This is a genomic window from Siminovitchia acidinfaciens, assembly GCF_003605385.1.
Lineage (GTDB): Bacteria > Bacillota > Bacilli > Bacillales > Bacillaceae_C > Siminovitchia > Siminovitchia acidinfaciens.
On the sequence record NZ_QYTV02000007.1, the window covers coordinates 1 to 57671 of the forward strand.

Here is a 57671-nt window from a genome sequence, read left to right on the forward strand (position 1 = left end):
AGTGACGTCCCCTTGAGCAGTTCGATTGCATTGTTTCCAAATCCCGGAAGCATCAGGCGAAACGCCTGTGGCAGGATGACAAGTCTCATGCGCTGCCAGCGGGTCATGTTCAGTGCAATGCCCGCTTCCGTCTGTCCACCGGGCACCGACAGGATCGCTCCTCGGACAATCTCCGAGGCGTAGGCCCCATAGTTCAGGCTTAAAGCCAGGACACCTGCGGCAAACGGGGACAGTTCCACTCCGAAAGCCGGAAGTGCAAAGAAGAAGAAAAACATCTGCACTAGCAGGGACGTTCCCCTGAACAGCTCCACCAAGGCGCCCATCAAGAAACGCACAATCCAAAAGCGCGACACCCGGCCAAGCCCGGCGATAAATGCAAATAGAAAAGCGAAAACTGAGGACAGCAGGAGAACCTTAATCGTTATACCTGCTCCTCGCAATAACTCTGGCAAAAACATTATATAAGTATCAATTGCTAACAACCCCCTTGCATCCAGCTGTATTAATCAGGAAGGCAGAGTCCTATTACAGCACCCCGCCTAAATTGATTGTTTTATTTTGCACAACGATCTTCAGTCGTCACATCATCCGGAAGGTTGTCCTCTCCAAATCCGAACTCTTCAAAGATTTCAAGGATCTTCCCTGAATCGATCAGCTTTTTCAGTTCAGCGTTATATGCTTCCCTCAGTTCGTTATCCTCTTTTCTAAAGACAGCAGCCCCGTAGCTCATGACACTTTCCCCGCCAATTTCAGGTTGCGTGAACGGCTTGGCCTCTTCCACTTTGGAGTGGTCCGCTGATGCAACTGCCTCGCGAATCGACGCTTCTGTCATGACCGTTGCGTCCACACGGCCTGAGCTGACCGCAGCGATATTGGAGGAGATACTGTCGGCTGTTTCAATCTGGTTGTCCTTGACGCCAAGTTCTTTCAGGAATTCATTCTGGTTTGCCCCCGCCATGATGGATACCTTCACATCCGGATTTTTCGCAATGTCTTCGTAGCTGTGCAAATTCTTCGGATTTCCTTTTTGCACGGCCATGCCTTCTCCATAGCGAATTTCCACATCGCCAAACGCCGCTTCCGCACAGCGCTCCGGACGGATATCCATGCCAGCGGTGACCACATCAAAGCGTTCCGCTTGCAATGCCGGGATTAAGGACCCGAATTCTGTCACTTCCCCTTCGACCACGTCAATGCTCATTTCCTTGAAAACCGCTTTGGTGATTTCCGGCGCAACCCCAGTCACTTCGCCGTCTGATGTTTTATAGCCGTAGGGTTTTTCATTCGCCACGCCGAGCTTCACTTTGCCCACTTCCTTCAGACGCTCAAGTGTGGAACCTTCCGATTTCGAATCTTTACCGCTATCTCCTGCGCCTGCGTTTTCACTGCTGTTCCCACAGGCGCCTAGCAAAATCAATAAACTAGCAATTAAAATTAATGACCACTTCTTCATTTCGTAAAAACCTCCATAAATTTTTTCGTAGACTTTGATACAGGCCGTCCCTAAAAAACCTCTCCTTTCAGGCGGTTAAGGTATGTAAGTGCTTACATTTGAATTTATTATAATTATTCAGTAAGTAAAAAACATTATTGAAACTGTATGAACTTTTTTAAACTATTTTTATACAATTTGATTAACCCGTTATCTTTTTCCGCTTGTTTGGAAACATAGCCTGTATTTGATTGCCATTACACAAGTTCCGTTGGTTGTAAGGGAAATAGATTAGTGACTAAAAATAAAAAATGAACCAGATATCTGGCTCATTTTTCGTAGTTTTATATGATTTGTTGATCAGCGCGATTCCGGTTTCCGCTGCTCATCCAAATTTTTATACTGAAATCCAGTAAAAATACATCATCCGGGTTCGTTAATGATAGATTGGTCAATGATTCAATCTTCCTTAGCCTATATAACAAAGATTGTCGATGCAGGTTAAGTACACGGGCAGCCTGGCTCACATTACCGGCATTTTCATTATAAGCAATAAAGGTGTTAATCAAATCCATTTCCCTTTTCTCATCATATTCGATCAAAGGGGAAATAGTCGACATCGTGATTTCCTGAACTTCTTCATTTTGGGACAAATTTAATATGAGCCGGCTGATTTTTGTATTGTCGAAGTGGTAGCGCTTTCCAATTCCTTTTTGCTTTCTGCCCACTTTCAAAGCGGAAACGGCTTTATTGTAGCTTTTATAAAAGGACATGATCCCTTCCTGGTGTTTACCTATACCCCACGAAACGACGACACCCGGAAGAAGCTTGTTCAATCTTCGGTCGACTAAATCAAGAAACTGATTGATCGTCCCGTTGGCATTGGACTGCGCAGGAGTCTCACTCGTTTGTAAAAAAACGATCATCTTGTCATCTTCCTGGGCATACATCACTTGACGGTGGATGGACTGGGCAGCATCGTATAATTCCATTTCTATATATGCCATCATATTTTCAAGCCAGGATTTCTTTGTCTGATTATTATTATTATTTGCTTCCTGGTAAAAAAGCGATTCCAAGTTTTCAGGATAGCCGATCAGGCACTCATAGGGCAAATCTATTTCCAGACCCAAATCTTGGGCCTCCTCTTTTATCCTCTGTTCGGGAATTTCTTCTTCATTCGTCAAACTCAGGACAAATTCTTTTTGCAGCATATTTTTATTTTCAGCTAGGGCATTCTCACTTGTCAGCCACAATGCGCAAACCATGACAGCCTGTTCAATAAGATTGGCCTCCCGTAATTTCATCTTATAGGAGAGCGGCGTCACAATGAAAAAATCACCTTGGTTTTGTTCACTAGACTGTATTTTCATATGAAAAAGCTGTGAATCTTTCGATTCCCCACGCTTCATTTTGGAAAAAATCGGATGATGGGATTCTTCCTCATCCTCGCTTTTTTTCATGTCGTTCCACATTCGCCAGACATCCCTTATATGAGCGGACCCCCCCGCCACATTTCCTCTGTTATTCATGATGAGGACCGGCAGACCGAGCTCTTTTTCAATGACGGAAACGATAGATGAAAAAGGCTTTTTTGTTAAAAACATCTCTATTAATTCTTGCTGCAACTCTTTCAGCCTGATCAGTTCATCCTGCTGCAGCTTATTGATAGCACTCGTCACCTCATGAATAATATCGGCAAACCGAATTTCCCACGGCAAATCCAAGATGACAAATTGATTCTCTTCTGCAAAATCAACAATCTCTTCCGGAATCCGGTATATGTAATGGCCCGTGGCGATTGCAAGCACGGAAGCACCGGATTCATAGACATCTTTTACAAATTCAAAAAATAAATGCGGATCCGTGTAGCAGCCGATTCCTGTACTTAGGACCAATTCATTTTCCCGGACGAAGTTTTCAACAGGACTCTCAATGACCGATACCCACTCAACCGATTTTTTTCTGAGTTCATTTTTTCCTGTGACAATTTTAGCAGTTTCAAAAATAGGGAACTTAAGAACATCCATCAAAGACAAGTTCAATCCATCCACCCCTGTCTATTGTTATTTCTGCGGTTTAAATTCGTACTCTTGTATTACCTTTGAAATGACAGAGAGATCAACATTGTTCCCCGTGATGATTGTGCCTATTTTGGGAAACTCGGATTTCAGCTTCTTCTGTAAAATAGCTGCAATTCCTGTAGCCGCTGCCCCTTCGACAATCATCCGGTGTTCACTCGCAACGAACCCCATAGCTTTGGCAATCTCTTCCTCCGAGACAAGGATCAGCTCATCGGCATATTGTTTAACGCTTTCAAATGTGTATCGATTGTCCAATCCGATGCCGCCGAGCAGACTGTCAGCAAGCGTGGGCTGCTCCTCTAGGACAACTGGCTTGCCTGCTTGGATGCTTTCATACATAACAGGTGAACGCTCCATCGAAACGCCAACCACTTGAATGTCCGGGTTGTATGCCTTCAATGCTAATGCAACGCCTGCAAACAATCCCCCGCCGGATAACGGGATGATAACAGCTTCAAGATCCGGTACTTCTTCGACCATTTCCAAGCCGATCGTCCCCTGGCCAGCAATAATATCTGGGTCGTCGAAAGGCTTAACCACCGTCAAGCCATACTTTTCTTCCAGCTCATAGCAAAATTTCCCCGCATCATCCTGACTGTCTCCGACAATTTCAATATGGGCGCCTGCCCTGCGGATGGCATCCACTTTTGCTTTTGGCACCCTGCGCGAAATACATACAGTCGCATCAATACCGAGTTTTTTAGCCACATAAGCAACAGCAAGTCCATGATTCCCCGTGGAAAACGTGGCCACTCCCCGCTTTTTTTCTTCATCCGATAACTTTAAAATTTTATTTGCAGCCCCTCTGACTTTAAAGGCACCGATTTCATGGTAATTTTCTAGTTTTAGATAAACTTGTGAAGATGAACGTTCTGACAAAGGAATAGAATGGAATAATGGGGTGGGTTTTACGATTTGATATACCCTTTTTCTTGCTTCAAAAACTTTTTGGAAAGATAGACCATCGACTTTTGAAAAATGCTGCACTTTATCCATAGCAATTCCCCCTTGAACGCCCAAATTGAAAGCGCTATTTTAATAGTATCATATTTCCCCTTTAATTTTTTCAATGATAAGGAAGATGTCTATCTTTTTAATTACAAAAAGACAGAAAAATAACTGTCTCGCCAAACCACTTTCCTAACTCAATATAGGATTTAAATAGTTCTGTTTTGCCGGCTTGGAAAAGTTCGAGTAAAAAAATATTCCCAATCATTATATTTATCGAAAGACCATCAAACAATTATCATATTGTACGAACTTTAATAAACTAGGCTATACAAATTGTATGAGAAATAGCAGATCGGTTGAATGAAAAAGGTTTAAAACTGCAGCATGCAAAACAGGCATAGGAAACATCCTACGCCTGTTTCATTTAATACTTTTTTCAATAAACAAGACTTTCTTTAACGAAAAGCTTTCGTTCCACATTGGCTAATATCTCAATTCCCGTTTCCGTCACAACAAAGGATTCACTAATTTCAATTCCATAATCATCTAACCAGATTCCGGGTATCATATGGAACGTCATATTGGGCTGAATGATGGTTTTATCTCCTGGTCTAAGGCTGGCCGTATGCTCGCCCCAATCGGGCGGATAATTCAGCCCTATGGAATAACCAATTCGAGATTCTTTTTCAAATCCTCGTTTTTTAATGGATTCACGCCAAACCATCTCTACTTCTTCGCAAGTCACCCCAGGTTTAACTGCAGCCAACGCTTCATTTATCCCTTCAATTACAACTTCAGCTAAAGTTTCCATCTCTTTGGTTGGTTTTCCAATAACTAAGGTCCTCGCTAAAGGGGAATGGTACCGGTTATGACAACCTGCCAATTCAAGAATTACCGGATCCCCTTCATTGAATTTTTCATCGGTCCAGGTCAAGTGGCAAGCGGATGTTTTATTCCCGGATGGGAGTAACGGAGGAAAAGCCGGGTAGTCCCCGCCATACTGCTCTGTACCGCTAATTTGCGACTGATAAATATCCGCTACCACATCACACTTTCTGACACCCGCATTGATTTTTTCGATGGCCGCATTCATCGTATGGCTAATAATGTTTGCTGCACGCCTTATATACTCAATTTCCTGTTCGGATTTAATGATCCGAATCCAGTTAATTAAATTTGTTGCATTTTTGAACGTTGCATTCGGCAAATTGTTAGTTAAGATTATGTAGTTCTGGCCAGTGAAGAAATAAGCATCATATTCCATGGCAATCGTCCGATTAGATTGATTTTTTTCCATTAAAAGATCAGTTACAAAGTCCATCGGATGTTTAATCGTTGATTGTACATAGTCATCAGAATAAGAAATGATATTATGATTTTTTAACCAGGTGGTATAACGGGCGGCACTTTCATCAATTCCGCGGCCTACCCAAATGGGCTCACTTTCATCGATAATGACAATAAGCAGCTGATGCGTATAATACGACCAGGCATTATAGCCGCTCAAATAATTGATATTTGCAGGATCAGTCACTAAAAGAACATCGATTCCTTCATCTCCCATTTTTTCTTTAGTTTTTTGCAGCCTGCTTTTGTATTCTGATAAAGTGAAAATAGACAATAACATTCCTTCCTTTCGTTATATGATGTTGTAAGCATTGTTCAATTGTGTAATATAATTATCCTGACTATTCTATATTTTTTCAATAGAAAAATAAATACACTGTTAATTTTTAATTCGGGAGTAAAAGGATATTTTGTCAAATACTTTATTCATAATAAAAATCAAAAGGCGTTTATCCTTTCAATTGAAAGTAAATAAACGCCTAAAAAACATGATTTTATTAAAAGGAGGCTTTATTGGGGGGATATATTTAAATATCAATAGACAATTAAGATGCTTTAACTACCCTAACGAGAACGGACTGCAGGATCGATTAGAAAGTCAAAATCAACTCCAGTGTCTGCTTGGGTAACATGCTGATGATAAAGCCAATCATAACCCCTTGAAGGACTTTTTGCTTTTTGCAAGTTTTTCCTTCTTTTATCCAATTCCTTAGCATCCACCAAAAGCTCAAGTCTCCCCTTAATTGCATCAAGTTCTATTATATCTCCATCTTGAACAAGTGCCAGCGGACCGCCTTCAGCGGATTCAGGTGTAACATGCAGGACAACTGCCCCATCTGCAGTACCACTCATCCGGCCGTCGGAAATCCGGACCATATTCCGAACACCGCTTTCCCACAGTTTTTTAGGAATCGGAACTTTGGCGCTTTCCGGCATTCCAGGTCCTCCTTTAGGTCCCATCCCTCTTAATATAATCACACTTTCTGGGCCAACAGGAAGATTTGGATCGTTAATCCTCTTCTCCATATCTTCTATCCCCTCAAATACAGTAGCCGGTCCGCGGTGAGTCCAAAATTCTTTGGGTACAGCCGAACGTTTAAATACAGCTCCGCCTGGGGCCAGTGAACCTTTTAGAATGGCAAGCCCGCCATCTGGATTGATCGGATTGTCCAGAGTTCGGAGGACTGGGGAATCGGTGCTTTCCGTACGACCGATAATCTTTGACCATGTTTCCCCTGTTACAACACGACTTTCCAAATGGAGTAAAGTTGCAAGCCGCTTAAACAAGGCAGGGACTCCGCCTGCCTGGCTAAAATCATGGAGTGAATAAGGGCCTGATGGGCTGACTGCTACCAAGTGAGGCGTTGTTTCACTCCAGAGCCTGAACCGGTCAATTCCAATCCGTAATCCTGCCCGCCCTGCGATTGCTTCTAAATGAATTACGGCGTTTGTTGAGCCTCCTAATGCACAAACAGTACGGAAAGCATTTTCCAGCGATTCCAAGGTTACAATTTGATCTGGTGTGCGTTTTTCTTTAATCATCTCTACTGCCATCCGACCCGTTTTTTTTGCAGCAAGTTCCCTCTCTTTACTTTGAGATGGGAAGAAGGATGTTCCCGGTAATGCCAGCCCTAATGCTTCCATTAGAGCAGACATCGTAGAAGCAGTACCCATGACATTACATGTACCAGGCCCTGGAATGAGCTTGCTCAAATATTCCTCCCAACCTTTATCGTTTATTTCTCCCTTTTGCCGTTCTTCTTTTTTACCCCAGAGACTATGAATGGTCATCTCTTCCCCCTTATAGATAGAAAGCGCTCGGGGGCCGGCTGAAAGAGATATAGCTGGCTTGCCTGCACTAATTGCTCCCATTATCTGTGCAGGTACCGTTTTATCGCACCCATTGAGTAATACGACTCCATCAACAGGACTTCTTTTAATCATTTCTTCAACGTCCATAGCCATTAAATTACGCAATAAAAGGGATGAAGGATAATTGATTTGTTCATGGATAGAAATGGTGGGAATCTCTACTGGGAGTCCCCCAGCTTCCATGATCCCTTCTCTTACACTTTTTGCAATTTGATCTAAATTAAGATTACAAGGATTCATCTCGCTCCAGCTATTGAATATTCCAACTACTGGACGTTCTTTCAGATCTTTTTCAGAAAAACCGGCTCCCTGCATAAATGCCCGGGCTATAGAGCTTTCAATATGGTTGGATCTTAAGTAGTCTCCATCTATTCTGGAAGGCATACATCATTCTCCTTTATCTGGTATAAACTGTTAAATTAATCCTATGCCATTGAATATTGCCAAAGCGGTGATGGCAACGACCGAAGCAACGAAGGTAGGAATTGTAATATACTTTAACCCTTGCTTAGTTGTTACGTTAAACAAGTGGACTTGAATCCAAAACCCGCTATTATTCATGTGAATGAAAGCTAAAGACCCTGCACCAATCGCCAACGTAGCTGCTTCAGGGGACAACCCTAGAACGGTTAGTACAGGTGCCAGAATACCTGCTGTTGTAAGTGCTGCGGTAGTAATAGAGCCTACTGTAGCAACCAGGATAGCCGCTAAAATATAAGGGACAAGTATGTATGGGATATTACTGGAAGCAATATTATTAGCAATTACTTCCACATTCTCATTTTGGCTGATGATTCCTGCAATAGCTCCACTCATTGCTGTAACTAATAAAGGCAATATGGCAACGGCTACACCGCGGGCCACCCAGGATCCCATGATCACTTGCAGAAAAGGTGTATCCTTACTAATTGAGTTATCTTCACCCATGGCAGATGCAAAGACTGTTTGCTTATACATAAAAGCAATTAAACAAGTAATAATAACCCCGCTTCCTAAAGCTACCACCCGGTCTCCAAGAACATTCATGACATTATGCAAAATAGTTCCTTCTGCAAGAAAGACATTAACGATAGAAGATGATGCGATGAATATGATCGGAATTAAAATAGGCAGAAATGCCAGTGAATATGGTATACCTCTTCCTATCTTTTTTCCACCATCATCGTTCACAACCCCTGCAAACTTAGGCAATGGAGGCACAAACTCTTTTTCTGTCCACTTTCTAAAAAGAATCCATGTGATAAAGAAAGCAATTAAACTTACAATAATTCCATAGATTATGACAAATCCAAGGTCAGCTTCAAGCGCGAGAGCCGTGGCCAGGATACCCGGTGTAGGCGGTACGAGAGCATGTGTCAAAATTAAACCTAAGCCAGTAAACGCTACCATTGTTGTCATGGATATTTTCTTTGCTTGTGCAATCCGCGACGCTATTGGAGCCACTAATAAATTAGTTATATCGCCAAAAACAGGAATAGAAATAATAAACGCTGAAAGGGAAGGCGCCAATTCCATTCTTTTTCCTTTAAACAGCTTATCGAAAAACTTAGCTATCGTATCGGCCGCCTTTAAATCGATAATCCCAATAGCCAAAATAGCCCCCAAAATAAGAGGAATCCCTATATTTCCCAAAGTTGAACCAAAGCCGTTATTAATAAGTCCGATGGTATCCAAGATCGTTGCTCCAGAGCCAATCCCCAAAATAAGTGCTGCAACAAATAAAGATAAAATAGGGTGCACTTTTAACTTTAAAATTAAAAAAACTAAAACAATAAGACTAATAATTAGTGAAAGTATGAACTGTGTCATCATTTTTCCCCTGCTCTCCACTTTATAAATTTTATAATATATAAAATACTTAATATTTAAATATTAATATATTGAAATTTACAACGCAAATAAATACTATCCTTGGTTGTAACCCAAATCCAACACCAGCTACGCCAAAGGGATATCAACAAGTCCTAAGCGCATTTTGTATTTTTTTCCATTTTTATTAAGCAGAAGGGATTATTGGGTACATAAATTTGTAACGAACCAAAAATTATTTTTACATAAGTTTTTAGTCCATATAAAAAACGCCTATTTCCTCACTGTTACTAAGGAATAGGCGATTAATATAAATCACAATATCTTTTTTAGTACCACGTTTTTTGCAAGTCCTTGTTTAGCAAACCCTTCATGAGAATAATCTTTTCTAGCAATGGAGATATCCATATATCCGTAGACGATATTAATGGCAGGGACAAGGAAAGCGAAGAAGATGAATGGAATAAAAGCCATCGGACTAACGCCTAAAACCTGAGAGGCAAAAAGTGACGTAACACTCCAAGGAATTAAGTTTATGCCGACCGTTCCGGCCGCTTCCACACATCTGGACAGATTTTTTGTGTCCAGACCCCGTTCTTTATATTTATCCCGGAAAGTTCTAGCCGGAAGGATGATTGACAGGTATTGCTCCCCGCTTGCCAAGCCGACTAAAAAAGTGGATGCAATGGTCGATAGAATAAGCGAACCAGTACTCTTAATTTTATTTGCCACTGTCTCGATAATTCGTTTGAATGCTCCGGTGCCGTCCAGTATTCCACCTAAGCCTGTCGCTAAAACGACAAGACCGATGGTAGGCAGCATGGAGGTGATTCCTCCTCGGTTGAGCAATGAATCGATTGTTTCAATTCCCGATTCAACTTTGTAGCCGTCCGTCATCACATTTACAATTTGTGTGATATTGCTTCCTTGCACAAGCAATGCTGCCAAAGCTCCCAAAGCAATGATGAAAATGAGCGAAGGAACAGCGGGTAGCCGTTTATAAACAATAAACAAAGTGAGCAACGGCAAAACCAAAAGCAGCGGGTTGATGAAAAACAGCTTGTCCAGTCCCTGCATAATCTCCTGGACTTTCCCATCGGATGTGGCTACAGCGGAATAATTCAGGCCGACCACCCAATAGAGTATGAGGGAAATCCCAAATGCCGGAATCGTATCCCACATCATATGACGGATATGACTGAACAGATCTGTATCTGCCATGACCGGTGCAATATTGGTCGTATCTGACAGCGGCGAGAGCTTATCTCCCAAAAAGGCACCGGAAATGACCGCCCCGGCAACAATAGGTGCTGGAAATCCTAAGCCCGACCCTATGGCCATCAGAGCAAGGCCAACTGTTGCAAGGGAAGTGAACGAGCTTCCAAGCGTCATAGAAACAATTCCTGTTATAAAAGCAACCGCCGGCAGAAAAATTTTCGGGCTAAGTATTCCGAGTCCATAGTAAATGATGGTTGGGATCACACCGCTTAAAATCCATGTACCTATGATGGCACCAATAAGGAAAAGAATGAAAATGGCAGGCAAGGCCCTGGCGACCCCCTGGGCTATGAATTTTTCCAGTTCTGCCCATTTAAATCCTGCCATAAGCCCGACAATTGCGCTTGCCACGATCCCGCCCAATAAAGGAATGAACATGCCCGCATCCCACTTGAAAATGGACAGTGCCGCCAAAAGGGTCAGAATCACGATTGGGGCTAATGCGTAGTATATGTTTAATTGCTTTTGAGAGTTCATGAAGTGGAAACCTCCGTGTTTTTTTGCAACGAATAAACTGATTTATATATTATACACTTCAAACGCCTCTTAAAGTTCCATTGGCCTCTTTCCAAAATCTTCTTTATTTTTCAATGATCATGATAGATGAGACTGCACTTCCCACTTTTTTATCATTCTGCACCAGCTCCGCTGTCAGGTAGCCCACCTTTCTGCCCAGCCGTTCAACGGAAGCATGCACTTCTACTGTTCCTGGAAAAACTGGCCGGTGAAAAGTCGTATGCAGATCAATGGACGCAAATGTCTGATTTTCCTGCAACTGTGATGAAATGGCATAGGCCATCATGATATCTGCCGCTGAAGCGAGGTATCCGCCCATGGTGACGCCAAGTCCGTTTAAGAACTTTTCATCCACTTCCCAAATTCCCTTAGCTTTTCCATCCTTTGCGGAAACAGGTTTAATTTGCAAGGTTATATCACAATTCGGAGGGGCAGCCCCGTTATTGGCCACCTCCATTAGATCAATCGTTTCATATTTGTTCATCTGATCAGCCTCCCTCTTCCGATTAAAAAAACATCAAATTAGACTAAGTTTTTCCGTTAGAAAAAACATGCTATGTCTAGCTCGAGACGCCATCGGCTCGAGGTCACAAGCTGCCAGGAGGCTTATTCAGGAAGATTGTGCTCCTGTGCGCCATAGCTTATTCGAGGAAGCCTTGTTCAGCTCGTCGCAAAGCTGCATGAAGTATATTCGGAGATGTTTCTCACGATGTAATTAAGTAAGCAGCTTTGCTGTGGTGGCTGAAAAACTCCCTCATCAAAATTTGTCTTTTGCTTGTCGCCGATAGGCAGGCGCCTCACGCTTTCCCTTTATGTTTATGCTTTCAAAACTACTCTTTAATATTCCACTTTGGCCTGCGCCCTCTTGCAAAAAAACTGTTACGGTTTCGCTGGCCTTCAATTGTATTCTGGCATTTCCTATTTGCCGCTTCCACTGTCGTTATGCAATCAAGCTCCGCCTGTTTGAAGATTTCCAGGAGAGAACGGTATATCCCTTTCGTCTTGAGCAATACCCGCTCCTTATTCGGTCCATACAATTCGTCTGCCACCTGGATCAACCCTCCGGCATTGACGATGTAATCCGGTGCATACAGAATTCCTTTTTCGTTCAGCACGTTAGCATGGCGGAGAAATTTGAGCTGGTTATTTGCGGAGCCGACGACAGCCTTCACTTTCAACTTCGGAATCGTTTCATCATTGATAATTCCGCCCATCGCACACGGAACGAATACATCCGCATTAACACTGTAAATCTCATCGCTTTTTACAATCGTGACTGAACCGGACAGCTCTTTTGATTTCTCCTTAATGGAGTTCAATGCATTTTCGTGAATATCTGTCACAAATAGGTTGGCGCCTGCTTCAAGGAGCTGTTCAGCAACCTTGTATCCAACTTTCCCCAGACCCTGGATGGCATAAGTTTTTCCTGAAAGGCTGTCGTTGCCGAATAAATACTGATTCGTAGCCTTTAGGGCATAGATGACACCCTGGGACGTCGGAATGGACGAATCACCGCTGCCTCCGTATTGTTCCGGGATGCCGTTGATAAAATTGGTCTCCTTTAATGCATGGACAAAATCTTCCATTGTAGTCCCCATGTCTGTTCCAGTATAGAACCTTCCATTCAACGAGTCCACATATTGGCCGAACGCCCGGAACAAAGCGGGGGATTTATCCTTTTCCGGATCACCGATAATAACTGCTTTCCCGCCGCCGAAATCGATATCAGCAGCTGCACATTTGTACGTCATCCCTTCGGATAGACGGAGTACATCTTCAAGTGCTTCATCCATGCTTTTATAAGGATACATGCGGGTCCCGCCCAACGCAGGGCCAAGTGTCGTATCGTGAATGGCGATGATCGCCTGCAGGCCTGAAGCCGGATCATTGCAGAATACGACCTGCTCGTGATTGGCTATTTTTTGAAAAATGTCCTCGTTGCCGATTGATGACTTTTCAAGCTGTTTTGCCATTTCTTTTTCCTCCATTCAATCTTGTTTAGACAAGTTCCAGCATCAATTTTTTAGGATTTTCAATCAAAGATTTAAAGCGGTTTGTAAAAGCGATAGCCGTTCCGCCGTCGGCGACACGGTGGTCGAACGTCATCGTCACATTCATCATGGAACGGATGACAATCTCATCGTGTTCATTGACAACAGGCATCTTTTTCGTCTTGTGGAACGCCATTAGCCCAGTCTCCGGATAGTTGATGATCGGTGTAGCGCCGATGCTTCCCATCGGGCCGACGTTGCTGATTGTAAAAGTGCTGCCAGTGATTTCGCGCACTGTCAATTTGTTTTCTTTCGCTTTTTGGGTCAATTCCTTCATTTCCTGATGGATGGTTCGCAGTGACTTTTTGTCGGCATCGCGGATGACCGGAACGATCAGGCCTTCTTCTGCATCCGCGGCGATTCCCATGTGTACCGATTTCTCGAGGCGGATCACTTCATTCTCCTCGTCCAGCTTCGCGTTGAAAACACGGTATTCTTTTAACGAAATAGCAAGCGCCTTGATGAAAAATGCCGCAACTGAGATATTTTCATCCATGTATTTGAGCTCTTTGCGGAAATTGAGAAGCTCCGTCATGTCGACTTCTTCATAATGGCATACATGCGGGATAGTAAAGAGCGACTGGCTCATCTTCATTGCGATTTGCTTGCGGCGGCCTTTGAACGGTATTGTGTCGAACTGCTCTGCCTGTGGTATAGCCTCTTTTTCAGCACTTGGCATATCTACGAGAGCTGCGGCTGTTTTCGCCTGCCCATTATCTCTTTCATCAACATAGCGCAGGATATCTTCAACTGTGATCCGTCCTGCACGGCCTGTTCCTTCAACTAGTGTGATATCAACGTCATTTTCCCTGGCCACTTTCCTCGTGTACGGTGCAGCTTTCACCCTGTTGGAAAGCGGGTCGCCTTTCGGCCTTTCCATAACCATCGATTTTTGCGGCGGTGCAGCTGGTGCGATTGTTGCTGCTTCCTCTTTCGCAGGAGCCGGATCGGCACTTTGTCCGGAGGCGATAGTCAATATCGTTGTGCCGACAGAAATTGTTTTTCCCGTCTCAATGAGGATCTCCTTGACGGTTCCGTTCGCTGGGGACGTCAATTCCGCCACCATCTTTTCCGTCTGAACCTCGACAAGCGGCTGGTCAACGCTGACATTTTCGCCTTCTTTTACAAGGTACGATATGATATCCCCTTCCGTCATCCCTTCACCAATATCATGCAATTTTACTTCGATCATTCAAATCCCTCCTTAAAAATTGATGACTTTGTCAATGGCTTCCTTGACACGTGCAGGAGTCGGTAAATAATGCTCTTCCAAAGCCCAGAACGGAACATGGACGTCTGCTCCGGTCACTCTTTCGATTGGAGCTTTCATAAATAAAAAAGATGTATCATTGATGATCGAAACAATGTCATTTCCGAGACCGCCGGTTCCGTGCGCTTCATGGACGATGACGCAGCGCCCCGTCTTTTGAACCGATTCGGCGATGATGTCTTTGTCGATTGGATATAATGTCCGCAAATCGATCACGTCGCAAGAGATACCTTGTTCCTTTGCCTCTTCAGCCGCTTTCATAGCGATAGGGATCATTGCTCCCCAAGCGATGAGGGTGACATCTTCCCCTTCCTTTAACCGGGCGCCTTTTCCGATTTCAACCGTATATTTTTCTTCTGGCACCTCACCTCTCACCGAGCGATACAGGCGAAGCGATTCCAAAAACAGGACCGGGTCCGGATCTTCAATGGCCGATATGAGAAGTCCTTTTGCATCATACGGATTGGACGGGCAGACCACTTTGATTCCCGGCATATGAGTAAACAGTGCTTCCACACTGTCCGAATGGATTTCAGGGGCGCGCACTCCAGCTCCATATGGTGCACGGATGACCATCGGCACCGTAAATTCCCCCATTGAACGATAGCGCATGCGGGTGGCGTGGGTCATGATCTGTTCATAAGCAGGATAAACGAATCCCAAAAATTGAATTTCGGCCACTGGTTTCATCCCATACATTGCCATCCCGATGGATGTCCCGATAATTCCCGCTTCACTCAATGGCGTGTCTATTACACGCTCCTCACCGAATTCTTCCTGAAGGCCATCCGTTGCCCTGAACACGCCGCCGTTTTTTCCGACATCTTCTCCTAGAATCAGAACTTCATCATTTTCTTTCAGCATTGTGCGCAAGCCATCAGTAACCGCCTGGATCAGCGTCATTTGTTTTGTCGCATTAGCAAGCATGTTATTGTTCACCCCGCATATGTTTCAAATATTGTTCTTTATGTTCTTTGATTGGCCATGGTGCCTCTTCAAACATGTGATTATACAGATCGTTTACATCCGGTGCAGGCATCATTTCCATTTCTTTGACCGCCGACTCAATTTCATCCGCAGCCTCTTCTTCGATCTTCTGTGCCCAGGCATCATCCCAATAGCCATTTTTCTTCATAAACAGCTCAAGGCGTGTGACCGGATCATATTTTCTGCGTTCTTCACTTTCCTGTTGGTCACGGTATTTTTTCGGATCATCCGCTGTCGTATGAGCACCATATCTCCATGTAACCGCTTCAATTAATGTTGGGCCTTCGCCGCCGCGCGCACGCTCAAGCGCCTTTTTCGTCTCAAAATAAACGACAAAAATATCATTTCCATCAATACGGACGCCCGGCATATCATAGGCGACCGACTTTTGAGCGATCGTTTTGGAATTCATCTGCTTTTCAATCGGAACAGAAATCGCATAGCCATTGTTCTGATTGAAAAATACGACAGGCGCTTTGAATACGCTTGCAAAATTCATCCCTTCATGGAAATCGCCCTCTGATGTCGCACCATCACCAAAATAGGCAATCGATGCTGTCGTATGTCCTTTAAACTTTGATGCCATGGCTGCGCCGGCTGCTAATGGCAGCTGTGTGGCAATTGGAACAGATGGTGGCAGGATTTTCTTGCCTTTAGGAGGCAGATTTCCTTCAATGCGTCCATTCCAGTTGGACAAAATATTGTAGGATTGGCCAAAAGTGATGATCGCCGCATGGTCTCTATACGTCGGGAACATCCAATCTTTGTCATCAAGTGCTAAAGCGCTTCCAACTTGTGCCGCTTCTTGCCCTTCAAATGGCGGATAGGTTCCCAAGCGTCCCTGGCGCTGAAGGTTTATCGCTTTTCTGTCAAACAGCCGCATTGTTTTTAGCTGGCGGTAAAAAAGTTGCGCCATTTCTTTGGTAATTTCGGTTTTATACGTGTCATCTACGAGGTTGCCATCATGATCGACGATTTGCACCGTTGGAAACTGTGTTTCCGCATCAAACCTTGTTAGCTCTGTCATTCTCATATTCTACCGCTCCTTTATTTTTTTGAGAGCATTTTTAAAATATGCTTATTAATTGTCAGCTTAATATAAATGAAAATTCCGCGCAAACACACGCTTCAACGTGTTTTTTCTTTAAAGCATCAATCTTTTAATCTGTTAAAGCGCACTTTGAGAAAATTGCTGCCATCTCTCAAATGCTTATAACAGAGCCTAATACCAAAAAAAAGAACCGACATTGGCCAGTCCTTTTTACTAATGCATTATTTTTTATATAAATTGAATAAAATTTTACCATGGTGACCCTGCGGCATGGTAAGAATCACCTTAGGCGGTTTCGGTACTATACCCCCGCGCGAGTGGAAAAGTGGCAAACACGGTACTTTGATTGAAGAACATGCCCGTTAATCACTGTCTTCGTTCAAAACGGGCTACTTTGCCCGAAGATCATGCCCGATAATCGATGCCTTCGTTCAAAATGGGCTACTTTGATCGAAGATCACGGGGGTATAAATTATTAAATTCAACCCATTTATCAGGTTTTCAACTTCTAATCAAATATTATATTTATCCTCTGCTGCTTTTGCCCAGTCACCTTTATTTTCAATTTTTTCAAGTAACCCCTTATTTAAATCTTCCCAAAGAAAAATCGGAAATATCCAATTCAGTTTTTCCATTCACAGCCAACTGGCTCAAAATTTCTCCGACGGCACTGGCGAATTTGAATCCGTGTCCGGAGAAACCGCACGCGAAGAAGACGTTTTTTAATTCCGGATGTTTGTCGATAATGAAATCACTGTCAGGTGTCAGTGTATAGACGCAAGTTTTTCCGAATTTCACTGGAAGCTTCTGGGACATGAACCGATCGGCGAAGCTCTTAACGTCCCCCTCATCTTCAGGGAAGGCTCCATAGTCAGCCAGCTTTTCCCATGGCTGTATAGGCTGACCTTCATCGTGGCGTCCGATTTTCACGCCTGCACCACCGATGCTCGGAAATCCATAGTACAATTCATCTGAATTTGGATAATTGACAGCAAAAGCAGGGAATTGACCTTCACGGTAAACATCTTCATCAGAGTCGAACCAGGAAAAAGTTTTTCTCACCGGCTGAAGCGGCAATTCCAGTCCCAAAGCAGAGAGTACAGGGCCTGTCCCTTTTCCTGCGGAGACAATCAATTTTTCACCCGTAAAAGTTTCGTTTTCCGTTTTTACTGTAACCGATGACTCCGTGGCTTCGATTGACTTTACCATCGTGTTTGTCTTTAGAACAGCGCCGCTTTTTTCGGTTAGTTCCCGATATGCCCGTATGCATTCTTCAACCATGAGAACTCCGGAACTTTTTTCAAAACAGCCTACGTAATCTTCTGAAAAATGGAATCCGGGCCACTTATCGTTCATTTCTTCAGCTGTCAAAACTTCAACAGGCAGAGAATAAGTTTTCGCGCTCTTGATGACATTTTTAATAAATAGAGATTCTGGATCTCCGGCATTTAAAACACCGGTTTGTAGAAAAAGCTTCTTATTGGATTCCTTCTCAAGAGCAAGCCAAAGCTCCTGTGCCCTGAGTGCCATCGGGACGTAGTTTTCTCCCTCACCATAGGCATGGCGGATAATCCTGGTCTCCCCGTGATGGGCACCTTCCGTATGCGGCGGATTAGAGGCATCAATCAGCAATACCTTTTTGCCTTGGCTCGCCAGAAAATAACCCGCGGCCATCCCCATGGAACCTGCTCCAACAATAATGGTTTCAAATTTCATTTTTATGTTCAGCCCCTCTCACAAACTATTATAGAGCAAATTGATATATCCATTTATGAAAGTTTGGAGACGCAGGTTCTTCGAAAATAAAAAGCTTGGGGAACAATTGCTGTCCCTCCAAAGCTTTTTTATTCCTCATGAAACTCTGCTATTTTTTCCCACTCCGACTTGATTTCAATCCCCATGTCTTCAGCTGAGTTTTTATTAATTAATAGTTTCAAGTTTTGAGGATACTGAACTGGGATATCTGCAGGTTCACTTTCACCTTTCAAAATTTTAGCCGCCATTTCGCCGGCTTCATATCCGATATCATGATACTCAAACCCGTATGCAGCGAATCCACCGCGTTTAACGGAATCCAGCTCACCCACAAACATCGGAAGTTTATGATCTTTTGCCACGTTAATGACAGATTCCAATGCTGATACTACTGTGTTATCACCTATAATATAGATGGCATCTGCTCTGCCATTCAATGATTCTGCAGCCTGCTGCACTTCTGATGATGTGGATACACTTGCTTTTACTGATTCTATTCCTGTCCCTTCCAGTGCCTTTTCGACCATTTCTATTTGAGCAACAGAGTTCTGTTCTCCCGAGTTGTAGATCATACCGACTTTCTTTACATTTTCAAACTCTTCTTTTATGAATTTCACATTATTTGGAATTGCATCTGGATGTGTGTCTGTAGTCCCTGTAACATTGCCTCCCGGTTCTTCCATGGATTGGACAAGCTCAGCTCCCACTGGGTCTGTAACGGATGTAAAGATGATTGGAATATCTTTTGTTGCGTTCAGCACTCCTTGAGCACTTGGAGTAGAATTGGCAAAAATTAAATCAACACCAGAACTGACTAAATTGTTAGCAATTGATTGATTGTTGTTCATGTCTCCCTGCGCAATTTGAACATCATATGTAATGTTATCACCCTCGACAAAACCGTTGTCTTCCAAAGCCTCTTTGAAGCCATTGAATGCTTCATCAAGTGATGGATGTTCAACTATTTGGCTGACTCCAATAGTATATTTCTTTTCCTCATTTTGCTCTTTATTACTGCTCTGTTCATCATTCGCCTTATTATCGCCTGAACTCTTTTGATTTCCGCAAGCTGCCACGATTCCCATAAGTAAAATAAGGGTCAGCATTATCCCCCAACGTTTCTTCATTCTTCCATCTCCTTTTTATATTTCAATATTATAATACTAATTAAATGAATCTCTATTCCGAACTTTCAAACTTCTATACGAACAAATCCACTCTTAATTTTTAGAATATATTACTATTTTACTACAGAGGGGAAAAAATAACTAGATTTGACTAGTTAAAGTTTAAGTGAAAGACAAAGAAAATCAAAGACAAAAAAGCCCGCGGTAAACCGCAGGCTTCATTTCCCATATTTATCTTGAAAAGCCATATAAAATTTCATCAGTCCAACGCCCTTTGAATGTTGGCTGTGAAAAGGGATCGGGCGCAGGTTCTCTTTTTTCAGCGGATTATTCACCCGGTCAGGATGACTGATCGTTTCAGCAAGAACCTTTCCTGCCATGACAGCCATCGCAGCTCCCTTACCGCAATATCCGAAGGCATAATGGGTTCCGTCTTCCAACTGTCCTATATAGGGAAGAAAATCCTGGGTAAAGGCAACTTTTCCTCCCCAGCGGTACTCTATGCCCGCATCCTTCAACTGAGGAAAAACAGTGACCATGCCTTCCCTCAGATTATCAAACAGCATTCTTTGTGCCCGCTTCCCGAAAGCCCTTCCGGAACCTCCGAAGGCCATGCGGTTATCGGCAGTTCTCCTGAAATAGTATAATAGGTTCTTTGAATCAGAGACAGCACGGTTTTTGGGTATTAACTCCTGCATGAGTTCTTCTGTTAATGGTTCGGTGGCGATCATGATGCTTTCGACAGGAATGACCGATTTTTCTAACGTTTTATTAAGGTTTCCTGCATAGGCATTCGTCACAATGACCACTTCATTAGCTATAACCCGTCCCTTGGGTGTTGTGATGATGACCTTGCTAGTGGAATCTCTTTGAATGTTAACGGCTTCCGAATTCTCATATATCATTCCACCCAGGCCTTCTACCGCATCAGCAAGACCAAGCGCGAATTTCAGTGGATGAAAATGGGCTCCCCTTTCATTGATCCGTGCCCCATGGTAAAAATCCGTGTTCAATTCCGTTTTCATTTCGGATCGCTCAATGATCGATACTCCGTGAAAATTCAACTTTTCCGCAAGGTATTCCTGATCCCTTTTGAATCTATCCAAATGGGAAACTTTATAGGCTGGCCGGATATCTCCCTGCCTTACAAGATCACAGGATATTCCGTTTTCCTTAGATATGTTTTCTACCAAATCGATGGAATCAAGGGATAGTTCCCACATCAGCTTTGCCGTTTCAAAGCCTTTTTTCTGCGCAAATGTTTCCATCGTTCCGTGATATCCGGTAAGCAGTTCACCGCCGTTTCTTCCGCTGGCGCCATATCCGACTGTATCCTTTTCCAATACGATCGTTTTATGTCCCATTTTTTGTAAATGATAGGAAGTGGACAGACCTGAAAAACCACCGCCGATGATCACTACATCGCAATGCTTGTCATCCACTAATGTTGGCCGTTTTTTTCGTTTACCGGCCGTTGCCTCCCACATGGATAAAGAATCCACTTCTCATTCCCCCATTTTCAGGTTCGTACCATTCTATCAAACTATGAACCATACCTGTCTTGCCATGTTTTATAAAACTTCATGATTCCTACTGCTTTTGCATGTTGGCTATGGAAAGGGATCGGTCTAAGTTTTTCTTTTTTCAATGGATTTATCACATTGTCATCATGTGCGATTGTCTGAGCGAGGACTTTTCCTGCTATCACCGCCATGGCTGCGCCGCGACCGCAATACCCAAAAGCAAAATGAGTGCCATCTTGAAGTTGGCCGATATACGGCTGCATCTCCTGGGTGAATCCTACTTTCCCTCCCCAGCGATATTCGACTTTTGCTCCCTTTAATTGTGGGAAGACCTCCACCATTCCTGACTGGAGCGTATCGAACAACCGAAGCTGGTCACGTTTACTGAATGCTCTGCCGGAACCTCCGAAAGCCATCCGGTTATCTGCTGTTCTGCGGAAATAATAAAGGAGATTCTTAGAGTCCGAAGCTGCCCGGTTATTTGGAATCAATTCCTCCATTAGTTCTTCCGTAAGTGGTTCTGTTGCAATCATGATGCTTTCTACTGGAACCACAGACCCTTTGATTGTTTTATGAAGATTTCCTGCGTAGGCATTCGTGACGACGACAACTTCATCGGCTATGACTCTTCCCTGCTTGGTCGTTACAATCACTTTGCTGTTCCTTTCAATCTTCAATGCCTCGGAATGCTCGTAAATGACTGCGCCTTTTTCTTCGGCCAGATCTGCAAGTCCCCTAGCAAATTTCATTGGATGGTAATGGGCCCCTCTTTCATTCGTACGGGCTCCGTGATAAAAGTCTGTATTCAGCTCGGACTTAATTTCATATTTATCAAGAACACCTAACTCGTGGAATTCAAATGTCTTTGCCATATATTCCTGTTCCCTTTTAAAATTGTCCAAATGGGAAAGCTTATAGGCAGGACGGATATCTCCATTTCTTACAAAATCGCACTGAATGTTATTTTCCCTAATAATTTTTTCAGTAATATCAATGGAGTCAAGGGACATCTGCCACATCTGCTTGGCAGTTTCAATCCCTTTCTTTGCGGCCCAGGTCTCCATTGTTCCTTGGAATCCTGTCAGCAATTCACCGCCATTTCTTCCGCTGGCGCCATATCCTACATGATATTTTTCGAGCACAACTGTCTTATGTCCTTTTTCCTGTAAATGATAAGCTGTAGAAAGCCCGGTATAGCCTCCACCGATGACTACCACATCACATTGTTGTTCTCCTTGAAGTGTTGGCCGTTGTTTACGTTCACCTGCAGTCGCTTCCCACATGGATAAAGAATCCACTTTTCATTCCCCCGTTTTTAGTCAAAAGTCCTCCAAGTTGCATGCTTAATCTTCTTTAGCAGGAGGTGTGTAATCCGGATTTTTCCATTCCATCAGCGTTGCGTAGCCAAAAGATTCTTCATCCTTTGGAATATAATCTTTCATGACGCCTTTGTATTCAAAACCATTTCTAATCTGAAAAACGATGACCGGATCAAAAATCTCTCCATCCAATACTTTGTTAACATACTCTTCAGCAGTCATTTTATCCGCATAATCCTTGAAGTTTGGCATTCTTCCGCCGAAAATGATGCTTTCCAGATTTAGATCCTTAGCCAGTTTTCTTCGCGCTTCATATAGGCCCTTGCCGACCTTTAATCCCCGATAATCTGGATCAACCACGACATCAATTCCATACAGATTTTTTCCATTCGGATTATGATTATCAATATACCCTCCGCCTGCTACATCGTTAAAAGTATGATTCTCTCCATAATCTTCAATATTGATGAGGACACTGGAGCAAGAGGCCACCAGTTTTCCTTCATACTCTACGCAAAACTGGCCTTCTGGAAAATGCTTTATGTGACTTGCATATTTTTCTTTTGTGGGGGCCATATCTTCATAGCCATACCCTTTTATGGCCATAGGAACAAGCTCCTCTATATCTGCCAGCGTCGTATTTCTTACAATCACTTTTGCTTCTGTTGTTGTCATACTATCTCCTCCAGTTAAGCGTTCATTTTATGGAAGCGTTTCGGTGAAAGGTGATCTACTTCAAATGATGTTTTTCCTTCCATTATCAGGTCGGAAGCAATCTTTCCAATTCCGGTTGCCATCTTGAACCCATGCCCGGAAAAACCGCCGAGCAGGATGATGTGCTTCTCGTCATCAATAGCACCCACCAAAGCATGTTCGTCAGGTGTAAAACCATCCATATAAACACTTGCTCTGACTGGGTCGGGATAAAGGTCCGGCAAATACTTTTGGACCGCATTTCGTAAAAGTTGAATGTCATCAGGCATAATGGTCCTGTTCAGTCCATCAGGATTGTCAATGATGCCGTAATTGATATAAAAGGCTGCTTTCACCATGCTTCCTTCAAAGGTCGGGGTGCCATAAAATTTATCTTCACCGGATTCTCTTATATACACAGGGAAGCGATCCGATTGAAATTTCCTAATATCCTTTGCAGCAAACCAACCCATTGCCAATCGTTTTACAGCGATCTGAGGTTTGTATTCCGGCAGAAAAGCCCCAGTCCATGGTCCTGTTGATATAACGACTTTGCCAAATTGATATGTTTTTCCATTGGCAATGACCTTCACTCCAGTTCCGCTGGGTTCAATGCGCTCTACCCTGGAATGGCTGTGCACTGCGGCCCCTAGTTTTTCTGCCTGCTTGACCGCCGATACAACTGCCAACTCCGGACGAAGCCCGCCCGCCAATGTATCCAACACCATTATTTCTCCTTGTAGTAGGTGATGCTGCGGGAATCGCTTTTTGGCTTGTTCCTGATCAAGAACTTCATGGTCCAGCCCGAATCTCTCAATGCTTTTTAACACATTATCCATAAATGGAGTTCCGGTGTTCCCTATCATCAAGCCCCCGGTCAGATGTAGAAGCTTATTTCCGGATTCTTCTTCGAGCTCTCTCCACAATCGGTATGATTCTAGCATCAGAGGAACATACTCCAATCCTTCGCCATAGGCTGTACGGAAGATTCTGGATTCTCCTCCTGCAGCGGAGTAATCATGACCGATGCCGAATTGTTCGAAGCCAACAGCTGATACACCTTGACGTGAAAGCTGCCACAAGGTCATGCTTCCGACGGTTCCTAAACCGATAACACCTACTTCAGCATCCATTCACAATCCTCCCATTGTGTAAAGGCAAGCGCCTGACCATCGAGCTTAAAGATCAGGCAGCTTGCTGGCACACTAAAAGTCACCAATTAAGCCTGTCTAGAATCTAATGCTGTTTTATTTTTTAAGATGCCATTCCTGCAGCCTTTGGCTGATTTCTTCATAATTTTCAGCCCAATACTTGGGATCCATGACAACTTGGCTTTCTGCCAATTCTGGAGACTGACCGAGTCTTTCCTGAACTTCTGCAGGCAATAATTCAATCGCCTTCGTATTTACAGGTGAATAATCGATTGTTTCAGAGAAAGCAGCTTGAACTTCTGCACTAGTTGCAAAGTTGATGAATTCCATAGCTAAATCTTTATTTTTGCTGCCCTTTGGAACTGCCCATGCTTCACTTGATAAAGTCGCTTGATTATAATGAAGATCAACAGGGGCATTGTCCTTTTTAGCTTCTGTAATCCGTCCATTCCAAGCAGTGGATATAGTGACAGTGCCAGTGGAAAGAAGTTCAACTGGCTGTGCACCAGCATCCCACCATACTATTTCAGTTTTGGCTTTCAGTTTATCAAGGCTTTCAAATGCTCGATCCACATCCAGCGGGTATAGGTCTTCAGGTTTTACACCATCTGCCATTAGAGCGATTTCCAATGTTTCAAGCGGGTCGTTATACAAACCGCGTGCTCCGGGGAATTTTTCGGTATCCCAAAAATCCTTCCAAGTTTGAGGATGGGTATCTCCGGAAAACTTGTCCGTGCTGAAAGCGATGACGGATGAATACATTTCCGCACCAACGGAATAATCATTGATCATTTCAGGAATGATATCTTCCTTGCTGACAATATCATAGTCAATTGCCTCTAATAGCCCTTGTTCTCCTGCCTGTTCTCCCCAAAACGTATCAATATTTACCACATCCCAGGTCACATTGCCGCCTTCCACCATGGCTTTTAACTTTCCATAGTCGGTTGGTGACTCAACTTCGATTTTTACATTGAATTCCTCTTCAAACGGTTTAAAGATGGTATCTTTACGCGCATCTGTAACAGCTCCGCCCCAGTCAACTACAACCAATGTTTCGGGTTTTCCTCCTCCGGACCCAGAGCTTTCGGAGCCTCCGCCGCACGCAGCAGTAAACAGCATAGCGGATGAAACCACCCCTGCTAATAATGCTTTCTTTAACATTCTTTTTCCCCCTAAAAATTTCAAGTTTTATTTCTATTGACTGCTTTTTGCTTTAACCGCCCGTTCGGAAAGCCATCCTTGGAGCAGATAAACAAATACAATACCAATAATCAGAACGGACGAGATGGCTGCAATGGTCGGATCGACCTGCGTTCTAAGGTCTTCCCACATTTTTACAGGCAGCGTTTTTGTCGTTGGTCCTGCTAAAAAGATCGTAACGACAAGCTCATCAAATGATGTAAGAAAGGCGAACAATGCTCCTGAAAAAATAGCGGGGCGTATAAATGGGACGGTCACTTTAAAAAATGCTTCGACCGGCGTAGAACCAAGTCCCATGGCCGCAAGCTCCAGGTTGCGGTCCATCCCCTTTAAACTCGCCATCACGGTGACAAATACCATTGGTATGGACAGAATCGAATGAGAGAGAACCATTCCTGTCATCGTTCCCGTTAACTGTAACGGTGAGAAAAATCGAAACAACGCAATACCGACAATAATTACTGGGATGATCATCGGAGCCACCATGAGCCCCATGAATAATTGTTTGCCCGGAAAATTCAGCCGAATTACAGCGTTTGCGGCAAGTGTTCCAATAATGACCGCTAATATTGTTGTGAAGAACGAGATTTGCAAACTCCGAAATAAGCTTTCCATCCATGATACATCTTCAAAAAATGCCTGATACCACTTAATGGAATATCCCGGTGGCGGGAATTGAAAATACGATACCGAAGTAAATGACATGACAAAAATGATGATAATTGGCGCCAACAAAGCCGTTAGTATGAGAGCAACGGTTCCTTTTAACCACATTTTTTATGTCACATCCTTTAACACAGCATGATTGCGTAAAACTAGAAAAGCCAATCCCAATATCACAATTGTTACGATAAAAAGCACTAATGATAAAGCTGAAGCCATGTGCCAGTTGAGCGTCTTGTTAATGTAATTTTCAATGACCATGGAAATCATCATTTCACTTGATCCCCCAAGTAAAGCGGGGGTGACAAAAAATCCGAGGCTCATTACGAAAACCAAAAGAGATCCTGCTAAAATGCCCGGCAACGAAAGAGGAAAATTGATTTGAAAAAAAGCCGCAATAGGACGTGCTCCCAGCCCTTCCGCTGCCTGATAAAGCCGCTGGTCAATCCCTTTCATGACGGAATAAAGGCTGAAAAACATGAATGGATACAGAACATGCACCATCCCGATCACAACACCGGTTGTGGTATATAAAAGCTTGATCGGTTCATCGATAATGCCGAGAGCCATGAGAGCCTGATTAATGACCCCTTGGTCTTGTAGCATGACTATCCAAGAAAAAGTCCGGACCAGGAGGCTAATCCAGAAAGGAATCATCGCCAAGGCCAGAATCATATTTTTCCATAAATTTGATTCAATCCTGATCAAAAGATAAGCGATCGGATAGGAGATCAGTAAAGAAATAACCGTTACAAGAAATGAAATTTTTAATGTAATCCAAATGACATCCAAATAAACTTTATTAGTGAAAATATGCTGCATATGTTCTAGAGTAAAAGCCCCGCTGCTGTCAGCGATGCCAAGCTTAAACAGCTCGATCATTGGATAAAGCAGCAGTACAACGACATAAGCCAATGGTATGATTGCCAATAGCCATTTCAAACCCGGAATCTTTGTAAAAAGCCCCGGTGTTGGAACGCTGTAACTTCTGATAGGCTGTTTCTCTTGCTTTGCATCTATCACTGTACATCACTTCCTTTTTCATAGACTTATCCGGAATTATGAGGACGCCGCCTTTAATGGACCGCTTACATTTTCAGACGATTCATCTTCCAATATCGTGGCGTCTTGGGGATTCCAGCCAAAAGTCAATTCCTCCCCTACAGTGATTGCATGGGACAATAATGAAGGGACTTTGATCTTCATCTCTTCTCCTTCTTTAGTTTTTACAAGGATGATAAGCGCCTCCCCCACATATATGACGGACATCACTTTAGCTTTGAGTGTGTTTTTCAAGGCCTTCCCTGCTTCAGCCAATTGAATGTTTTCGGGACGAAGAGCAATCAATACTGATGTTGTATCGAATGACTGATCTCTGCTTTGGATTGTAACCATCTGGCCATTTTGTAATTGAATGTTGGCATTTTCGGAATCCTCGTTAAGAACTGTTCCTTTTAACAAGTTAATATCACCTATGAATTCAGCAACAAATCGATTTTTAGGATACTTATATAAGTTTTCAGGTGTATCGATTTGTTCGATTCCTCCATTGTTCATCACACAGATCCTGTCGGACATCGTTAACGCTTCCTCCTGGTCATGAGTAACAGAGATGGTGGTTATTCCCAAACTTTCCTGAATGCTTTTAATCTCGATCTGCATACGCTGGCGCAAATTTTTATCCAGTGCACTTAAAGGCTCGTCCAATAAGAGGAGAGGCGGGCTGAAAACAATCGCTCTGGCTAATGCAACGCGTTGTTGCTGACCTCCACTCATTTGAGCAGGATAATGCCCTGCATACTGTTCCAAGTGGACAATCTTTAAAACTTCCTCAACTTTATGTTTTATTTCCTGCTTTCTCAGTTTGCGCTTCTTCAATGGATAAGCAATGTTCTCGGCCACAGTCATATGAGGAAAAAGGGCATAGTTCTGAAAAACCATGCCAATATTTCTTTCATAAGGCTTTTTAGAAGAGATATTCTCATTTTTTAACATGATAGATCCGGAACTGACTTCTTCAAATCCTGCAATCAGTTTCAACAGTGTTGTCTTGCCTGAACCGCTTGGTCCAAGAATCGTAAAGAACTCTCCTTGCTCAACCGTTAAATTCGCATTATTTACCGCTCTGAACTTTTTGTAGTACTTCGTGACATTTTGAATCTCTAAGTTGCTTGTCATCAAGTTGCCCCTCCCCTATTTAAAAATCAATTCTGAATATTAAACTTAAAATTTATCACTTCCAAAAATTCGACAAAAAGAAAGGATGCCGGAATGACTCTATTCAAAACGCTTACATTTACTCGTATTCTATTTGCTAATAAAGCTTCTACAAAATTTGTCATTTTTTTTAGTATAGTTTAAATAGTATCTTGAATTTCCATAAATGTAAAATATATAATAAAATTAGAATATATATATTTTATATATAAGGGTGATTAAATGGATATGCAGAAGCTAAAATACTTTATCGCTGTTGTGGAGAATGGCACCGTTTCAAAGGCTGCCAAGGTCTTGAATATGACTCAGCCGCCCTTAAGCATGCTCTTAAAGAAATTCGAAGAGGAGATAGGGATACAATTATTCAGGAGGGAAGGAAAGCGTCTATTTCTGACAGACTCCGGTCAAATGGTTTATCAACGGGGGATAGAATTATTGGCGAGCTCGGAGGCCATTCTTCAGGAGGCACGGGAATATCAGAAGGATCATCGTGGCACCGTATCCATCGGATGTGCGACAGTATCCAACTTTTCATTGATTCCGGAAGTAATCAAACGGATGAATGATCGAAGCATCAATATATCCACTCACGTAAAAGAAGGCTCAACACCATTCATTCTCGAACATCTACGCTTCCATAAAGTGGATATAGGAATCATAAGAAATGTTTATAATAGGGATGATTTAATTACTACCAAACTATTATCCGAGCCGATAATGGTTGCTGTGCCTCCAAATCATCCGCTTGCCGAAAAAAGTTCCGTAACGTTGGAAGCGTTAAAAAATGAAAACTTCCTTCTTCATCACTCTTCATATGAATATAATATTTCGGATAATATCATCATGGAATGCAAGAAAAGTGGGTTTTCACCTAATATCATTTATTGGGGAACTGAAACATTGCCTATGCTTGGTATGGTTAATGCTGGCATGGGGATTGCATTTCCACCTAAATCAGTCATTAAAAGCGTGGGCGTCTCCCTTCCGCCAATGCTTGAGCTCATCAATCCTGAAATCATCACCACCTTGAATTTAGTCACTGTAAAAAACAATGTAAAAAAAGAAGCCGTTGACATCTTTTTGAAAATAACAAAAGAAGTTATTGCGGAGATTGAGGAGGATTTTATACTATACTGAACCCACACATTTCTCCTCAATCAGCGCGGGAATATTAACAACTTAAGTATTTTTTCACTTTCTAACAAAGAAATGAACTGGCCCCTGTCAAATAGACAGGGGCCAGTTCATAACAACAAAGCTGTTCGCTTTTTACTTCACATACTCCTCCAGCTTCTGGTCTCTTTCTTCTTTCTCTTCCTCCGAAGCCAAATCGTATTTCTTCAAAAGATGGAATACTTCATTCAAGGTTTCCTGCGGCTGCTCACTTTGCAAAAATTGCCCCAGCCCTTCTGCCAGACTTGCAGGCAAAAATTTCACCTGGCTTTCCAGCTTTCCAACTACGTCCTCACGAGAGTGGTCGATGTTGCATTTGCTCATTCCTATCACCCCTTTCTATAAGGAGAAGCGCAAGGCGCCCGCCTATCGGCGACAAGCACAAGACGAATTTTGATGAGGGAGCTTTTCAGCCACCACAGCAAAGCTGCTTACTTAATTACATCGTGAGAAACATCTCCGAATAGGCTTCATGCAGCTTTGCGACGAGCTGAACAAAGCTTCCTCGAATATGCTATGGCGCAGGAGCACAATCTTCCTGAATAAGCCTCCTGGCAGCTTGTGACCTCGAGCCGATGGCGCCTGGCCGACTATAATGCGCCACGTCCTGTGGCGCCGTCAGCAATAGAACCTCCTGTCCTTCGGAGCTAGACATAACATACCCTTGTTTGAATAGAAAATTTAGCTTAAACGATAAAAACAGCTGGCTATCTTTTCAACATTTCCTCCAGCCGCGCAAGCTTTTCGTTGCGCTCTTTTCTAGCCTCGATGGCCTGGTCCAATGTGATGGCGACAAACCGGCATGTTGACAGCGGACGGGATTGGGCGATGAGGTCCAAATCCTGGCTGATGACTGTTCCGATGGTGACAAAACCGCCCCCTGTCGTAGCGTCATTTTGCAAGACGATCAGTTCCTCTTCATTCGTAAACATGAGTCCACCGATTGGATAAGCAAAGTCTACGACATTCGTATAACTTCTCCCCGCTCCAAAGGGCGGGTCTTCCTCGATAAAAGATACTTTTGCCCCGGTATACCGATAGGCGACCCGGTTCGATTCCGGTGACACGGTCCATTCCGAATTTAAGAACGTCTTCAATCCTTGATCGCTGATCATATGCCCCTTGATCCCCATCGTTACCCGGATTTCCTGCATTCTGCTAAAAGCGGGGATAAAATCAGCTGGAACCGACATGCCCGCTTGTTTGAAGACCCCTGGAAGCGGTTCGTTTATTTGAACCTGGTCCCCCTTTTCCAGCTTTCTTCCTTTGAAACCGCCTATTTTACTTAATTCATAGGTGGACCTGCTGCCCAGCACTTCAGGAACATCAATTCCCCCTGACACACATAAGAAGGCCTTTACACCTTCCCGGCACGCGTTCAAGGAAAGCACATCCCCTTCTTGTACCGAAGTCGCTTCCCAAAAATCGACAGGACGGCCGTTTATAGAAGCTTGCATCGGAGCCCCTGTCAAGGCAATGACCGTACTTTTATGAAAACACATCTTTCCGCCAAACAGCGTCATTTCCAGGCCGGCAAAGTCCACCGGATTTCCGACAAGCAGATTCCCTGCCATGAATGAATATTTATCGGCTGCTCCGGAAGGCGGCACTCCCAAATGATAGTTTCCCAGCCTCCCCAAGTCCTGCACGGTCGACCATAGTCCTGGTTCTATGATTTCTATCATGTTAAAAGTCTCCTGTCAATTCATGGATGTATCCATGGCCTTTTTCTGCGTATTCCAACGGAGAAAGCTCAAGGTTTTTCATTCGGTATTTATATGTGCCTTCTTCCACTGCCGCACGGATCCGGCCATACTCGGACTCGTCGATGGACCGGTACTTCCAAATATCACCCGCCCTGGCTAAAAAATAGGAGTCCAGCTCAGGTAAGTATTTTTCATGGTCAACTACAGGGACGGCAGACATGCCTACAAGCTGGTAGCTTCCCGGGCCGTTTACTGGATAGATGACGTTAAATGCCCCGCCAATGCCAATGCTGCGAGCTGGAGTATTTGTCCTCGGGCTGGCGTATTTCGGCGCCTGGATCATTTCCTCCGGGTGGATGCCCAGCGGGAAATGCCAAGCTGTTCCGGGGAGAAACCCCACCATCGTAATCAAATAAGGAGTGCTGGAATGCTTTTCAATGAATGCTTCCTTATCCTTAAATCCATTCATACGCATGACATATTCAAAGTTGGTCATGTCAGGGGAATCGTGCCGGTCCTTGAACCGTTCGGAGTATTCTCTCGTAACCGGGTCATCATACCAAATCGGGATTTCTACCATCCTTACAGACAGATTCAATTCTTTCGGATTGCTTTTCGTCAAATCGATCTCCCTCAAATAATCCAACAGGTCCCTCGCCGAAATGATATCCGGGTTATAGCGGACCAGATAAGAAGCGTTGGAGGAAGCAATGTCAGTAATGCCCGGTATGTTCCTTTTTCTCAGTTCAGCGGTAATAGCCAATGCCTTAAAATTGCTTTCCACTCTCATATCGCGGGAGATTTCGGCATAAATGTACTCGTCACCGCCAAAATTAAAATTCGTTTCAGGCAATGTAAACATAGTTTCCCCCTTATCCCCTGATCTTTTTCATCCGTCTGCTGATTGTAGCAGGGCTAACCTCCAAAACTTCCGATACTTTAGCCGCTGTACCGTATTTCTTCATGCCGAGTTCTATCAACTGCGTCTCAAGCTCGGTCACAGCTTCTTTCAACGGCATCATCTCCAATACGAGCGGCTGTTTTCTCTTTGATTCATCATCACCGTACAGCACCTTCAAAACAACCTCGCGGTCAATCCACTCTTCCTCGCTAAAAACAATCAATCTCTCAATTATATTTTCCAATTCTCTAATATTTCCGGGCCATCCGTACGTTTCAAGCACTGAAATCGCATCAGGTGTATAGCTCTTCTCTATACTGTACATATGCTTGAACTGTTCTAGAAAATAAACTGCCAATGGAAAAATATCTTCTTTTCTCTCCCGAAGCGGAGGAATTCGGAGTGGAATGACATTCAAGCGGTAAAAGAGATCTTCTCGGAACTCCCCGTTTGCTACCATTGCTTTCAAGTCTTTGTTCGTGGCAGCAATTATCCGGACATCAATTGGAATTGTATCCGTCCCTCCGATGCGTGCGACTTCCCGTTCCTGAATCACCCGGAGCAGCTTCACCTGCATGTTCAACGGAAGATCCCCGATTTCATCAAGAAAAATTGTTCCCGTATTGGCCAGCTCAAATAATCCAGCTTTTCCTCTTCGGTCAGCTCCCGTAAATGCTCCTTTTTCATAACCAAACAGCTCGCTTTCAATCAGCTGCTCAGGAATGGCGCCGCAGTTGACTCGGATAAGAGGACAGTCTTTCCTAGGGCTGGCAGCATGGATTTCATGCGCAAAAATTTCTTTTCCCACCCCGGACTCCCCTTCTAGGAGAATGGTGGAATTCATCTTGGCCGCTCTCCTAAGATTGTTTAAAAGAGAAGCAATTTTTCCAGAACGGTAGACAAGCTGCTTTTCTTCCGTCCGGATAGATGGAGCATCCTCCTCTTTTTGTTCATGGGGTGGTGCAGTCGAAGTGATCTCACGCGAAAGGATGACCACTTTTTCCAGTTTTCCCTCATGATAGACTGGCGTGGCGACAGACCAGATCCGGGTATTGCTAGAGGATTCCTGGATGGAGGTCACTTTCTTTTTCTGGCCGACACACATCTCAAAAATATCTGGCTGAAAAATCTTCGTCCTCGCAAAATCCCTTATTTGCTTCCCAATAATCTGATCCGCTTCTTCCATTTTCCAAAAACTTCTTAAAAATTTTCCGGCTACGCGAAGAATGATTCCTTTTTCATCAATGACTAAAATCTGCTCATTGGATGAATCATAGACTGCCTGCAAATCAGAATACAGATGTCGGACAAAGTCCAGTTCCTGAACAGCCTCCTCGAATTCTTCCCGGAGGTAAAACATATGCACCAGCCCTGTGATTTCTCCTTCAATTTTTAGCGGGTAAAAATTTCCGCTCATTTGTTTGAAGTTGATTGTACTGTTCACACTGACTAGCGTCTCTCCAGAGAGCACCCTCTGTAAGTCCTTTTCAGTTGTCAAAAGCGCTTCATAATTTCGTGCTAAAAGAAAAGACCTGGGCAGGCCCAAAAATCTTTCCGCAGTTTCGTTCATGAATTCAATTTCAAATTGGCTGTTCGTCCTAACAATACCGACTCCCGCACCATGGATGATTTCATTTAAATGAATCAACTGCAGTTCATTGATTTGGTGGCGGGCATTCCTGACCGTGCTGTACCCAGCAACATCGCCTTTTGAATCTACCCCTATCACAGTTGTAACATTATGAAAGAACTCTACCGGAATCGCATCAGGAACCTTTAATATATCGTTTTTATATTTAATCGGTTCATCTAGGCTCTGTCCCGTTTCAATCTGTTCTAGTAAACAACTGTTTGTAATATAGCCAACCAGTGCATCTTGCTCTTCAACAAAGGCGATATCAGTTCGCTCACTAGTAATCTTTTGAATAACCGATTTAATCGAATCATCATATCCGACCACTACTGTAATCGGTTTCAGGATGTCTTTCCAGAGAATCAAAGGATCCCTCCTATTCCGGGGAAGAGGTATTTCTTCTAAAAATAGAAAATATTAGTTTTAAAAAATATTCCCTTAAAATGACTATTGCTTTGTACAGATACGACGCCTTTCTATTATTATAAACTCATTCTATCAAATTTGCCGATAGATTTTCCGAGCCGTGTTATACGCATCGGGAGTATCGATATCATATAAAATTCCTTGGTCTTCCACTGGAAGCTTCCTTCTGATCGGAAAACGGTCCATGATCGCTTTTGCGCCCTGATCTCCTCGAATTTCCTGGAACCATTCCGCTTTTACATGGCCGAAAAAGACCGGATGTCCTGCAGTCCCTTTATAACTGGGCTGCAGGACAAACGGTTCGTCTTTTTCGGTGAGCATGAAATTACCAAGCTCATATATGTCACAGATCGTTTCCTGTGACATAAATGGAAGGTCACCAAGAAACACCATCACGCCGGAATGGTGTTCGTTGATTTGGCTCATGGCCAATTTTAAAGATGTCCCCTGTCCCTTACTGTAATCATTGTTTACCACCCACCGAAAACGAGAGTCTTCAATGCAGATTGTGTGCCGAATGGCTTCCGCCTTATGTCCGATGACTGCGATGATCTCGGAAAAGTCTTCTGCAAGTGTACGGTCAATGATATGTTCCAGCATAGGACGCTCTCCCAGAGGCAACAGCTGCTTTGCCGTGCCCATCCTGGAAGAAGTTCCTGCTGCAAGGATGATTGCACTTGTTGTTTGTCTCATATGTGTACCTTCCTAAGATTGATTGGCTGCCGCCTGCCCTAAATGGATATAATTTGAACCCTGTAAAAATCCGCCTTCATGTCCTTTTTGAACCGCTATAATTTCTGCCACGATGCTGATGGCGATTTCCTCCGGCGTTTCCGAACCGATATCTAGGCCTATCGGGCTGTGCATTCGTTGCAGCTGCTCATCCGTAAAGTGGATTCCTTCGTCCTCAATGGCCTCAAGCATACGAACACGCCGCTTGCGGGGACCAAGGACGCCGATATACGGAGCGGATGAAGGCAAGACGTACTTTAATGTCTCCCTGTCCCTTTCAATATGATGATTCATGATAATCACATATGTATGGCTGCCAATCTTCACTTGGTCGTTAAATTTTGCAGTATCTGCCAAAATCCTTTCAGTACCCGGAAATCGTTCTTCACTGTTGTAATAAGTCCTGGGGTCGACAACCGTCGTTTTCCATCCAAGCGACACCGCATACTTGGCCACGGGAACGGCGTCATGCCCCGCTCCAAAAATAATAATTTCTGATGGTGGCGTAAATACATCTATGAAAATATCAATATCCCGTCCTGTTTCCGCCATAAATGTGCGAGACTCGGATTTCGGATTTTTTTCGTTCATCTTTTGCTGGGTGTATGTGATGACATGCGCTTGAACTGAAGAGTCAGGGAACTCCCCGGCCGGTGCACCTTTTTTGGGAATGAACACGCGTCCAGAGACACCATCTTCTTTTTGTAAAATAGTTGCTAATACGCAAGGCTGCTCTTCTATCATACATGATAGCCAAAGGTCAAACGCTGTATCCTGCGTGAGCGGTACCGGCTCGATATAAATATCGACTGTTCCTGGACAGCCAAGCCCAAGCCCCCAGACGAGATCTTCATCCATATCATACGTTTTTAATAAGGGCTGTCCGCTGCTGATCACCTGCTTCGCCAATTCTGCTACATCTGCTTCAAGACAGCCGCCCGAAACCATTCCGATGACATTTTCCTTTTCATCAATCAGCATCTTAGCGCCTTCCCGGCGGTACGCGGATCCATGAACACGCACGACCGTTGCAAGTGCGGCCTTGATGCCTTCTTTCCTGGTGCTGATGATAGCCTGAATGATTTGCTCATTTTCCGTCAATCTCATTACCTCCTGATCTGAATCTTCTTTGCTAGCCTGATGAATGATTGGGCATCGGATGCTTCAGCAAAAACATCCACATATGGCAGTGCCACTCTCATGCCGCGGGCCGTCGGCTCATATCCTTCGATCTGCAAAAGCGGATTCAGCCAAATGACGTTGGATGTCCTTCTTTGAATCTCCTTCATCGACCAGGCCATGCGGCTAATATCCCCCGCATCCAGGCCATCGCTGGCAATCATGACAACCGTGTCTTTATGGAGCATTTGCGGACCATATTCCTGGACGAATGAAAAAATTGATTCCCCGATGCATGTGCCCCCGCCCCACGAATCCCCCAGTTGATTCAGCACCGGAAGTCCTGCACGGCGGTCGAGCAGTTGATCTGTGACTCTCTTTATTTTTGTGGAAAAAAGGAAGACTTCTATATGCCTCGAATATTCCGACAGCGCATAGGCGAATTGGAGAAAGCGGTGAGCATAAAGAGACATGGAACGGCTCGCGTCACACAATAGCACAAATTTGGCGCCTTTCTTCTTTCGCTTTTTCCAATGAAGGCTGACAGGATCGCCGCCTGTCTGCAGACTTTCTCGCAGTGTCCTTCGAAAATCAACTTTCGTTCCTTTTTTTGCGGAATGATAGGACTGCGATCTTTTCAATACTATTCTTTTAATCATTATTTTGGCGGCTTTCTCCATATCTCCAAGCTCGTCAGGAGGAATATAAGCGTGAAAATCAGCGGATTGCTTAAATGCTGTCCTTGAAGCAACCCACGATAACTTCCGAGCTTCTTCAGCGGCCTCTCCGCTTTGTGGATGGTTTCCGGGCATGCCGGAAGGAACCGGTCCTTGTTTGGATTCACCTTCATTTTGCTTGCGATCATTATCCGCTGGCTTTCTCTGTTCCGATTTCTCTGAATGCTCGCTTTTTTTCTCATCGCTCAAATAATGGAGCAAATCCTCACTCATTTTATTTTCTTTTATGTTAAAAAAGAACTCTTTGAATGCATAATCGAATATAGGCTGCTCTTCCTGCCGGGAGCAGAGAACGAGCTTCAGGCTTGCCTGGAATTGCTCCCTGTTAAAAATATCTATCGTCTGGACAGCTCGGATAGCGTCCATTGTTTCCTGCGGACCAATCAAGAAGTCCCGCTCCCGCAAATGGAGACAGAATTCGAGTATATGGTTGGAAAGTGTTCTCATTTGGATGTTGCAACCCTCCTCTAAACCTTGGCCATAGAAAGAAGGTTCCCCTGATTAATCTCCTTCTCAACCGTCTGCCAGTCTTCCTGGTCCTTGATAAAACAGCCCAAAGTTTGTAGCACCGCGTCTTTGTCCAATTCACTTTGGTTCAGGGCCATCAAGGCAAAGGCCCAGTCGAGACTTTCCGCAATGCCTGGAATCTTCGAAAGCGGCATCTTTCGGACAAGCTGCATCATATTGACGATCTGCTCCGTCAGTTTGTCATTGATTTCCGGCACGCGGGCATGAAGTATGGCGGATTCCTTCTCAGCATCCGGGTATGAAACCCACTGATACAAACAGCGCCTACGCAGTGCATCGCTCAGTTCCCGGGTACGGTTCGACGTCAAAATGACATATGGGGGATATTTCGCCTGAATGGTGCCAAGCTCAGGGATAGTGATCTGTGACTCGGCAAGGGCTTCCAGCAGGAATGCTTCAAATTCCTCATCCGCCCTGTCCACCTCGTCAATCAAAAGGACGGGGGATGAATTCTCGTCCGTCAAGGCATCAAGAATGGGACGTGTGAGGAGAAATGGTTTGCTGAATATCTCGGTTTCTTTTTCTTCAAGAGACGCCCCGCTATTTTCGGTTAACCGAATATGGAGCATCTGCTTGGCATAATTCCATTCATATAAGGCGGAGCTCGCATCAAGCCCCTCATAGCATTGAAGCCTGATTAGACGAGTGTTCAGGGATTTGGCAAGGACCTTTGCAAGTTCCGTTTTGCCGACACCTGCCGGACCTTCGATCAAAAGGGGCTTATTTAGTGCCGTTACGAGATTAAGTGCTGTCAATGTCGCCTGGTCGGTGATGTACCCTTGCTGCCTGAATGCTTCTTCGATTGAGTGTAATTGACCGCTGATGCAAACCACCCCATTTAGAAAAATTGATAGAATAGTGCGCCCTCTGGCAGGGGCTTTCGTACAATGATTTGGATTTCGATTGTTTATCATACATAACTCTGAAATTCGCTTTTTCTCAAGGCAGCTTGGAATCTTACAATCAGAGTTTGTGCATACAACAGAAGGTTTAGGGGCCGCACACCAAAGTGCAGGCCCCCTGATTAGAAAAGCGGAAACGCCTTGGTCAGCCCCGACAAGCATAAGACAATCCCCGCGAGGAGGAAGTTCTTTAGCCACCACAGGGGAGCTACTGATGTCAATCACATGATGCGAAACTCCTCTGAGTATCCTTCGTGTAGCTTTGCGACAAGCTGAACTAGACTCTTTGAAACAGCTATGGCGCAGAGGCACATTCTTGCTTGCAGGTTTATGACCTCGAAGAGCTAGGCTTGGCGCCAAGTGCTGTGGCGCCGTCGGCACTAGACAAAGAAAATGATCACAGTAAAACAGTCTTCAAAGCGCGTGCTGTATAAATCTTGCAAAGCTGTTCCCTGTACTCTTCTGATGCAAAAAGGTCGCTTCCCATATCTGCACTTTCGGCGGCAAGACCCGCTGCCGAGTCGATGACGGATTCAGATGGCACTTGTCCCATCAAGGCTTGTTCAACCGCTTCCGCTCGAAACACCATATCTCCTGCTCCAGTGATCCCCACTTTGACATAATCGATTTTTCCGTCACTATCCGTACCGGCGACAACAGCAACACCGACAACTGGATAGCCTGATGCAGGGTGGAAATATTTCAAATACGTCGATTTCGCATGCGAAGGCGGAATGGCAAATGTCACATTCGTGACAACACCGTTCTCGGGCATCATTGTGATCAATGGCCCGATAATGAAATCATCAAGACTCATCGTCTCCTCGCCGTCTTCCCCTTGAATTGTCAACTCCGCATCCAGAACAATCGCGGCTGCAGGCAGATCCGCTGCTGGATCGGCGTGCGCGATATTCCCCCCGACTGTGCCCCGATTCCGGATTTGAATATCTCCGACTTGGCGGGCTGCTTCCGCCAATACAGGGATATGCTCTTTAATAACAGGATCATTGGCCGCTTCGCGATGAGTTGTCATCGCACCGACAATAACGCGGTCCCCTTCTTTCCGAACGCCTTTTAATTCGGAGATTCTGCTGATATCAATTAATAGTCCAGGCTCTGTCAGTCTGAATTTCATTAAAGGGAGCAGGCTGTGACCACCGGCAATCAACTTGCCTTCCCCGTCGCTTTCCTGTAACAACTGAATGGCCCGCTCAACGGAATCTGCTCGAACATAATCAAATTTAGCAGGAATCATGCTTGTTCCCTCCCCTTTTGAATTGCCCTCCATACTTTTTCAGGAGTCAGCGGCATATCGATATCCGTGATGCCGAATGGCTCGAGCGCATCCACCACCGCATTCATCACCGCCGGAATGGAAGCGGTCGTTCCCGTTTCTCCCACACCCTTGGAGCCCAATGGGTTCACTGGTGATAAAGTTTCTGTAAACGAATTTTCAATTTCAGGGAAAAAGCGCGCTTTCGGCATGGTGTAATCCATGAACGTACCGGACATTAGCTGGCCTTCATCGTTATAGACGATGCCTTCCCACATGGCCTGACCGACTCCCTGAGCGATCCCGCCATGAACCTGTCCAGATGCGGTAAGCGGGTTGATGACACGTCCGACATCATCGACAGCAATATATCGTTTGAGCTCGATTTCTCCTGTATCCTGGTCAATTTCGACTACAACGATATGCGTGCCGAACGGATATACAAAGTTCTCCGGATCAAAGAACGCTTGTCCCTCCAAGGAAGGCTCCATTCCTTCCGGCAGATTCCAGGCATAGTTGGCTGATCTGGCTATTTCTTGGAAAGTTCGTTCACGGCCCGGAACACCTTTTACTTTAAATACACCATTTTCAAACTCGATATCTTCGGTGGACACTTCAAGCTCATGAGCGGCAATCTTTTTTGCCTTATCAACGACCCGGTCGGCAGCCATCGATACAGCCCCGCCCCCAACAGCCGTTGATCGCGATCCATACGTTCCCCAACCCATGGAAACTGATTTGGTATCATTGAAAACGAATTCAATATCATCCATTGGAATTCCCAGCTTATCCGCAACCACCTGGCCAAATGTTGTAGCATGGCCTTGACCGTGTGGTGAAGTTCCTGCGAAAGCAGTCACTTTGCCTGACGGATGGACACGGACAGTGGAGTTTTCCCAGACTCCTCCTTGGAATCCGATGGCCCCGGCAACTGCCGACGGTCCGAATCCGCATAGCTCGACGTATGTAGACAACCCGATGCCGATCAGCTTTCCTTCTTTGCGAAGTTCTTCCTGCTCTTTGCGAAGCTTTTCATAATCAATGATTTCCAAAGCTTTTTTCAACGGCTTTTCATAGTCACCGCTGTCATATACTAGCCCTTGGGCATTCGTATATGGGAAAGCTTCCTTGGGAGCAAAATTCTTTTTCCGGACATCAAGCGGATCCATTCCGATTTCCCTTGCAAACAGATCAATGATCCGTTCAATTTGATATGTCGCTTCCGGCTTTCCTGCTCCGCGGTACGCATCTGTCGGTGTGGTATTCGTATACACTCCGAATGTTTCACAGGACGCGTGCGGAATATCATAGGAACCTGTAATCATCAATCCGAAGTCGATTGTTGGAACTCCAGGGCCCATTGTAGATAAATAAGCACCCATATTAGCTGTGTTTTTAACCCGTATGGCCGTTAATTTCCCGTCGCGGCTTCCTGCCACTTCCACATCAATGATTTCATCCCTGCCATGGTTGGATGCCATAAAGTGCTCGTTGCGCTGCTCAATCCATTTGACTGGCTGCTGCAAGTCCCGTGAGGCGTAGCCGACAAGCGCTTCATCCGGATACACGCCAATTTTCCCTCCGAAACCTCCGCCCATATCAGGGACAATCACCTGCAACTTCGCTTCTGAAATACCGAGTACGCCGGAAAGGACCATCCGGTGGATATGCGGGTTCTGAGATGTACAATAAAGCGTCAATTCTCCTGTAGCAGGATGATAATCGCCAACTGCTGCCCTTGTTTCCATCGGGCTTGGAGCGACCCGCTGAACATGGAAGCTCTCTTTTACAACGACTTCCGCTGTTTTAAAAATTTCTTCCGGAATTTCGCCGGCCTTCCAATGGAAAGCAATATTATTTTCGACCTCATCGTGAACAAGCGGAGCTCCTTCTGCCATTGCTTTCTTTTGATGAACAGCAGGCTCAAGCACCTCGTATTCAACATCGATCAAATCAAGCGCATCCCGTGCAGCATATTTGTCTTCCGCAATCAGCATGGCGACACCGTCACCAACATAACGGACACGGTCAATGGCCAGCGGATACTGGGGCATTTCTTTTAAATTACAGTCAGGAACAAGCCATGATGAAGGGATTCTTCCAATCTTTCCTTCCAAGTCCTTCCCCGTGTAGATTTTTACGACACCCGGGGATTTCAATGCTTCTTCGACATTGATAGATTTGATTTTGGCATGCGCATGAGGACTTCTTAATATGACAGCATGTAGCATGCCGGGCAATTTGATATCATCAGAGAAATATCCCGTCCCTACGAGGAGCTTGGGATCTTCTTTCCTTTTCAAACTGGTTCCAACAACAGTCGTCATTATGAGCGCACCTCCCCAACAGCTTCTTTCGCCGTGACTGGCTGACCGGATTCTGCCATGATCTGTATCGCTTTTTGAACCGCCTTAACGATAAATTGATAGCCTGTACATCTGCAAATGACACCTTCAAGCCCTTCGCGGATTTCCTCTTCCGTTGGATTCGGATTTTCATCTAAAAGCCCGATCATCGCCATCATGACCCCGGAAGTACAATAACCGCACTGAAGTCCATGCTCCTCCCAAAACCCTTGCTGGATTGGATGCATGTTGTCGACCGTACCAATTCCTTCCACTGTCGTCACTTCTGACCCATCTGCCTGCACCGCAAGCAGTGTACAAGATTTTACTGCCCCACCGTCTACCATGACTGTACACGCGCCGCATTGGCTTGTATCGCACCCGATATGTGTGCCTGTCAAACCAAGCTCATCACGCAAAAAGTGGGCAAGCAGCATCCTTGGCTCCGCTTCCGCACTTCTTTCCCGGCCATTGACGGTCATATTCACCTTCATCTTTTCATTTGTCATGAACCGCTCCTCCTCTTAGATATGATAATCACAGGTTTGCGATTTTTTTCGTTTCTTTTTCAATGTCTTTGAAAAACTGTCCCAACAGCAGCTTGGATACGCCTCCCATGACACGCTGGCCGACAGATGCAAGAATGCCGGTGACCTTTACGTCAGCACTGCAGGTAAGTACCGCTCCAGCCTCTGAATCTTCCAATCTCATTTCGGCCTCCGCATCAATTTCACCAGGTTTCCCTTTCCCATGGACAAGCAACTTATAAAACTCCGGCTCCCTTTTTTCCACTTGTCGGACTTCCGCCGTGAATATTCCTTTCACTGGACCTACGTTGATGCCAAGTTCAGCATCATACACATCTTTTTCCACTTCCTCGAAGGATTTACAACCCGGCAAAGCCCCACGCAACACCTCCTTATTTTGTAAAGTATTCCAAAGCGCTTCGACTGAAACGCCTTTAAATGTATGAGAGTTTTCTATTTTCATTGCAGACCACTCCTAGTTGTTTATTAAAAAAACTTCAGCGCCTTGATCAGCACGGGGAAACAAGGCAGTACTTCAGGCATCACAGAAAGCTGATGACTTCAATCACATTATGTGACACTTCCTTGAGTTGATTCGTGAAGCTTTGCGACGAGCTGAACAAGACTTCCTCTAAATAACTTTGGAACAGGAGTACATTATCTTTGAGTACGCTTGCTTACAGACTTGTGACCTCAAGGAGCTAGGCGCTGGCCGCCTCAGACAGCCACATCCTGTGGCTTCGGCAGGCTCAGAACGCGACATCCTGTCGCTTCGCTTGCACTAACACGGCCTGTGCGTCGAAGCTGGAGTAACATCTTTTATAGTTAATTCTAGTTTGTTTTTATACTTTTAAACTTCAGAGAATACTAAAGGTGCCGCTGTCCGTAACCGGATCTGCGGCCGAACCTAAACTGGTTTTCAAACGATTTCCCTTACTGGCACAATCTCCACATCATTGGCTTTCAACGCATGAACAATCGCCTTGGCAAGATCAGGGGCACCCGGCGTATCTCCGTGAATGCATACAGTTTGAGCCTTTACGGAGGCTTCTTTTCCATCATGGGTGATGACTTTCCCTTCCTTGACCATGCGAACAACGCGCTGGGCCATCTCATCGTAGTCCTTGATCGCCTGTCCTTTTCTTGTCAGGACGATTGAGCCGCTTTCCGTATGCTCGCGGTCCGAGTATGTTTCAAGTGCAACCGGAATCCCCATTTTATTCGCTTCTTCCCATACTTCGGAATTGTTAAAAGCAAAAACAATCGTCTCTGGATTCACATCGTGAATGGCTTCAAGCACTGCCCTTGCAATTTCCCTGTCTTCCATCGCCTTCATGAACAAAGCTCCGTGCGGTTTACAATGCTGTATGTCCACCTTCGCCGCCCGGGCAAATTCCCGTAAGGCACCTGTCTGATACGTAATGTAATCCTTCACTTCCTGCGCCGTGCATGTCATATAGCGGCGGCCGAACCCTAGCAGATCAGGAAAGCCGGGATGAGCGCCGATCCCTACACCATACTCCTTTGCCAGTTCAACCGTCCGTCTCATCACCTGCGGATCTCCCGCATGAAATCCACAGGCGATATTCGCCGAAGTGATATATTTCATCATTTCCTCGTCATTTCCCAGCTCATAGAGGGCAAAGCTCTCCCCCATATCGCAGTTCAAATCCACTTTATACAACTCACTCACCCTACTTTCGCTGCTTCTGGAACTCATCCAGAAACTTCGTCGTGTACTCGCCCTTTTTAAAATCGGCATTTTCCATAATGTCATATAGCAGCGGACGATTTGTCGTGATTCCTTCAACCTCCAGCTGTCCAAGCGCTTCCTTCATTTTCTCGATGGCCTGGCTTCGGTCCTCTCCGTAAACAATGACCTTTCCAATCATCGGATCATAAAAAGGTGACACTTTCGTTCCTTCTTCAATCCCGAAATCAAGTCTTGCTTTTTCCGGTAAAACGAGACGCTTGATTGTCCCCGGTGAAGGAAAATATGTCTTCGGATCTTCCGCATACAAGCGGCATTCAATTGCGTGTCCGTCCTTATTTATGTTTGACTGTTCGAATGGAAGCTTCTCGCCAGCAGCCAATTGAAGCTGCAGCTCCACCAGATCCAAACCGGTGATTTCCTCGGTAACAGGATGCTCGACCTGAAGGCGCGTGTTCATTTCCAGGAAGTAAAAGTTTTTCTCCCCATCGAAAATGAACTCCATCGTACCGACATTCGTATAGCCGATATGCTGTACACCGCGGACCGCTGTTTCCAGCAGTTTTTTTCTCAATTCTTCGTCCAAATAAGGAGAAGGGCTTTCCTCCACCACTTTTTGGTTTCTCCGTTGGACGGAACATTCCCGTTCAAACAAGTGAATGACATTTCCATGTTCGTCAGCTGCGATTTGCACTTCGATATGGCGCGGCTCATTGATCCATTTTTCCAAAAATAGGGATCCGTCTCCAAAAAATGTCTCGGCACTCTGTTTGGTGGAATCAAACGCCTTGGTAAGCTCATCAGCATTTTCAACAAGCTTCATGCCGATTCCGCCTCCGCCTGCGCTTGCCTTCAGCATGAGCGGATATCCGATTTCTTCAGCAAGCTCTACCGCTTCTTCTACCGAATTCAACCTGCCGTCCGATCCAGGCACAACTGGGACTCCGGCCTGCTCCATTTGGGAGCGAGCTTCCAGTTTGCTTCCCATCAATTCAATCGCTTTGGCAGTCGGCCCGATGAACGTGATTCCTTCTTCTTCACAGCGGCGCACAAATGCGGCATTTTCTGATAGAAAACCATATCCCGGATGGATAGCATCAGAATTTGTTTCTTTGGCTGCCTGGATGATGTTTTCAACCTCTAGATAGCTTTTCTTTGCCTGCGCTGGTCCGACACAGACAGCTGTCGTTGCCTCTTTGACGAACGGCATCGCTGCATCCGCCTCCGAATAGACGGCAACAGTTTCAATGCCTAGCCGGTGGCATGTCTTAATGATTCTCCTGGCAATTTCACCTCTGTTGGCTATTAACACTCTTTTAAAAAGCACTGACATGTCTCCTTTGCAATACAGGTTGATTTATTTCAAGATGGCAATTTCCTGGCCGGCGTCCAAAAGCTGCTCATCATCAGCCAAAAAGCGTTCAATGACGCCGTCCGCTTCCGCTTTGATCTCATAGTAGTTTTTCATGACTTCGACCAGTCCGATGATGTCCCCTGCTTTGACTGTGTCACCCTCATTGAAGTACACTTCTTTGTCCGGCGACGGCTTCCTGTAAAATACTCCCGGAATTGGTGAAACGATTGTTTTTTCTTCCATGGTTAGACCTCCTGTTGTTGTGAGTTGACTTGTTCCCTTATCTGATGGATCTTATCTTTTTCAGTTTTTCTCGCTTCAAGCGCCTCGTCAATGGTCACCGAAATAAACCGCACTTTTTCATTTGTCTTCGCCTGGGCCATTCTGTTCAAATCCGGGCTGATAATCGTGGCAATCGTCGCATATCCGCCGCCTGTAACAGCATCATTGAGCAAGGCGATCGGTTCGACTCCGTCCGGCACTTGAATGGATCCGATCGGATAACCCAAATCCACCACATTCGAAGGGTTGCTTCCAGCGCCAAAAGGTTGCTCCCTTTCCACGAAATTCAAACGTTCCCCCTTAAAGCGGTATCCGACACGGTTTGCTTCAGGCGTGACCGTCCAATCCAACGAAAGGAAACGTTCTTTACTTTCCTCTGTCAAACGGTAACTGCATAGACCCATGATGACTCGGATTTCATGATTTTTGGAAAAACTAGGGATCAATTCTTCCGGGATACGAGTGCCGGCTTTTACTTGCTGTTTGATATCATTTCCAATATTCAGCTCATCATTTGCCTGCAGGGCACGTCCTTCCAAACCGCCAATCCCGCATAATGTATAGGTTGATCTTGATTCCATGATCAATGGAACATCGATTCCACCTTGTACCGCAAGATAGACTCTTGCTCCTCCTTTGACAAAGTCGAAAGACAGGGTATCACCCGCCTTGATTTGTAACGTTTGCCACATTGGAACGGATTCTCCGTTGATTTTTGGCGGAATTTCTCCGCCTGTCAGGGCGATGACCGCATCCTGTTCAAATTCAAGGACAGGTCCCATATATGTAATTTCCAACGACGCCGCACCATCGTTATTTCCGACAAGAAGGTTGCCCGCTGCATATGAATATTTGTCCATCGCTCCGGAAGGAGGCATCCCGACTTCATAATGCCCAATCCGCCCAACATCTTGTACTGTCGTTTGCAAACCGGGGTTTTTCACTTTTATCATGCGTACAACCTCCTTAGCACTTCTTCAGAAAACGCTTTCGGATTTTCAAGCACTTGTTTCGGAGTAAAAGTGATATCCTTTGTCAGATAGCGGAACGTTCCTTCTTCCACTTCTTTTCTGATTGAATCGTACTCTTCTCTCGTCACACTCCGATATCTGAAGATGTCTCCCTGTTGCGGGAAAGTCATCGTACCTTGGAAATCGTGCAGCTTGCTGTCTTTTTCAAAAATAGGTGCTGCAGCAATTCCAAATAGCTGGTAGCCTCCGGCTCCGTCTACCGGATAAATAACCGTGAATGCTCCACCCAGTCCGAAAGCCCTTTCAGGAGTGAATGTACGGGGGCGGACATATTTAGGTGCTTCGATCTGCTGCTCACGCGGAACCATCTGATAGCACCATGGAAGCCCCGGAACAAATCCGATCATTGTAACAAGATACGGAGACCCCGTCATTGCCTCAATTAATGCATCGGTTGAATCAAACCCGTTGATTCTCGCTGTGTATTCCAAGTCAGTAGCATTCGGATCCTGATGCCGGTCCCTGAAACGCATCAACGCTTCGTGCGTCCATGGATCTTCGAATAAAACAGGTACATCCACCATTCTCGAAGATAATTCAAAGTCATCGATGGATATCGTTTGCTCCAGATCTTTCAACTTTGAAATCAGCTTGTCCGGATGGATTTTTTCAGGTTCAAACCGGACCATATAAGAAGCGTTTGAAGGACAAATATCCAAAATACCCGGAATCTCTTCTTCTTTTAATTGTTTTGTGATCGCCATTGCCTGGAAGTTTACTTCGAGGCTCATCTCTTCTGCCAATTCGACAAAAATAAACTCATCTCCGCCGTATTCGTAACGGGTCATCAACACTTCACCTCTCATTTGCTCTTTCTGTCATGAAATTAATTTGCAATATCTGTGCCAATGATCTGAAAGTGATATCCATTGGTATTTTCAGTCTCTTTTGTTAATTAATCTTTCAAAAATGAAATTTTTTGTTTCGTTATTGAAATTAATCATCAGGGAAACTAGTCTGGCTGATTGTAAGATTGATTTTTTACGGCGATCAAATAAATAGCAAATTGATGCAAATATCATAGAATAAACTCGAAAAATCCCCTTTCGGACACGGTTCGCCAGGTTTTTACAAAGAACCATATTTAGAAAACCTTGGGCTATATCCGTCAATTACTAATGGAATTGGGTGCCAGCACGCAGGATTAGGGTTTAATAAATCCATTTTAAAAACTTTTAACAATAATGAACTTTTTTACCCTATGATTACTCTTATAGATAAGTGAGGTGGGGGTCATGGGGAAAGGCCTGCTCGTGAAAAAGGCTAAAAAGGGAGACAAGGAAGCATTGCTCCAATTGGTAATGGCAGAAAAGGATGCTTATTACAGGCTTGCTTTCACATATATGAAAAATGAGCATGATGCGATGGACGCTATGGAGGATATGATTCTCACATTATACGAAAAAATTGATCAATTAAATAAAGCAGGTGCTTTTTATAGCTGGAGCAAAACAATCTTAGTGAACATTTGTAAATCCATGCTCAAAAAGGACAAGAAAGTAATCCTGCTGGAAAGTACACCAGAGGGCCAAAGTTGTTATCAGGCTCCTTTTATAAGCAGTGAGCAGCGTTTAGATATCCAGCAAATGCTTCGTCATCTGAATGAAAATCAAAGGGAAGCCATTCAATTGAAATATTATCACGACCTTGATTACAAAACGATTGCTGACGTAACTGATGTTTCGATCGGAACTGCGAAATCAAGGGTATTCGAAGGCTTGAAAAAACTGAGGGAACTCTTCGGGGGTGATCGGGATGATTGATTTTGACAAACTGTTAAATAAAGAAAAAAAACGCCTGGACGCTATCAGCGCACCGGAAGAACTGGAGTCAAGACTGAGGAGCACTTTACAAACTGTCCCTGATAAAAGGCCAAAGCGGACTTCAGCAATTTTGAAGCTTGCGGCAATAGCCCTGGTGTTCATAGTTGCAACCGGATATCAATATAATGCCTTAGCCTACTATGGGAAAAAACTGCTTGGATTCGATGAAATAATAAATAGCACCTTACAAGAGCTGAACGACAAAGGACTGGGCCAAACCATTGAAAAGAAAGCGCCCCTTAGAGATGGGACTACTCTTACAATCGACGGAATCATGACAGATTCAAACCAGATGATCATGTATTATACGTTAAGTAATCCCAAAGGGTTGAACAAAGAAGCTATTGACCTTTTTCAACCACTGAAAATTACCGGGTTCTTAACAAAATCAAATTTCGAAAGCAGTACTTATATTACGAACGGTGAAAACACCGAAGTCAAAGGAACAATGTACTTTGAACCTATTAGTCCATTTTCCAAAAAACTTACCTTTCATTATTGGGAATATGTTGAGAATGGCCCCATGAAAGATGAAAGTATCACCTTCCCTTACGATCCAAACAAAGCCATGCAGACTGAGCTTAGACAAAAAATTAATAGGAACATCAAAGTGGACAAAGGGACAATTTCCTTCAAATCCATCACGGCCTCACCAACATTGACAGTGATTGACGGAAAGCTCAATGTTGGAAACTTTGACAGAGTTCCTTCCGCATTGGATGGCATAGAGTTAATCGCCAATGGAGTGCCTGTCGATACGATCGGAAGCGGCTATCGATCAGCACTTAACGGTATGAAGTTTGACCTGCGCTACGATGCGTTGCCGAAAAAGCTTGATTCACTGGAACTGGTGATTAAAGAGTTTGCGGGATATAAGAAACTTGAGGAAAAAATAAAATTTACTTCCCGGAAAAATTTTACTGTGGGAAATAAGGATTTGATCATCCAAAACGTAGCAACAACTTCCGAAGGAACGGAAATCACAATTGCAACTGATGAGGACGTTATGCTAGATGGTGTATCGATTGAAACAAAAAGTGGAGCGATCCCCTTATTGACCACAGTAAACCAAATTGATTTGGAAAAAGAGGACGGCCGGATCATGAAGGAACGGACCCTGTTGTTCGATACGAAAGACAAACCTGAGTCATTACTTATAGAAGGAATGCATTACATGAAGGATTATAACCAAAAAATTGAGATACCGGTTAAATAGAGACTGGATGAACCTGCTTTTTCCTTGAAAGGATAAAGCAGGTTTTTAAGTTTTTTGGGATTCGTGCAATTGAAGATTAAGTTTGTGCAATCCAAGGCCGGGTTCGTGCAATTGTCCCACAGAGTTCGTGCATTTATTGATAAATGAATCACATCACCCTTATCATTTTTCTTAAACTTGATAATCCTCCGCCCGACCTATATTTCAAATTATGTCCTCGTCTTTACATAAGTTTTATTAAAACTAAAAATGAGCCAAATGAAAGCCACTGTTATCACCAAGGCTGCCACAATGACCACCGGCAGCGAAACCATCAACGAATTGGCCAGAAATACAACAATCGTCTGAACAGCGATGGCCGCCATGATTAAGCACATCAATAGGTTCAGCCATTTTTCACTGATCAATCCCGTTAATTTTCCGCCAATCACCGCTCCTATAACACCGCTGATTCCAAGCGGCACAATGACATCCATGCGAATATATTCCCCGCTCAGCTTCCCCAATATGGTCCCTACGCACAGCATCCCACCGACAACCATGCCGGTCCCCACTGCCTGCCTGATTGATAACCGGAACAACCGAAGGAATATCGGCATATACAGGAACCCGGCAGCGACACCGATCATGCCGCCGACCATCCCGACAATCACACTAAGAAAGACAGAAGTGAAGTATGGAAATTGATCATCTACTTCAACTTCTTTATTGCGGCTTGGCAAAATAATCGCCACTGCAGCAAGCAATGCAAAGATGGCAAATATTCCTTGAAGTACATTGTCGTTGAATGAATTGGCTAGTAAAGATGAAATCAGACTTGAAATCACTGCAGGAATGCCAAAATATATAACGATTTTATTGACAACAAGCTTGTTTAGCCAAAAATAGATTGCACCTGAAATTGTTGTAAATAGTGTATAAAATGCCGTTGTCGTCACAATTTGTTTCATGTCCAACTTCAACTGAAAAACGGCTGAAAGCAGAATGAGCATACTCGTTACAATAATGCTGCCTCCAACCGACACCATTCCCGAAATGATGCCCGCGAATAAACCGATAAAAAAGGCTAAGGTCCACATAACAAACCACCTACTTCTTAGTCCTGACACCCGTACACTCCCGACAAATTTCTAGGAGTGACAAGCACCCGCCTATTGTTCGTACACAACTTTCCCCGTTCTTTCTACTCCATAGCCAAGAGACTGTAGTTCTTCCTTAAATTCTTTGTTATTTAAAATCTCCGTAACATTATCTATTAGATGTTTGTTGGCCTCATTTTTCAGGATGACCAAATCATAGCTTTCAGTGATGAGAGGAATAAAATCTATATTTGCAACTTTAGCGGGCTGCTCAATGCCAATGCCCACATCTGCCCGGCCGTTTGCAACAGCGCTCGCCACACCCAAATGGCTTGTCTGGATATTGTCATATCCATTTACTTGATTCCTTGAAATACTGTTTAACCGTAACTGTTCATCCAGCAACACCCGTGCACCGGCACCTGTTTCCCGATTGATCAGCTTGATCCCCGGCTTAGCAAAATCCTTCCATGCCTGAAGATCATGCGGGTTACCTTTTGCTACATAGAGCCCCGCCTCTCGCTCAAGCATGTGAATGACAACAAAAGATTGGCTGACCAACATTTTCCTAATGTATGGAAGATTATATTCAAGCGTATCGCCGTCAAGCAGATGCGTGCTCACAATATCCGCTTTTCCCAGATACATGGCAATTAGACTGTCAAGACTACCCGCATAGGAACGCAGCGGTCGAATTTCATTTGTTTTCGCTTCAATCTGTCTTGCCAAAATATCAAGACTGACGTCCTGTCCGCTAATCACAACTTGATGTATAGCCTCTTTGCCTGAACTTCCAGTTTTGACCCCTTGGACAGACTTCACTTCCTGTCCCCGTGTTTTATAATTTTCCAGCTCTTTGACGTCTACCCGCATCTGCCGGCCTACCCGAAAAGCTTTCAGCTCCCCTTTTTTTATCAAATCATAGACTGTCAGCTTCGAGACTTTTAAAAGCTGGGCAATCTCTTCAGTTGTAAAAGATTCATTGTGTGCCATAAAAACACCTCAATATTCTTAATAATTATATTTTATCATTTACTTATGTTTTCAGGCTAATTATAATTAGATATAACTAGTTATAAGTAGATATAATCAATATTAACTTCCTTAGGGGGATTACGGTGAAAAGATTTGCAATTTTCATGTTGCTTAGCATCATTTTGTTATTTGCAGGCTGCAATAGTACTGAAACAAGCAGTGATTCAAATGAAAAAGCCGAGAAAAAAACGCCTTTGACAATCTCTGCAGCTGTCAGCCTGACCGATGCATTGGAAGAAATCAAAGAAATATATGAAAAAGATCATTCAGTGGAACTGACGTTTAATTTAGGCGGCTCTGGGACATTGGCCCAACAAATCCAGCAAGGGGCTCCTGTTGATATTTTCATTTCAGCCAACCATGAATGGATGGATACACTCGAAGACGAGGACCTGGTCAATACATCTACAAGGGAAGATATCACGGGCAATAAAATTGTTCTAATCACAGGGATGGATTCCAATTTCAAATATGAATCAGTCGATGAAATTGAGGCGGCTGATGTAGACCAAATCGCGATTGGCAACCCTGAAAGCGTTCCAGCGGGAAAGTATACCGAAGAGATTTTACATAAATTAAAAAAGTGGGATGAGCTAGAAAAAGCAAAGAAGCTCGTAATGGCAAAAGATGTGCGCCAGGTATTGACCTATGTTGAAACCGGCAACGCCGATATCGGATTTGTCTATGAAAGTGATGCGGTGACTTCTGATAAAATCAACATTCTTGCCGAAGCCGATTTGTCACTTCACGACCCGATCATTTACCCGGGTGCCGTCCTGGCAGATACGAAACATGAAAAAGAAGCGGAAGAATTTCTGAAATTCCTGCTAACTGAGGAAGCCCAAAACATTTTTGAAAAGTACGGATTCAAGAAATAATCCTGTTAAGGTATGATAAATCTATGAACTACTCACCTCTATTACTATCATTTAAAACAGCCGCTATCGCAACGGTGATTGTTTTTATTACAGGGGTTGTCCTTGCCAGGCTCATAGGACGCAACTCTTTTTATGGGAAAAGCGTAGTGGAGGCAATCATTTTGCTTCCGCTTGTGCTTCCTCCGACCGTTGTCGGCTTCGGACTTTTATACGCTTTCGGAAAAAATGGATTCATCGGAAAACTGCTGCTCGACTGGTTCGATTTCCAAATCGTTTTTACATGGTATGGTGTCATTATCGCGGCGGTTGTCGTCTCTTTTCCGTTGATGTACCAAAGTGCAGCGGCCGCTTTTCAGCAATATGATTCAAACGTTGAGAACGCGGCTTACACGATGGGAGCTTCCAAATGGAAAGTGTTTTGGACGATTTCGTTTCCGCTTGCATGGCCGGGATTGCTGGCAGGAACCGTCCTCACCTTTGCCCGGGCGCTTGGCGAATTCGGCGCAACATTGATGATCGCCGGTTACATTCCGAACGTGACGGATACGATTCCGCTTGCCATCTATTTCGCCGTGGAATCGGGAAATATGGGACTGGCCAAATTCTGGGTCATCATTATTGTCGTTCTTGGGTTTAGCGCGATTTTATGGCTGAACTGGTGGAGTAAAAGGAATATGATGAAACATTCGAAATCCTGATGGAGGTATGACTGTGCTCACTGTCGACATTCAAAAACAACTGACTCACTTTCACATGAATATACAATTCTCGGCAGCCAATGAAATCGTTGTCCTGTTCGGTCCTTCCGGGTCGGGAAAAACTACAATCCTTAACTGTATTGCCGGCCTTAGCCACCCTGATTCCGGGATCATCCGTCTAAACGAAAAAGATTATTTTGACGGTAAGCCGTTCGTACCTATTCAAAAAAGGAATATCGGATACCTATTCCAAGATTACGCCCTTTTTCCACACATGACGGTCTGGAAAAATATCGCGTATGGCATGAAGAACGAAACCTTCGCAAAGGACTTGATGAAAGAACTGCGAATTGAGCACTTGGCAGATAAATATCCTTCTGAAATTTCCGGGGGTGAAAAGCAGCGGGTTGCAATCGTCAGAGCCATTGCAACTGAACCTGACGCCCTCCTTTTGGATGAGCCTTTTTCTGCACTCGACGACGAAACCAGGAGGAAAAGCCACGAAGAACTTCTCCGGATCCACGAGCTTTGGCGCATCCCAATTATCATGGTCACCCATAACCATGATGAGGCGGAAAAATTAGGGGATCGGATTTTATATTTGGAAAGAGGAGAAATACTTGAGGAGTATGTCAAAAAAGATGGTCAGACGGAGACGTCCAGACCGTTTTTGACACCAGGGATTTAAAATTTATCTCCTGATGCAAGGCGAAACAGCAGTCAACTGCTCCGGAAGACGGAAAGCTGACTGCTGCTTTCAGACACTGCCCGCACCGATATCAATAAGCCTGCAGTTCCAATAAACTATCAGAGTAAATAAAGTTTCCTTTGTTATCAATTAAATCCTGAACAGACTCAACAATATGAGGAGTATATTTCCGAAGCGTTTCTTCCGAACCGACACCTGAAAGCACACCAACCCCGAATCGGCCATGCTTTGAAAACTCCATATCTACCGGTGTATCCCCTACATGGATAACTTCGTCCGGCTTCAGGCTATGCGCATAGCAAAAAACTTCCATTGCTTCTCGACTCGGTTTTTTCTCATAAAGATCCGCGGTTCCAATAAAATCGATATATTTGCGAATCCCCAATTCTGTGATTGTAAGCATAGTAACATCAAAATTGTCTGCAGTAACAATTCCTATTTTTAATTGATTCTTTTTCAACTGCTTAAACAATGCCGCTAAATTACCAATCGCTTTTATATCTTCGCTATGCTCCTGAACGTAGCGATAATATAATCCATTCATTTCTTTATGGATCTTCTCCTGGTCGGCATGAAGTGAGTCAGCTATGACTTTCGAAATATCTTTCGACGTTTTTCCAGCCAATAAACTGTTTTCGTCCACCTCATTTCCTTTCAGTCCAATAAAATGGGCAATTTTATTCGTTTTTCCCACGTAGTCTCCCAAGGCATATTGTTTTACCAATTCGTAAATCACTGAATAAGTGGAGTTGATCCATAATGTGTTAAACTCTACCAATGTCCCATCTTTATCAAATAAAATACCTTTAATCATTGCATCTCTCTTCCATCAAATTGAGTAATTCTTCTAAACACACTCTTTCTTCATGCCCCTTCCCTATGAAATACTGGTTAATTTTTCCATTTAGATTTTACTCAAACTGAATTGCTCTTCCCATTGCAATTAAAATTATAGGAGCCGAATGTTAATAGAATGGTAGGAATATGTAAAGTGTATGTAAATCTTTATGAAGAAATGTTTACTGAAGAAGTTTAATTAAAGGAAAAAACAGAAGCATCGACGTACAGACTGAGCTGAGCTGAAATGTGGATTGCAGCTGTTTTGGGGCGACAAGCGCTGGCCGCCTCAAAGCATCACATCCTGTGGCTTCGGTGGTCACTAGCACTTCCTGTCCGTCGGAGTTGGACGCAAAACAAGCTATACAGAAGCATAGAATTAAGAATATCCTAAACGAAAAAAACAAAGTCCACCTATGTAAGTAGACTTTGTCTTAGAAAAACTATTTAGGTGTTTTTACACAAGTAGAAAATTGCACCGAATAAATATCATCCCGAACATCATTCAACAACGGTGCCGGACTATGCTCGCGCGATCTCCTCAAAGCTCCCAAATCTAGCCGGCCGCTTACGATCATTTCCTTGTTATTTTCTCCTCTGACGATTGTCCCATCCTCGGAAAAAAAGGGGTCGCAAGGAGAATAGATTCCTGCAAATCCAGCTTCAGTTGAAAAGTTCTCTAACTTAGGCAAATCACTCAGGGTGGCTGTTTTTACAACAAACAATTGATTTTCGACAGCCCTTGCTCTTGCACAATGATCGACCCGGTGCACACCATGCATCCCTTCCGTCCATGATGGACAAAACACAATTTCCGCCCCTTCTGAAGCTACTTTTCTTGAAAGCTCAGGAAACTCAATATCATAACAGGTCAGCAGAGCTACCTTCGTCCATTCGGTGTCAAATATGTTCAATTGACTGCCAGCGTCCAACTGAAACATTCTCTTTTCAAATTGCGTTAAATGGATTTTATCCTGATAAACAAAGTTGCCATCCGGATAAAACATGTAACATCGATTCACCCAGCGGCCGTTTTCATCTTTTACAACATGTGTGCCTCCAATGATATGGACCTTATTTGATATACTCAAACGTCTGAACAAATCGATATAAAGTCCAGTATACCGATCCAGCCCCCTGACCAGATCATACTCTGTCCCTTTTGGAAGCAGGCACATCAGCTGCGTGGTGAAAAACTCCGGAAATACAATGAAATGCGGATTGTCCTTCATTGCCTGGCTGACCACTTTTTCCACCTGCTGGACAAATTCGGCTTCTTCTATGATTTCTCTAATATAATATTGGACTGCCGAGACAGTCAGATCCATATCTCAGTCTTCCTTTCTGTTAAATTTCTACTGTCGTTATGCAAGAAAGTTTTTCCCGCCACTGGATGAAGTATATTTCATGAACAACATTATAGAAATCAAAACAAGGACTGTCAGAAGAATCGCCAAGGCAGAACCGAGCTGCCAGTTCATCTCAACCATAAACGTATCACGTATGACATTTCCCACCATGACCAGCTTATTTCCAGTCAATAAATCAGTTGTTACGAAAACACTTAGCGCAGGTACAAATGTGATGATGACACCTGCCAGTACACCAGGCATTGTCAAAGGCAGCGTGACATTCAAAAACGTTTTTACAGGACTTGCCCCCAGGTCTTCCGAAGCTTCCAGATATGTTTTATCCAATTGTTCGATAGATGAATAGATCGGAAGAATCATGAACGGAAGAAAACCATATACCATGCCGATCAAAACAGCGCTTGGTGTGTACAGCATATTAATCGACTCAGAAATAAATCCTAGATTCTTGAGAATATTATTAATGACCCCCTCATTATTCAGCAGGATGATCCATGAATACAGACGGATAACGAGGTTGCACCAAAACGGAATCATGACGAGAACAAGAAGCATGTTTTTCCATTTATCCGCGTGAGCAACAAAATAGGCGAACGGATAGGCCAAAAGAAGACAGACAATCGTTGTCATAAAGGCCCAGTATAAGGAATTCCAAATAACTTTCAAATATAGTGAACTGAAAGCAGTCTTATAAGACTCTATACTAAACTCATAAATAGTTGTCCCGTAGCCGCCATTTACAGTAAAACTGATGATAGTGATCATAACAACCGGTATCATTAGGAAGAAAAGCAGCCAAAGTAAACTTGGCGACAACATTGCATAAGCGCTTCTTACACTTTTAACCATTAAATCACCCTCTATCTACTTTTGTTTTGAACTTCCCATGCCTTTTCCTGCTGCAACAACCCCGATCACAATTAACAAAATCATTATAGTAGATAGGGCATTGATTTCCGGGGAAATCCCCTGGCGAACCATTGAATAAACGAGGACCGGCAAAGTATCGGATCCTGGTCCGGCGGTAAAGTATGAAATATTAAATTCATCAAGAGATATTGTAAAAACTAATAAGGAGCCGGCTAGAATGGCGGGGAAAATCAATGGAAATGTAACTCTCCAAAACGTATGCCACCCATTGGCACCAAGATCTTTTGCAGCTTCCTCAATCGAGCTGTCAAATCTCACCAGTCTTGCCATGACAACAAAAATAACGTACGAAGTAGTGAGCGCTACATGTCCTGGAATAACTGTTGTTGTACCTAAAGTAACATCCAACCAACCGTAAAGGGACAAAAGCGCAACTGCAACAACCACGTGGGGAATAACTACAGGAATGTAAAATAG

52 protein-coding genes (1 of these 52 running past the window's edge) are annotated in these 57671 nt (G+C 44.1%); 6 read left to right on the forward strand and 46 right to left on the reverse strand.

What is annotated here, in order from left to right; translation table 11 throughout:
- From D4T97_RS14735 to D4T97_RS14845, 23 genes are all read right to left on the reverse strand, one after another.
- The coding region (locus tag D4T97_RS14735; protein WP_164525600.1) for an amino acid ABC transporter permease at positions 1-458 on the reverse strand (458 nt) is incomplete at its 3' end.
- A gap of 95 nt (positions 459-553) precedes the next feature.
- Positions 554-1453 (reverse strand): ectoine/hydroxyectoine ABC transporter substrate-binding protein EhuB, encoded by a 900-nt coding sequence (gene ehuB, locus D4T97_RS14740; protein WP_126051527.1) that lies wholly within the window; start codon positions 1451-1453, stop codon positions 554-556.
- A gap of 323 nt (positions 1454-1776) precedes the next feature.
- A complete protein-coding gene (locus D4T97_RS14745) occupies positions 1777-3477 on the reverse strand; it encodes a PucR family transcriptional regulator (RefSeq protein WP_126051528.1) in 1701 nt (566 codons plus the stop codon).
- Positions 3478-3498: 21 nt separating this feature from the next.
- The gene (eutB, locus tag D4T97_RS14750; protein WP_126051529.1) at positions 3499-4512 is read right to left on the reverse strand and encodes a hydroxyectoine utilization dehydratase EutB; all 1014 of its coding nucleotides are present in this window, start codon (positions 4510-4512) and stop codon (positions 3499-3501) included.
- A 391-nt stretch (positions 4513-4903) separates the two neighbouring features.
- The gene (locus D4T97_RS14755) at positions 4904-6088 is read right to left on the reverse strand and encodes a M24 family metallopeptidase (protein WP_206435578.1); all 1185 of its coding nucleotides are present in this window, start codon (positions 6086-6088) and stop codon (positions 4904-4906) included.
- 290 nt (positions 6089-6378) lie between these two features.
- Entirely contained in the window at positions 6379-8070 is a 1692-nt protein-coding gene (locus tag D4T97_RS14760) for a dihydroxy-acid dehydratase (protein WP_126051531.1), read from the reverse strand.
- A 30-nt stretch (positions 8071-8100) separates the two neighbouring features.
- Positions 8101-9495, reverse strand: a complete 1395-nt coding sequence (locus D4T97_RS14765) for a GntP family permease (protein WP_164525589.1) — start codon at positions 9493-9495, stop codon at positions 8101-8103.
- A gap of 315 nt (positions 9496-9810) precedes the next feature.
- A complete protein-coding gene (gene nhaC / locus D4T97_RS14770) occupies positions 9811-11250 on the reverse strand; it encodes a Na+/H+ antiporter NhaC (protein WP_126051533.1) in 1440 nt (479 codons plus the stop codon).
- A 103-nt stretch (positions 11251-11353) separates the two neighbouring features.
- Positions 11354-11773, reverse strand: a complete 420-nt coding sequence (locus D4T97_RS14775) for a PaaI family thioesterase (RefSeq protein WP_126051534.1) — start codon at positions 11771-11773, stop codon at positions 11354-11356.
- 346 nt (positions 11774-12119) lie between these two features.
- A complete protein-coding gene (locus D4T97_RS14780) occupies positions 12120-13262 on the reverse strand; it encodes a Leu/Phe/Val dehydrogenase (RefSeq protein ID WP_126051535.1) in 1143 nt (380 codons plus the stop codon).
- Positions 13263-13287: 25 nt separating this feature from the next.
- Entirely contained in the window at positions 13288-14532 is a 1245-nt protein-coding gene (locus tag D4T97_RS14785) for a dihydrolipoamide acetyltransferase family protein (RefSeq protein ID WP_206435579.1), read from the reverse strand.
- A gap of 12 nt (positions 14533-14544) precedes the next feature.
- The gene (locus tag D4T97_RS14790) at positions 14545-15537 is read right to left on the reverse strand and encodes an alpha-ketoacid dehydrogenase subunit beta (RefSeq protein ID WP_126051536.1); all 993 of its coding nucleotides are present in this window, start codon (positions 15535-15537) and stop codon (positions 14545-14547) included.
- A 1-nt stretch (position 15538) separates the two neighbouring features.
- On the reverse strand, positions 15539-16630 hold the full coding sequence (pdhA, locus tag D4T97_RS14795; RefSeq protein ID WP_126051537.1) for a pyruvate dehydrogenase (acetyl-transferring) E1 component subunit alpha: 1092 nt from the start codon (positions 16628-16630) through the stop codon (positions 15539-15541).
- 600 nt (positions 16631-17230) lie between these two features.
- Positions 17231-18364, reverse strand: a complete 1134-nt coding sequence (gene solA, locus D4T97_RS14800; protein WP_126051538.1) for an N-methyl-L-tryptophan oxidase — start codon at positions 18362-18364, stop codon at positions 17231-17233.
- 128 nt (positions 18365-18492) lie between these two features.
- Complete coding sequence (locus D4T97_RS14805) at positions 18493-19530, reverse strand: ABC transporter substrate-binding protein (RefSeq protein ID WP_126051539.1); 1038 nt, start codon at positions 19528-19530, stop codon at positions 18493-18495.
- A gap of 218 nt (positions 19531-19748) precedes the next feature.
- Positions 19749-21032, reverse strand: coding sequence for an NAD(P)/FAD-dependent oxidoreductase (locus D4T97_RS14810; RefSeq protein ID WP_126051540.1), 1284 nt, complete (start codon positions 21030-21032; stop codon positions 19749-19751).
- 41 nt (positions 21033-21073) lie between these two features.
- Positions 21074-22351, reverse strand: a complete 1278-nt coding sequence (locus tag D4T97_RS14815) for an NAD(P)/FAD-dependent oxidoreductase (protein ID WP_126051541.1) — start codon at positions 22349-22351, stop codon at positions 21074-21076.
- Between the two features lie 45 nt (positions 22352-22396).
- Positions 22397-23047 carry a GNAT family N-acetyltransferase gene (locus tag D4T97_RS14820; RefSeq protein ID WP_126051542.1) on the reverse strand — a complete coding sequence of 217 codons (651 nt, stop codon included), beginning with the start codon at positions 23045-23047 and terminating at the stop codon, positions 22397-22399.
- Positions 23048-23061: 14 nt separating this feature from the next.
- The gene (gene solA / locus D4T97_RS14825) at positions 23062-24198 is read right to left on the reverse strand and encodes an N-methyl-L-tryptophan oxidase (protein WP_126051543.1); all 1137 of its coding nucleotides are present in this window, start codon (positions 24196-24198) and stop codon (positions 23062-23064) included.
- Between the two features lie 114 nt (positions 24199-24312).
- Entirely contained in the window at positions 24313-25380 is a 1068-nt protein-coding gene (locus tag D4T97_RS14830) for an ABC transporter substrate-binding protein (RefSeq protein WP_126051544.1), read from the reverse strand.
- Positions 25381-25413: 33 nt separating this feature from the next.
- Positions 25414-26193: an ABC transporter permease gene (locus D4T97_RS14835; protein ID WP_126051545.1), complete on the reverse strand. Its 780-nt coding sequence runs from the start codon at positions 26191-26193 to the stop codon at positions 25414-25416.
- Between the two features lie 3 nt (positions 26194-26196).
- Positions 26197-27105, reverse strand: coding sequence for an ABC transporter permease (locus D4T97_RS14840; protein ID WP_235872268.1), 909 nt, complete (start codon positions 27103-27105; stop codon positions 26197-26199).
- A 36-nt stretch (positions 27106-27141) separates the two neighbouring features.
- Positions 27142-28260 carry an ABC transporter ATP-binding protein gene (locus D4T97_RS14845; protein ID WP_126051546.1) on the reverse strand — a complete coding sequence of 373 codons (1119 nt, stop codon included), beginning with the start codon at positions 28258-28260 and terminating at the stop codon, positions 27142-27144.
- Positions 28261-28527: 267 nt separating this feature from the next.
- On the opposite strand from D4T97_RS14845, the gene D4T97_RS14850 reads away from it, so the two are divergent.
- On the forward strand, positions 28528-29436 hold the full coding sequence (locus D4T97_RS14850; protein ID WP_235872269.1) for a LysR family transcriptional regulator: 909 nt from the start codon (positions 28528-28530) through the stop codon (positions 29434-29436).
- Between the two features lie 132 nt (positions 29437-29568).
- Here D4T97_RS14850 and D4T97_RS14855 read toward each other — a convergent pair whose 3' ends face one another.
- The 17 genes from D4T97_RS14855 to D4T97_RS14935 all read right to left on the reverse strand — a co-directional run bounded on the left by D4T97_RS14855 (position 29569) and on the right by D4T97_RS14935 (position 47467).
- Entirely contained in the window at positions 29569-29796 is a 228-nt protein-coding gene (locus tag D4T97_RS14855) for a group-specific protein (RefSeq protein WP_126051548.1), read from the reverse strand.
- Between the two features lie 383 nt (positions 29797-30179).
- Positions 30180-31157: a 5-oxoprolinase subunit C family protein gene (locus tag D4T97_RS14860; RefSeq protein ID WP_126051549.1), complete on the reverse strand. Its 978-nt coding sequence runs from the start codon at positions 31155-31157 to the stop codon at positions 30180-30182.
- Position 31158: 1 nt separating this feature from the next.
- On the reverse strand, positions 31159-32040 hold the full coding sequence (locus D4T97_RS14865; protein WP_126051550.1) for a 5-oxoprolinase subunit B family protein: 882 nt from the start codon (positions 32038-32040) through the stop codon (positions 31159-31161).
- Between the two features lie 10 nt (positions 32041-32050).
- The gene (locus tag D4T97_RS14870) at positions 32051-34078 is read right to left on the reverse strand and encodes a sigma 54-interacting transcriptional regulator (protein ID WP_126051551.1); all 2028 of its coding nucleotides are present in this window, start codon (positions 34076-34078) and stop codon (positions 32051-32053) included.
- 132 nt (positions 34079-34210) lie between these two features.
- Positions 34211-34831: a nucleotidyltransferase family protein gene (locus tag D4T97_RS14875; protein ID WP_126051552.1), complete on the reverse strand. Its 621-nt coding sequence runs from the start codon at positions 34829-34831 to the stop codon at positions 34211-34213.
- A gap of 12 nt (positions 34832-34843) precedes the next feature.
- Positions 34844-35971 (reverse strand): XdhC family protein, encoded by a 1128-nt coding sequence (locus D4T97_RS14880; protein ID WP_126051553.1) that lies wholly within the window; start codon positions 35969-35971, stop codon positions 34844-34846.
- A gap of 5 nt (positions 35972-35976) precedes the next feature.
- Positions 35977-37173: a vWA domain-containing protein gene (locus D4T97_RS14885; RefSeq protein ID WP_126051554.1), complete on the reverse strand. Its 1197-nt coding sequence runs from the start codon at positions 37171-37173 to the stop codon at positions 35977-35979.
- A gap of 20 nt (positions 37174-37193) precedes the next feature.
- A complete protein-coding gene (locus D4T97_RS14890) occupies positions 37194-38381 on the reverse strand; it encodes an AAA family ATPase (protein WP_235872270.1) in 1188 nt (395 codons plus the stop codon).
- A gap of 172 nt (positions 38382-38553) precedes the next feature.
- On the reverse strand, positions 38554-39411 hold the full coding sequence (locus D4T97_RS14895; RefSeq protein ID WP_126051555.1) for an FAD binding domain-containing protein: 858 nt from the start codon (positions 39409-39411) through the stop codon (positions 38554-38556).
- Positions 39408-41756 carry a xanthine dehydrogenase family protein molybdopterin-binding subunit gene (locus tag D4T97_RS14900; protein ID WP_126051556.1) on the reverse strand — a complete coding sequence of 783 codons (2349 nt, stop codon included), beginning with the start codon at positions 41754-41756 and terminating at the stop codon, positions 39408-39410. The genes D4T97_RS14895 and D4T97_RS14900 overlap by 4 nt, the downstream gene beginning before the upstream one ends.
- The gene (locus D4T97_RS14905; protein ID WP_126051557.1) at positions 41756-42283 is read right to left on the reverse strand and encodes a (2Fe-2S)-binding protein; all 528 of its coding nucleotides are present in this window, start codon (positions 42281-42283) and stop codon (positions 41756-41758) included. Before D4T97_RS14905 ends, D4T97_RS14900 begins: the two co-directional genes overlap by 1 nt.
- A gap of 28 nt (positions 42284-42311) precedes the next feature.
- Complete coding sequence (locus tag D4T97_RS14910) at positions 42312-42764, reverse strand: CoxG family protein (RefSeq protein WP_126051558.1); 453 nt, start codon at positions 42762-42764, stop codon at positions 42312-42314.
- A gap of 456 nt (positions 42765-43220) precedes the next feature.
- Positions 43221-43985, reverse strand: coding sequence for a LamB/YcsF family protein (locus D4T97_RS14915; protein WP_126051668.1), 765 nt, complete (start codon positions 43983-43985; stop codon positions 43221-43223).
- Positions 43986-43995: 10 nt separating this feature from the next.
- Positions 43996-45345, reverse strand: a complete 1350-nt coding sequence (locus D4T97_RS14920) for an acetyl-CoA carboxylase biotin carboxylase subunit (RefSeq protein WP_126051559.1) — start codon at positions 45343-45345, stop codon at positions 43996-43998.
- A gap of 24 nt (positions 45346-45369) precedes the next feature.
- The gene (locus tag D4T97_RS14925; protein WP_126051560.1) at positions 45370-45609 is read right to left on the reverse strand and encodes an acetyl-CoA carboxylase; all 240 of its coding nucleotides are present in this window, start codon (positions 45607-45609) and stop codon (positions 45370-45372) included.
- A 2-nt stretch (positions 45610-45611) separates the two neighbouring features.
- Positions 45612-46601 carry a 5-oxoprolinase subunit C family protein gene (locus D4T97_RS14930; RefSeq protein ID WP_126051561.1) on the reverse strand — a complete coding sequence of 330 codons (990 nt, stop codon included), beginning with the start codon at positions 46599-46601 and terminating at the stop codon, positions 45612-45614.
- The gene (locus tag D4T97_RS14935) at positions 46598-47467 is read right to left on the reverse strand and encodes a 5-oxoprolinase subunit B family protein (protein ID WP_126051669.1); all 870 of its coding nucleotides are present in this window, start codon (positions 47465-47467) and stop codon (positions 46598-46600) included. The genes D4T97_RS14930 and D4T97_RS14935 overlap by 4 nt, the downstream gene beginning before the upstream one ends.
- A gap of 447 nt (positions 47468-47914) precedes the next feature.
- On the opposite strand from D4T97_RS14935, the gene D4T97_RS14940 reads away from it, so the two are divergent.
- Together D4T97_RS14940 and D4T97_RS14945 are read left to right on the forward strand one after the other, a co-directional pair.
- Positions 47915-48442, forward strand: a complete 528-nt coding sequence (locus tag D4T97_RS14940) for an RNA polymerase sigma factor (RefSeq protein ID WP_126051562.1) — start codon at positions 47915-47917, stop codon at positions 48440-48442.
- Positions 48435-49718: a DUF4179 domain-containing protein gene (locus D4T97_RS14945; protein WP_126051563.1), complete on the forward strand. Its 1284-nt coding sequence runs from the start codon at positions 48435-48437 to the stop codon at positions 49716-49718. Before D4T97_RS14940 ends, D4T97_RS14945 begins: the two co-directional genes overlap by 8 nt.
- Positions 49719-49927: 209 nt before the next feature.
- On the opposite strand, the gene D4T97_RS14950 is transcribed toward D4T97_RS14945, so the two are convergent.
- Together D4T97_RS14950 and D4T97_RS14955 are read right to left on the reverse strand one after the other, a co-directional pair.
- Positions 49928-50797: a sulfite exporter TauE/SafE family protein gene (locus D4T97_RS14950; RefSeq protein WP_126051564.1), complete on the reverse strand. Its 870-nt coding sequence runs from the start codon at positions 50795-50797 to the stop codon at positions 49928-49930.
- A 72-nt stretch (positions 50798-50869) separates the two neighbouring features.
- The gene (locus D4T97_RS14955) at positions 50870-51790 is read right to left on the reverse strand and encodes a helix-turn-helix transcriptional regulator (RefSeq protein WP_126051565.1); all 921 of its coding nucleotides are present in this window, start codon (positions 51788-51790) and stop codon (positions 50870-50872) included.
- 125 nt (positions 51791-51915) lie between these two features.
- Between D4T97_RS14955 and modA the strand changes: the two genes are divergently transcribed.
- From modA to D4T97_RS14970, 3 genes are read left to right on the forward strand one after another with little or no spacing between them, the layout of a single operon-like run.
- Positions 51916-52710, forward strand: coding sequence for a molybdate ABC transporter substrate-binding protein (modA, locus tag D4T97_RS14960; protein WP_126051566.1), 795 nt, complete (start codon positions 51916-51918; stop codon positions 52708-52710).
- A gap of 23 nt (positions 52711-52733) precedes the next feature.
- Complete coding sequence (gene modB, locus D4T97_RS14965; protein ID WP_126051567.1) at positions 52734-53408, forward strand: molybdate ABC transporter permease subunit; 675 nt, start codon at positions 52734-52736, stop codon at positions 53406-53408.
- Between the two features lie 13 nt (positions 53409-53421).
- On the forward strand, positions 53422-54096 hold the full coding sequence (locus tag D4T97_RS14970; RefSeq protein WP_126051568.1) for a sulfate/molybdate ABC transporter ATP-binding protein: 675 nt from the start codon (positions 53422-53424) through the stop codon (positions 54094-54096).
- 91 nt (positions 54097-54187) lie between these two features.
- Here the strand turns inward: D4T97_RS14970 and D4T97_RS14975 are convergent, their stop codons facing one another.
- The 4 genes from D4T97_RS14975 to D4T97_RS14990 form a co-directional block, all read right to left on the reverse strand.
- A complete protein-coding gene (locus tag D4T97_RS14975; protein ID WP_126051569.1) occupies positions 54188-54931 on the reverse strand; it encodes an HAD family hydrolase in 744 nt (247 codons plus the stop codon).
- A gap of 466 nt (positions 54932-55397) precedes the next feature.
- Positions 55398-56282 carry a carbon-nitrogen hydrolase family protein gene (locus D4T97_RS14980; RefSeq protein WP_126051570.1) on the reverse strand — a complete coding sequence of 295 codons (885 nt, stop codon included), beginning with the start codon at positions 56280-56282 and terminating at the stop codon, positions 55398-55400.
- 36 nt (positions 56283-56318) lie between these two features.
- Entirely contained in the window at positions 56319-57173 is an 855-nt protein-coding gene (locus D4T97_RS14985) for an ABC transporter permease (protein ID WP_126051571.1), read from the reverse strand.
- Positions 57174-57188: 15 nt separating this feature from the next.
- Positions 57189-57671, reverse strand: partial view of an ABC transporter permease gene (locus tag D4T97_RS14990; RefSeq protein WP_126051572.1) — the 3' portion only. Its footprint extends 300 nt past the window's final position; only the last 483 of its 783 coding nucleotides appear in the window; its start codon lies beyond the right edge, outside the window; the stop codon is at positions 57189-57191.

Bases quoted from the DNA above. Each gene is read 5' to 3' on its own strand.
- ehuB (WP_126051527.1), bottom strand. From the start codon at position 1,453: ATGAAGAAGTGGTCATTAATTTTAATTGCTAGTTTATTGATTTTGCTA.
- eutB (WP_126051529.1), bottom strand. From the start codon at position 4,512: ATGGATAAAGTGCAGCATTTTTCAAAAGTCGATGGTCTATCTTTCCAA.
- D4T97_RS14760 (WP_126051531.1), bottom strand. From the start codon at position 8,070: ATGCCTTCCAGAATAGATGGAGACTACTTAAGATCCAACCATATTGAA.
- D4T97_RS14765 (WP_164525589.1), bottom strand. From the start codon at position 9,495: ATGACACAGTTCATACTTTCACTAATTATTAGTCTTATTGTTTTAGTT.
- nhaC (WP_126051533.1), bottom strand. From the start codon at position 11,250: ATGAACTCTCAAAAGCAATTAAACATATACTACGCATTAGCCCCAATC.
- D4T97_RS14775 (WP_126051534.1), bottom strand. From the start codon at position 11,773: ATGAACAAATATGAAACGATTGATCTAATGGAGGTGGCCAATAACGGG.
- D4T97_RS14780 (WP_126051535.1), bottom strand. From the start codon at position 13,262: ATGGCAAAACAGCTTGAAAAGTCATCAATCGGCAACGAGGACATTTTT.
- D4T97_RS14785 (WP_206435579.1), bottom strand. From the start codon at position 14,532: ATGATCGAAGTAAAATTGCATGATATTGGTGAAGGGATGACGGAAGGG.
- D4T97_RS14790 (WP_126051536.1), bottom strand. From the start codon at position 15,537: ATGCTTGCTAATGCGACAAAACAAATGACGCTGATCCAGGCGGTTACT.
- pdhA (WP_126051537.1), bottom strand. From the start codon at position 16,630: ATGAGAATGACAGAGCTAACAAGGTTTGATGCGGAAACACAGTTTCCA.
- solA (WP_126051538.1), bottom strand. From the start codon at position 18,364: ATGAAATTTGAAACCATTATTGTTGGAGCAGGTTCCATGGGGATGGCC.
- D4T97_RS14805 (WP_126051539.1), bottom strand. From the start codon at position 19,530: ATGAAGAAACGTTGGGGGATAATGCTGACCCTTATTTTACTTATGGGA.
- D4T97_RS14820 (WP_126051542.1), bottom strand. From the start codon at position 23,047: ATGACAACAACAGAAGCAAAAGTGATTGTAAGAAATACGACGCTGGCA.
- solA (WP_126051543.1), bottom strand. From the start codon at position 24,198: ATGGATGCTGAAGTAGGTGTTATCGGTTTAGGAACCGTCGGAAGCATG.
- D4T97_RS14830 (WP_126051544.1), bottom strand. From the start codon at position 25,380: ATGTTAAAGAAAGCATTATTAGCAGGGGTGGTTTCATCCGCTATGCTG.
- D4T97_RS14835 (WP_126051545.1), bottom strand. From the start codon at position 26,193: ATGTGGTTAAAAGGAACCGTTGCTCTCATACTAACGGCTTTGTTGGCG.
- D4T97_RS14845 (WP_126051546.1), bottom strand. From the start codon at position 28,260: ATGACAAGCAACTTAGAGATTCAAAATGTCACGAAGTACTACAAAAAG.
- D4T97_RS14850 (WP_235872269.1), top strand. From the start codon at position 28,528: ATGCAGAAGCTAAAATACTTTATCGCTGTTGTGGAGAATGGCACCGTT.
- D4T97_RS14855 (WP_126051548.1), bottom strand. From the start codon at position 29,796: ATGAGCAAATGCAACATCGACCACTCTCGTGAGGACGTAGTTGGAAAG.
- D4T97_RS14860 (WP_126051549.1), bottom strand. From the start codon at position 31,157: ATGATAGAAATCATAGAACCAGGACTATGGTCGACCGTGCAGGACTTG.
- D4T97_RS14865 (WP_126051550.1), bottom strand. From the start codon at position 32,040: ATGTTTACATTGCCTGAAACGAATTTTAATTTTGGCGGTGACGAGTAC.
- D4T97_RS14875 (WP_126051552.1), bottom strand. From the start codon at position 34,831: ATGAGACAAACAACAAGTGCAATCATCCTTGCAGCAGGAACTTCTTCC.
- D4T97_RS14885 (WP_126051554.1), bottom strand. From the start codon at position 37,173: ATGAGAACACTTTCCAACCATATACTCGAATTCTGTCTCCATTTGCGG.
- D4T97_RS14895 (WP_126051555.1), bottom strand. From the start codon at position 39,411: ATGATTCCTGCTAAATTTGATTATGTTCGAGCAGATTCCGTTGAGCGG.
- D4T97_RS14900 (WP_126051556.1), bottom strand. From the start codon at position 41,756: ATGACGACTGTTGTTGGAACCAGTTTGAAAAGGAAAGAAGATCCCAAG.
- D4T97_RS14905 (WP_126051557.1), bottom strand. From the start codon at position 42,283: ATGACAAATGAAAAGATGAAGGTGAATATGACCGTCAATGGCCGGGAA.
- D4T97_RS14910 (WP_126051558.1), bottom strand. From the start codon at position 42,764: ATGAAAATAGAAAACTCTCATACATTTAAAGGCGTTTCAGTCGAAGCG.
- D4T97_RS14920 (WP_126051559.1), bottom strand. From the start codon at position 45,345: ATGTCAGTGCTTTTTAAAAGAGTGTTAATAGCCAACAGAGGTGAAATT.
- D4T97_RS14925 (WP_126051560.1), bottom strand. From the start codon at position 45,609: ATGGAAGAAAAAACAATCGTTTCACCAATTCCGGGAGTATTTTACAGG.
- D4T97_RS14930 (WP_126051561.1), bottom strand. From the start codon at position 46,601: ATGATAAAAGTGAAAAACCCCGGTTTGCAAACGACAGTACAAGATGTT.
- D4T97_RS14935 (WP_126051669.1), bottom strand. From the start codon at position 47,467: ATGACCCGTTACGAATACGGCGGAGATGAGTTTATTTTTGTCGAATTG.
- D4T97_RS14940 (WP_126051562.1), top strand. From the start codon at position 47,915: ATGGGGAAAGGCCTGCTCGTGAAAAAGGCTAAAAAGGGAGACAAGGAA.
- D4T97_RS14945 (WP_126051563.1), top strand. From the start codon at position 48,435: ATGATTGATTTTGACAAACTGTTAAATAAAGAAAAAAAACGCCTGGAC.
- D4T97_RS14950 (WP_126051564.1), bottom strand. From the start codon at position 50,797: ATGTGGACCTTAGCCTTTTTTATCGGTTTATTCGCGGGCATCATTTCG.
- D4T97_RS14955 (WP_126051565.1), bottom strand. From the start codon at position 51,790: ATGGCACACAATGAATCTTTTACAACTGAAGAGATTGCCCAGCTTTTA.
- modB (WP_126051567.1), top strand. From the start codon at position 52,734: ATGAACTACTCACCTCTATTACTATCATTTAAAACAGCCGCTATCGCA.
- D4T97_RS14975 (WP_126051569.1), bottom strand. From the start codon at position 54,931: ATGATTAAAGGTATTTTATTTGATAAAGATGGGACATTGGTAGAGTTT.
- D4T97_RS14980 (WP_126051570.1), bottom strand. From the start codon at position 56,282: ATGGATCTGACTGTCTCGGCAGTCCAATATTATATTAGAGAAATCATA.
- D4T97_RS14985 (WP_126051571.1), bottom strand. From the start codon at position 57,173: ATGGTTAAAAGTGTAAGAAGCGCTTATGCAATGTTGTCGCCAAGTTTA.